We start from the raw sequence: 43,508 nt of genomic DNA, 5'->3' as shown, positions 1-43,508 counted from the left end.
AATTTGTAGGCTTGCCGGGTCTTGCTGGTGATCTTGCCTGCAGACATGACTGTCTCCCAATGCTACCCCCAACAGAGGCTAGCTCTGTCTAGGAAATCCTGGGAACTCCACTTTACCGGACTGAATTGGCCAAACTATGGTGGATCGCGCAGCAGATAAGGCACCGCGATGCGGTGCCTTTGTCGTGTAGTACCTACTTGGCGCCTATATTCGGCGCGCTGGAAGACGGGCCAGCATTCGTCCTGCATCCGTGCAAGCTCCCGGGATGGGCTCAAGCAAACACCGCGTGTGGCCTCCTGTTGGAGGCGGTTTGGACGCGAGCTGTCCGCTGGAGGCGGCAATAGCCTGGCTACCTTCGAACGATCAAAGTGCTTTGGCATGGAACGACGTTGTGGCGAGGTCAGAATTGGTTCTGACGACTGTAAGAGAGTTCGGCTCTATATCGGGCCCCAAAGGGTTGGAGGCACCCTTCTCCTTTACTTCCTGCTCCCCACGGATCAAGAGGTGACGGCGCTCGTTGAGGAGTAAAGCAGTCTCCGTGATCGCCGCGACTCGGCCATAATTGAACAGAGGACAAAGGGACTTTGCAATGCGGCTTTCGAGTGCATGGCGGGGGGCTGTCGAGTGAGCTTGAGTACTTCGCATGTTTGGGGGAAGCGTTCATGAAATCGCCGGGATCGCTGGAAACTTATCTCACTGAGTTCGACGAACAGATCAGTAGCGAATTGAACCTGGACCCGCTGGGCCTTCAGGTGATCTGGTCCGCTTATGGGCAGAACATCTTCCGTAATCGTCTCAGCTCAACGTCCAATGACGTCCGCAATTACACGCTCAATCTGTTCAATCACGCTGTTGTCAAGAGCCTCATTGAGAATGATCGCGTGCAACTAGGGAAGCGATGGCTCAAGGACAAGGCTTATGCCGGTCGCGGGAAAGACTCAACTGCCTTCAGGCAAGCGTGCCTGATCTATCTGGAGAACGTTTTCGTATACGCCATGGTTGAGGCGCAAGCGCGCCCGGGTGTGGAAACGACGGGGGTGCTGGGTATTTCCAAGGCACGGGGGTTTTGGGGGAGTGCGGCGAAGGGTAACCCGCGATTGATATTCAGCCACGAGCCCAAGGCCCATGTGCTGACGAGGCAGAACTCACTCGGTGTCAGCGGCCGTTACAAGACGCCACTGGTTGAGATGGAGTTCTTCAACAGTAGCTACGACTATGCGCTGCCAGAGGCCCTGCCACAGTGGGAGACGGCGCAGAGGCAGTTATTCTCGGTAACCGGACCTTTGGGGCGGCTGAAAGAGCTGGCGTGCGCGCATCTGTCCGAGGTGCTTGCCGACGGCCATCAAGAGGCCGGGCATACGCTTGCGGATGTACCCGTGGAGATCAGGAAAGCCTTTGTGGACGCCTTTCGTTCCCCGGCGGCAGTTGGCGCGTATGCGCGAGACTTCTGGCTCGGAGTCACCCATCTGGATCAAGGTGCCCCGGGGGCCTTGTATCAGGTGCTGGAACAGGAGTGGAAGTCGCGCGATCAGGAAGGGGGGCGGCCGGCCAGTGAGGTGTTTGCCATATCGATAAAACAGCACTCCCTGCAGAAAGCCGACTGGGAAAAGCTCGAGCATGTGCGGTTGCTGGAGCCATTTCTGGCTGAGTTGTCTTTGCTATTGGAGGCAATGCTCTCGGATAAGTCGCAGCTTCTTGACCAAGCGCGAGACAAGTGGACGGAACTGGGGCGAGATGGAAGCACTCTGCCGGACCTGGCGGCTAAGATCGCGAACGACACGGTGATGCAGGGCCAGGTATCCGGCACTGCTGCCGAGCGGTTGCATGAACTCCTGGAGTTGGCACGCGTTACCGACGTGCGGCAGCAGATGGTGCAACTACTCAAGTACCACGACAAAGTGATGGAAGCCCGTCGTCAATCGTCCTGGTTGCGCCTGATCGATGGGCGTCAGCTCAAGGTCGACGTACGTACTCGCCGGCTGCCAGCCCGGGGGGAGAGACCTTTGGGCGCTTGGGTTCACCACTACTATGTGCCGCAGTTTCGTCACCTCCTGTCAGGCCTGCGGGGTCTGGCATGAAGCTTCTGGATGCGTTTCGTCAACAGGTGCGCGAACTGGGGCCCCTGAAGAAGGCTTGGTTCACCACCTTCAACCTTGGCATTCCATTCTTCGAGATCCACATACTGCCTGCTTTGCTTGAAGCAGATGCGCCGACCAGTCGGAGGGACTTCGAGGACATGCAGCAGCAACTGTCCGAGCGTGGCATCGACCTGCGCGTGTTCTGCGACCTGCGCATGATGGAGGCAGACCAACTCAAGCGCACGGCTGTTGCGGTGCATGGCGTGTTGCCCCGGCGGCTGGAGGCCGGGAAGTTCGGAAGGGAGTCACTCTTCCATCCCAAGGTGATCTTTCTGGAAGGCGCCAATGGCCGGATGGTACTGGGAGCCGGTAGCGCCAACCTCAGCGTCAGTGGATGGGGACGAAACCAGGAGGCATTTACATTTCGTACGGTCAGCAATAACGAGCAATACCAACAGGTAAAGCGATTCTTCCAACCACTGCTGGTGGCAGCGAAGCTGGATGGGGCGACGTTGCTGGGCGTGCGACGGCGCTTCGAGAACCGTGATCCGAACTGGCGCTTTGTACACAGTTTCGAGCGAGAGACCTTCCTTGAAGTTCTGCTGGATGACGACCATGCCGAGCGGCTATCCGTGTGGTCGCCGTATTTCGCAATTGATCTGGCTGGGCTACTGGAGAAGATAAGAGGAGTCGCAGGCCGCGATCTTAAGTTCTCCGTCGTGCCTGATCGCGTCGGCAACCGGCATGTGCGTACCAAGTGGACGGAAGCGCTTGGAAAGATGCTCAGCGAAGATGCACTTAGCTTCCACGACCGACCATCATCGCGTGCGGAAGAGATCGAGATGAGCCACGCGAAGATCTGGTTGGCCAAGGGCCGAACGGCGCGTCTTGCCATCGGCTCGTGGAACTGCACGGAACCCGGTAGCGCGAGCTTTGATCTGCGCAATGTGGAAGCAGGAATTCTATTGGATGTTTCCCTCGATGCCAGCATTGTAGGTCCGTCCCTCGATCTGGTAGCTGCGGACTTTGGCTCTGATGAAATGCTGGAGGATGAGGCGCTGATTGCACCCTCCTATCCCCTGCCATTCGAATTGATGGTGCGCTTCGACTGGGAGAGCGGGAAGTACGACCTGCAGGGCTGCTGGCTCGATGAAGGGAAGGAGGTCACGGGCTACGACTTGCGTTTGCCGGGTGTGCAGAAACGCATTCCGCTGCAGTGGCGGCCACGGAGGCGTCAGGGTGTTCGGGAGCTCGAAACTATCGAACTGGAGCTGGCCGATAACGAGGCACTGCTGGCAGATCACAGCTATGAAGTCTGGCGCGCAGGCAACCTGGAGTTCCGCGGCTTGGTGCAGGAAACAGGGCAAGACCATCGACGGGCCCAAGCGTACGATTCCTTGAATGACCTATTGAATGACCTGGTCAACGGCAACGATCCAGGAACCAGTGGGATGTCAAGGCTGCGCACCGTTCTGAGGCATGATGATGTCCCCGACGACGTTCCTGCATCGCTGACGTTCGCTGCCGAGGCAGGCCGATTGAGCTACTTCAGGGTATTCCACGCCTTCGAGCAGTTCCGCCAACGACTGCGTGACGTTGCCCGGAGGGATGAGCTGGACAAGATGCTGTTCGTGTTGCCGGGCAGCCTGCAGGAGCTTGTCGGCAAGGTGAACGCGCAGGTCGCGACGTCAAGCGGCAGTGCTGTCTTCAACTGGTTCCTCCTGCAGGAGGTGGATACGCTGCACGCGCTGGCTCTTGAGGCTCATGGGCGTACCCGAAGGAAATATGAGCGGTGCGTGCCACCCTCGGGGAGCAAATGGGAGAGCCTGAAGCCGAACAAGCGGGCTGCGCGTCTACCGGCGGAGATCCGCAGCAATGCCGTGTACATGCGGCGGCTCCGGGAGGCCTGTGGCTATGAGCGCTGAGGACTGGGCGGCGGTGACGCCGGAAAGCATGGCTGGTTGGATCGCCTTTGATCGCGAGAGGCCGAACTGGACCTACCATGAGAGCGACGGATCAATGCCTGCGCGTCAGGCTGAGGGCGTGGCCGGTTTGTGGAACAAATTGGGAAAACACGGTGCAGCGTTGTTGGCTGATGAAGTGGGCACGGGAAAGACACTGCAGGCATTGGGTGTAATGGCGGTGCTGTGGAAGGCAGCGCCCAATGCCAATGTGCTGGTGATGGCACCGAATCGCGATATCTGCCGACATTGGCAGCGGGAGTACGTCAAGTTCGTTCGAATGCACTACCGTGAAACCGACAACGTGGTGCGCGCTCCAGGCGGCGAGGCGGTGCACATGGCGAAACTGGTCTGGTCTTTGGACGAGTTGGCTGACGCCGTTGAGCAGAAGGCGCATAACCTGTTCATTACGACCATTCACTCGCTGAGCGGACTGGTACGTGACAATCATGATGAGGGCTTCGATAAGCTGAAGGGCGCCGCGACGGCGGCTGCAGCCATTCACGAACGGCTGAAGGCGGCATTGGGCGGGAAGGGCTTCGACCTGCTGATAGTCGATGAGGCGCACTACTTCCGCAATCGCGATGGAAAATCCCAACGGGCCAACGCCGCGCGCAGCTTCTTTGGGCCCCCGGATGACCGGTTGGGCAAGCGTGCTCTGATGATGACGGCTACGCCAAGCCATAAATCCATGGATGACATCACCGCGATCCTCGGCTACATAGCCAATGTTGACGGCGAGACGCCAGATGGCCTGCTGCGGAAGTATGCACTGCGCCGCATGCGTCGCATGAAGGGACGCGGTGGTACTTACGACAAGTATAGCTACCGTCATGAGGTGGCCGTGCCTGCAGATCTTGGAAGTGACCCGCAAGCCGAGCTGTTCTTCGCGCTCTACCAGAAGATGTTGGTTCTGGAACAGCTTAAGGAAGGGCGACGCTTCCTCTATGGCTACCTTGAAGGCTTCGAGTCCTTCCAAGTGCAGGCGCCGGGAGATGAGCGGGACACGGAAGAGGATACGGCCAAGCGGGACTTCCAGGGAGCCCCGGACACGGAGATCCTGACGAGGCTGGCACGTATGCACGACAGTCTCGGTGGCTTGCCTTCGCATCCCAAGTACGATGCGCTGCTGAACGCCTGTGTACCGGTCGACATCTTCGATGCAGGAATTGACGTTCACGAGCATAAACACTTGGTGTTCGTGCGTCGGATTCCGTCAGTACGCGAGATCGCCAAGCGCATCAACATGGCCTATGACCGGCAGATGGGGCGAAGGATCGTGCAGGCCCTTGCGCCTGATGACACAGGGGAGTTGCTGGATCGATGGAAGGCCAGCCTCTGGTCGCGGGAGGCATTCAATCGCCTGTTCAAGCAGGAAGGTCAGGACGATGCAAGTGCGCTGCAAGATGGCGAGGAACAGGCTGAGGATGAGCATTCCGATGCGGACGCAGACGTCCACTCACATGTATCCAATCTCTTCGTCGTGAAGAAGGCGGGGGCCGATCGCAGTACCGATTGCTCGAACTTCAGCTTGCGTCTGCGCAAGCCGGATAGCCTTCTCTCACTGCTGCTTGAACCGGCCCGCGATTACCGCATGGAGGGCTACGACTTCTATCATCGCAGACACTCCGGTGAAAGACTGCGTGACGAGTACGCAACCGCGGCGCATCAGGCACGCTGCGGCGAAACCCACCATATCGGCGCGAAGCTTGCCTTTGCCAAGTCGATGCCGACGTTGTGGGGGAGGATGTACTGCAAGCTGAATGAAGCTGACAAGAAGACGATCGAGCAGTTGGCAGGTGACGCTTCGCTTGCAGAGAGCTTCGGTCGCTATCTCAAGCATGGCTTTCTCTTCGCCAGTCCGGTGATCGTGGAGCTGTACTGCAACCACGTGGAGTTTCGCAGGCGCGGAGAAGCCGGCGACGCGCAGCGGCGCTATCTGGATTTCCTGGAATTCCTTGACGACAGGTTGAATGAGTCGTTGGCCTTGGCCTACTTCCGTGCAGCATTGGCGACGTTCGTGGCGTTGTGTGAGAACGTTTCCGAAGAGGATCGTCACAGTTGGAACAAGCTGACAGGGCTGAGCAGCCCCGCGTTCTACGCCAGCGGAGCAGTTCACGACCGGCAACGACTGATACTGGGTTTCAATACGCCCTTCTATCCCAACGTGCTGGCCGCGACGTCGGTGCTGCAGGAAGGGGTGAACCTGCATATGCAGTGCCGGAAGGTGCATCACTACGGAATCGCCTGGACGCCAGGTGACAATGAACAACGGGTAGGGCGTGTTGATCGGCTTTTCGGATTGGTTAACAGGCAGCTTGAGCGTGATGGGAGATCCGAACTTCTGATTCAGTATCCGTACCTGGCGCGCTCATTTGATGAGGAGCAATTGGCCGCATTTATTCGGGACAAACACCGCATTGAGATGAGCGTGGATGCGTGCCAGCAGCCGGAAATCGGGTCGGAGATTGATCTTCGCAATGTCACCGAGGGCTGGACGGGCTATCTGCGCAAGCCCGTAGACAATGCATCGAGAACTGTAGCGATTGACCCTTTCCCTTACGATCCGGAGGAAGCGTTGGTGCATGGATTTCAGCACCCGCCAATCGATGGCGCGCCTTGAGGCAGAGGGCGGTCCCGGATTCCACGAGGACGGAATGCTGTAATGGCCCAACGCTTTCTGCTCAGGTCACGCGGTTTATTTGACGGCATAGGCCGCGTCTGGGGTCATCATCTTCAGCGCCTGATGAGGGCGCTGTTGGTTGTAGAAGGCGATCCAGTCAGCGATCACCCGCAATACATGGGTCTGGCTCTCAACGCGATGCCGATGCGCGACCAACGCGAGCCCGTCGTTGCCGTTGTTCCGGCTCCGGCGCTCGGCCAGGTACCAGGCGCGAGGTCATTCGCTGCTGTTTGCGAACAAATGGTATTGCGAATCATTCGCAATTGACTTAACGTATCGGCCGCCGGCATCGCGCCGGTCACCTCCATGAGACCCTCCGATGAACTTCCGTCCTTTGGCCTGCCTGCTGCTGGCTGCTGCGGTATTGCCTGCCCAGGCGCATACGCCGTACTTCGCACCGGCCACCTTCAAGGTGCAGCTGACCAGCACGGTTACTCTGGATGCGAGCTTCGCCGAGCATTTCTTCGTGCCCGAAGTGGTGTTCGACAACAGCGAGTTCGTCGTCACCGATCCTGACGGTGTGCAGCATGCGCCCGACGTGGTGCAGCGACTGAAGACCCGCGCCGTGGTCGAACAGACCCTGCCGGGCAAGAAGGGCACCTACCGCTTCTCTACCGGCAACCGCCTTGGCGCCGTGTTCCGCACCTGGGAAGTGGATGGCCGCAAGGAAAGCAGCCGTGATCCGGCCAAGCTACTGCCGGCCGGTGCCACCGTGCTCTCGCATTACCAGAGCCTGTCGCGCTCGGAGGTCTACCTGACCGCCGGTGCGCCGACCCGGCAAGCCTTGGCGCCGTATGGCAAGGGACTGGAGCTGGTGCCGGTGACCCATCCATCGGACCTGTATGTCGGTGAGCAGTTCGTCTTCGAGGTGCATTACGACGGCAAGCCGTTGCCGGCACAGAAGGTGGAAATCCACGCCGCACGCGGCGATGACGAGATCCAGTCGGCTCCAGTCGAGCTGACCACCGACGCTGCCGGCAAGGCCTCGTTCGCCTTGCAGCAAGCGGGCACCTATCTGGCCCTGATCCGCTACCGCGGCCCGGCACCGGCCGGGGCCGCTGCGCCGGAATACGGCAACAACTACACGCTCAGCTTCCGCGTGCTCGAACCCTAAGCCGCTTTCCAACAGGGATATCCCCGATGAAAACCTCCTTTGCTGTCGCCACGATGCTGGCTGCGGTGCTGGCCCCGCTTGCCTCGGCGCAGGCCGCCGCGCCGCCCGTGGTATCGCCGACGGTTACCGCTTTCCTGGCCCAATTCGATCCGGACAAGACCGGCGCAGTGAGCTGGAATGCGTTCGAGCAGTTCCGTCGGCAGCGCTATGACGCTACCGATGCGAACAATGACGGGCACGTCGATCGCCAGGAATACGTGGACGAATACCTGCAGCGCTTCGATGTGCGGCTGGCCGACGCACGTGCCGGCCACCTGCGCCAGACCGATACCCGATTCAAGGCGCTGGACCGCGACAAGAGCGGCAGCATCAGCCGCGCCGAGTTCGATGCCGCCGGTGAGCGCACCTGGGCTGGCTACGAGAAGAGTCAGGACGCGACCCAGGAAACCGCTGCCAGTGACAACCGCGATCCGCTGAAGATTCCAACCTCGCACACCGCCAACGGCATGCTGGAGCTGTACGACCGCAATGGCGATGGACTGGTGGAGCGCGCAGAGTTCGACGCTGCACGTAACGCGACCTTCGCCGCTGCCGATACCAACGGCGATGGCGTGCTGGACCTGGCCGAATACACCGCCGAGTTTGAAGGCCGGCTGGACGCGCAGCGCAGCAAGGTCCGCGCCGCGGCGAGCCGCCAGGCCGGCGTGCGTTTCGATGCGCTGGATACCGACAAGGATAGCCGCATGACCTTCGCCGAGTATCAGGTGTCCGGTAAGCGGCTGTTCGAGCGTGCTGACAGCAATGGCGACGGCATCGTCGACGCCCGCGATCCCGAGCCGGTTGCCGGTGCCCATTCGGCCAACGGCAACCGTTGAGCCTCGCGTGCCGGTCGCAGCTTGTGACCGGTCGCTCCAGTTTTTGAAATGACACGGCGCCTGCACGGCGCCGATGCCCCCCAGCCGGCATGGTCCATGTGATCGAGCAGCCAGGAACGGCGTATTCCCGCCATTACCTTTCTGTGGAGATATCTCATGAATCCAGCTGTATCACTGCTTGCGTTGGCCGTGCTGGCCAGCCTGTCCGGCACTGCCTGCGCCGAAGCGCTGGCTGACGCCTCGAACCTGGACACGGTCCGCGTCGAGGCCGAGCGGGCAAAGAAAAGCAAGTCGCGCAACCAGAACGTGACCGTGCTCAGCGCCGCCGATCTCGATGCCGAGATGGCCAACAACATGGAAGAGGCGATCCGCTACATCCCGGGCGTAAGCATCGTGGACATGGGCCGCTTCGGTGACAACGGCTTCAATATCCGTGGTCTGGAAAGCGACCGCGTGGCCATCACCGTCGATGGCCTGAGTCTGGCCGAATCGGTGGAGACAGCGCGCTCCTACGAGTTTTTCCGCAGCGGCCGCGGCGATGTGGACATCGATACGCTGAAGAGCCTGCAGGTGGTCAAGGGCGCCGATTCGATCACCTCCGGCAGCGGTGCGCTTGGCGGCGCGGTGGTGTTCACCACCAAGGACCCGGCGGACTATCTCAAGCCTGAAGGCAACGACACCCACGTAGGGGTGAAGTTCGGCTACAGCGGCTCCAACGACGAGAGCATGGGCACGCTGAGCTTCGCCAACCGCACCGGTATCGTCGAGTCGATGCTGGTCTACACCCGCCGCGAAGGCCATGAAAGCGAAAGCTGGTACGACAGCACGGTGGATCGAATCGGTGTCGGTCGGCGCACGCCGGACCCAGTCGACAGCACGCGTGACAACCTGTTGGGCAAGGTTGATCTGCAGTTGTCGGATGCGCACACGCTGGGCTTCATGTACGAGCGCGGCCGCGCCCACAACGAGGTCGACAATCTTTCCCGCGTGTACGCGCCGGGTTACCTGGAGCGCAAGGGCGACGATCGCAATGACCGCGACCGTTATGGCGTGACCTGGCAGTGGCGTGCAGGCAATGCCGTGTTCGACACCATGGATGCGCAGCTGGACCGCCAGATCACCGACAGTCGCGGCGTTACCCGCATTCTGGCCGGCAGCGGTTGCCCGGGTGGCGGTGCTCCCTGCAAGCGCAGCGAAGACCGCGCCACCGAGCAGACCCTGGACCGCGCAGCGCTGGATTTCAGCAAGGTGGTGGAAGGCCCGGTGCGGCATGACATCGGCTACGGCCTGGCCTGGCAGCAGCGCTACATCGATTACACCGCAGTGGACACCCGTTGGAATGCGGCTGGCGACATTGCCAGCGTGGAGCATGATCCGCGCCAGGTGCCCAAGACCGATGCCCGCTCCTGGAACCTGTACGTGCGCGACAGCCTGAGCCTGTTCGACGAGCGCCTGCAGCTCAGCGGTGGCCTGCGCTATGACCGCTACGATTACTCGCCGCAGGTAGACAGCACTTTTGTCGACAAGACCGGCAGCGTGCGTGACCTTCGCTTCCAGGCGCCGAGCTGGCAGGTGGGGGCGGAGTTCCGCTTCCTGCCCGACCATGCACTGTGGGCGCAGCTGGGCCGTGGCTTCCGTGCACCGAGCGTGGCAGATCTGTACTCGCCGACCAGCGCCAGCGCCGCGTTCGATGCAGTGAGCGGTGCACCGATCCAGCTCAACACTTCCATGTCCAATCCGGACTTGGACGCGGAGAAGAGCCTGAACATCGAACTGGGTTACCGCTGGACCACCGATCGCGCGCAGTTGGGGTTCTCGGTATTCCGCGACCAGTACGACAACTTCATCGAGACGGTGACCACGGCGGTGCCGTATGCCAATGGTTATCGCACAACGGCAACCGGCCCCGTGCAGTACACCTATAACAGCACGATGCCGGTCAATGCAGGCAAGGTGACGGTGAAGGGCGCCGAGCTTGAAGGGCGCTGGCAGATCGCCGATGCGTGGTCGTCGCGGATGGCGGCGGCGTACAGCAAGGGCGAGAAGCACAATGGTGATCCGCTGGAGAGCATCGTGCCCGCCAGCGCGGTACTCGGTGTGCGCTATGCACCTTCGCCGTTGTGGAACGTCAGCGCCAACCTGACCCACGCCTGGGGCAAGCGTGCCAGCGACGCCTACACCACATCAGCCAATGGCACGCAGGTGGTGCCGGCGTGGACAGGCAAGGCCGATGGCTACACGGTGCTGGACCTGACCGGCAGCTGGAACATCACCTCGCAGTTGCGACTGACCGCAGGCATCTACAACCTGACCGATCGCGAGTACTACCTGTGGCAGCGCGTGCGGGTGATCAACAAGGGCACCAACACCCTGTACGGCTACGTCAACGATGACGGCATCGGGCGTTACAGCGAGCCGGGTCGCAACGCCCGGGTCACGGTCGCGTACTCGTTCTGAGTCATGGGGGCTGAGCCCAGCCCCTTGCCGCTGCAACAACAGCGTGGAGCGCAGGTTTCGCGCTGTTGTTCTTTTGGGGGCCGGTGCGGGTTTGCATGCGGGCGACAACGCGTGCAGATGTTTCGCCCAACGTGTCCGGAACACCGGCTAAGCTCAGCTATCCGTACCGGAGGCTGCTGGCAATGCCGATTCGCACAGATTCAGGTCGTCGTCGCTTCATCACCCACTCCGCAAGCCTCGGCATGCTCGCCGCGTTGCCTTCGGCGCAAGCGCTGGCTGTCCCATGCAAGGGTGCCGCCAGCGGCAGCTGGATTCCGGACGACATATTCCTCGCCGAGTTGCCGCGGATCATGCAGGCCTTCGCGGTTCCCGGTGTTGGTATCGCCGTGGTTGAAGATGGTGTTGTGGCGTGGAGCAGGGGATTTGGCCTCGCCAATGCGCAGACGCAGACGCCAGTCGATGCGCGCACGGTGTTCGAGGATGCGTCGCTCAGCAAACCGATGTTTGCCTATCTGGTGATGCAGCTGGTGGAGCAGGGACGCATCGATCTTGACATTCCCTTGGTGGGCTACTGCCGCCCGGACTATCTCGGTGATCATCCGTGGCTTGCGCTGATCACCGCGCGCGATGTGCTGCGGCATACGACCGGTCTGCCCGACTGGCGCAAGTCGCCAGCAACCGAGAAGCTGGTGCCGATGGTGAAGCCTGGTACACGCATCAACTATTCCGGTGAGGCCTTCGTGTGGCTGCAACTGGTGGTTGAAGCAATCACCGGCCAGAGTCTGGATGAGTCGATGCAGATGCATCTGTTTGGTCCGGCTGGCATGAAGGACAGCAGCTATACGTGGAACGCGGATCTGGCAGCACGCTCTGTCTTTGGCCATCCCGCGCATGATCGTGTGGATGGCAGTGCACCACGACAGGTGATCCGCGAACAATGGAGCGTTGCTCAGCAGGTCGCGGATCGCTGGGGCAAACCGCTGTCCGCGTGGAGGTACGCAGATGCCGAACGCGCAATGCCGGAAGTGCTGGCGCTGGCGCCGCCGGGTTTGGTGACATGGCCGTGCGATATCCTCGCCAATGCAGCAGCGAGCCTGCGTACGACGATGCAGGATTACGCGCGCTTCCTGAGTCTGATGATGGCCGGGCGACAGCGCGCATCGTGGGAGATCAGTGAGGCTGCGCGGCAGGCGATGCTCACGCCGCAGATCAGCTTGCCTGGGCGATGGACCGAGAAAGGGCTGGGTTGGAACACGGAGCAGACCCGTGATGGCCCGGTGTTCTACCATTCCGGCAGCAACAGCGGCATCTTCAAGAATTTCGCCATTGGTGACGCGCAGCGCAGGCGAGGCATCGTGGTGCTGACCAACGGCGGCAGCGGCTCGTTCGTGCATCAGCGCGTGGTGCGTGCGGCGACGGGGTATGACCTGCTTTCCTATGATCTTTGACTCATCCTTCGTGACCTTATTGGCAACAACAGTTCTGGTGGGAGAGCGCCTGGCTGCCGGTTATGTAAACACTCCAATTCAGTGCATGACTCGAGGTTCTTGGATGACTCGCGTGGCTCAGGTTGATGCGGCTGGCTACTCGCCATCAGCTTGAAATCCAACCTTCTTGTGGCTGCCATCGCAGAAAGGTTTGTTGTTGGAGTGTCCACAGCGGCATAGCCAGGTTTCGGTGAGCCGGTCGATGGTGCGGCCGGTGCCGCTGACGACTTCGAGATTGCCAACCACGTGCAGCGGGCCGTTCCTGGTTGGATTCACCTTTAGCGGACCATCGCGTTGTGGCAGTGCTTCGGATTTCTTCTCCGCCGGTTCACCGGTAGCGATGAAGCCGCACTCGACATGGCGGTGATCGCAGAAAGGTTTGTTGTGCGATTCGCCGCAACGACACAGCGTGGCGCGCATGCCTTCGTCTTTGCCGGCGATCAGCAGGGGTGCGTTGAAGGCGAGCGGGCCGTTCTCACGGATATGCACCAGGTTCACCACCGGTGCCGGTTCGCTGTGCGTGCCGTCGTTGTATTCGTAGCGGATGGCACCGGAAGGGCAGTTGCGTGCGATTAGCTCCACTTCTTCCGGGGCGACTGCATCTGGGTGGATCCATTCACCCACCACATTCGGCACGAATACGTCCGGATGGCTGAGCACGCAGTTGCGTGAATGGATACAACGCTCGCCGTCGAAATGGATGGTGACGGTTTTGCCGCGTACGGTTTCGGTTGCCATGGGCTGCCTCCGCTTCGGAATGCGCAGTGTCGCGCAGGCGAGGTGAAGGCTGGCGTATACAGCTTGGTTTCTTTTGTAGGAGCGGCGTAAGCCGCGAAGCTGGTGCCAATGAGACAGCCATTGGACTGGGGGGCATGAAGGGGTACGAGCTTCGCGGCTTACGCCGCTCCTACAAAAGAAGGTTACTTGCGAACTGCCAGCACACCATCCAGCGCCAGCTCGGCCTTGAAGCCGGCTTTCTGCAGGCGGGTGGCGACTTCGCGGGGGACGTCGCGGCCGCTGGTGAGCTTGTTGGGGGCGCCGGTGTAATGGAACAGACGGCCGCCCTTGCGCAGCACGCGGGCGAGGTGATCGTAGAACACCTGCGAGTACAGTTCGCCGGCAATACCGAAGCGCGGTGGGTCGTGCAGGACGGCGTCCATCGAAGCATCGGCGATGCCTTCGATCTCCTTGGAGACATCACCGTGGTTCAACTGCAGGCGGCCACCTGCGTGTTCACCATCGGGATCCGGTGACCACGGATTCAGGGTGCGTAGCCACAGTACTTCCGTGCTCTTCTCGAACGAACGGATGCCCGCCACGCCTTCGTCCAGACAGCAGGCGGCGAAGTAACCCATGCCGCCGCAGGTATCGAGCACCTGTTTGCCGCGTGGCTCCACCAGCGCCACCTTGCGGCGGGCGTCGTCCAGCGGCGAAATCTGCGCGCTGACCAGCATCTTGATGCCGTCGATCTCGAAGGTGGGAATGCCCCAGTCGGTGGGCACCAGCTTGTACAGGCCGCTGCCGAAGCGCGAGGCGGCGCTGAACTCCTCGCCATCCCAGTAGTAGATGGTGCGGTCCTTGAGCTTGGCCGGCCACGGGTAGTGCTGACCGCGGTACTGCCAGCTGTCGGTGCTGAGGCTGACCGGTTCCTGGCTGCGGCCGAGGTCTAGCGAGACGCTGAACTCGCTGCTGCCTTTCTTCAGGGCGCTTTGCAGCTGCTCGAGCAGAGGGCGGGTTAGCAGGGGGCCGGTGTAGTGGGGCATGGGTGCGAAGCTGATGCGGGGGAGAGAATGCTACCGCAGGGTGGGTTTTGGGGTTTTGGTTCTGCTCGAAAGACACCCCTCCCCAGCCCTCTTGCCTGCGGCAAGGGGAGGGAGCTTCTGCCCCCTCCCTTTTGCGGAGCAAAGGGGAGGGCTGGGGAGGGGTAGCTTTGGACGTTCACTCAAGCCAGCCCAACCAGCACCCAGCAGCCCAAGCAGGCATAATTCGCGCCCCTCATCTTGATTCTGCCAGCGCTGCCGCACCTCATCGGCCAGCACTGGCGGCCAGCCCGTATGTCCTCCCTGCATTCTGAACTGGCGCAATGGCGTGCCAATCCCCTGCGTGAAATGTTGGCCGGCGCCGTGGCCACCTTCGCGCTGATCCCCGAGGTCATCGCGTTCTCGTTCGTGGCCGGGGTGGACCCGCAGGTTGGCCTGTTCGCTTCCTTCGTGCTGAGCATCGTCATCGCGGTGTTCGGTGGGCGGCCGGCGATGATCACGGCGGCTGCCGGCTCGGTGGCCTTGGTGGCGGCACCGCTGATCAGTGCGCATGGTCTGCCGTATCTGTTTGCCGCCGGTCTGTTGGCCGGCGCCATCCAGATCGTATTTGGCGTGCTGCGGCTGGGCGTATTGATGCGCTTTGTCAGCAGCTCGGTACGCACTGGCTTCGTCAATGCGCTGGCCATCCTGATCTTCGCCGCGCAGATGCCGCAGCTGCACGGCGCCACTGCCGCCACCTGGGCGATGCTGGCGCTGGGCCTGCTGGTGATCTATGGGTTGCCGCGGCTATCTTTACCGGGCGTGCGGGCGATTCCCTCCCCGCTGATCTGCATCGTGGTGCTTAGCGTGCTGGCATCGTGGCTGAAGCTGGATCTGCCCACCGTCGCCGATCTGGGCAAGCTGCCGGACGCGCTACCGCAGTGGATGGGTTTGCCGTCGTTGCCGTTTGATCTGGAGACGCTGCGCATCATTGCGATGCCTGCGTTGGCTATCGCGATGGTGGGCTTGCTCGAATCGATGATGACGGCGCGCGTGGTCGATGAGCTCACCGATACGCCAAGTTCCAAGAGTCGTGAGTGCACCGGCCTGGGTGTAGCCAATATCACCGCCAGCCTGTTCGGCGGCATCGCCGGCTGCGGCATGATCGGGCAGACCGTCGGCAACGTGAAGTACGGCGGACGTGGTCGGCTGTCGACCTTGTTTGCTGGCGTGTTCCTGCTGGTTTTGATGGTGTTGCTGAAGCCATGGGTTGGGCAGGTGCCGGTGATCGCACTGGTCGCGATCATGGTGATGGTCAGCGTGTCCACGTTTGATTGGCGCAGCCTTGGCGCCTTGGTACGGCATCCGCGCCTGTCCGGTGTGGTGATGCTGGCGACGGTGGCGGTGACGCTGGGCACGCACAATCTGGCGGCCGGTGTTGGCGTTGGTGTGCTGCTGAGCGGTGTGTTCTTCGCGCTGAAGGTAGCGCGCCTGCTGCGTGTGGAAGCGCTGGATCAGGCTGATGGCAGCCTTCGCTATGTGGTGCGCGGGCAGGTGTTCTTTGCGTCTGCTGACGCCTTCATTGATGCCTTTGATCCACGCGTTGCTGAAGGGCGTGCGGTGACGATTGATCTATCTGGTGCGCAGCTGTGGGATATCACCGCAGTGGCGGCTTTGGAGAAGGTGGTCAGCCGCTATCGCCACCATGGTGTGAAGCCGCGTGTGCTGGGGTTGGATCGACAGGCGCGGTCACTGATGCGGCGGGTGCTGCGTGAGGGTGAGCTGGCTGTAGACGACCTGCCTTTGTAGGAGCGGCGTCAGCCGCGACGCCGGTGGAACTGCCGATCACCAGGTTGATTGCAATTACAGGATCTTCTTCGGCCGGTAGTTCGGTGGTTTCGCGGTTTGCACCGCTCCCACAAGCGTTGGCCGCAGGTGATGTTGTTGTGGGAGCGGCATCAGCCGCGAAGCTGATGCACTTGCCGGTTGCCTGGGAGTTTGCAATTGCAGGAACTTTCTCGGCGGATGGTGCAGTGGCTTCGCGGCTTACGCCGCTCCTACAAACAGCGCGGGTTACATCACGTCCCAGGCGTAGCCGCCGCGCTCCAGTACCGATGCGGCCAGCGATTCGACGATGTCGTCTTCGTTGCGCTCCAATCCGCGTACGTTGCGGGCCATGCGCCGACGCGCCTGGCGGGCAAACAGGCGGGCGATCTTCACCGCGTCTTCGGCCGCTGGGTGTCCCGCCTGCAGCAGGCTCTCCACGCGCGACAGCACGCACAGGCCGACGAACAGGTCGATGGCGATATCGGCTACACGCTTCTGCGCATGCTGCTGGTCGGCGATCTTCTTGCCGTGCTTGCGCAGCAGCCGGTCCGAGGCCTTGGACAGTTCCACTGTGTACTTCTCGCACAAGCGCGCCAGCGGCCGCAGTGCATCGTTGAGCGGTGCACGAATACGGCCGGTGCCGTAGCCGGTAGCCTCGCGCACGCGGCGGCCAGCGTAGTCGCTGAGCACGCCGAAGCCCTTGATCGGGTCGTTGAAGATGCCTCCCACCGCGGTCTGCAGTTCGCTCAGGGTCGCGCCGACGCCCTTCAAACCGTTCAATGCCACGTACAGGCGCAGGATCTCGTTGGTGCCTTCGAAGATCGACAGGATGCGTGTGTCGCGGGTCATCTGCTCATAGGGCAGTTCGCGCATGAAGCCGTTGCCGGCTGCGATCTGTAGCGCCTCATAGCAGCTGCGTTGCACGGCTTCGCTGGCGAAGATCTTGCTCATCGCCGCTTCCACCGAGTAATCGCTGCGACCGCTGTCGATCAGGTGCGCCACCATCCACACCGTGCTTTCGGCGGCGAAACAGTCGGCGCTCATCTGCGCGATCTTCTCGCGCACCAGGCCGAACTCGGCAATCGGCTGGCCGAACTGCTTGCGTTCATTGGCCTGGGCGCAGGCCATGCGGATCAGCGCACGCATGCCGCCCACGGCGCCGCCACCCAGACCGGTGCGGCCGCTGTTGAGGATGTTCATCGCCACCTTGAAGCCCTTGCCGACCGGGCCCAGCACATTGGCCGCGGGAACGCGCACATCGCTGAAGGCGACGGTGGTGGTGGACGAGGCGCGGATGCCCATCTTGTCTTCGTGTGGGCCGTGCCTGACACCTTCCCAGCCGGCTTCGACGATGAAGGCGGTGACCTTGCCTTCGGGCGTGTCGGTGCGCGCGAACACGGTGTAGAAATCGGCAATACCGCCGTTGGTGATCCAGATCTTCTCGCCGCTCAGCGTCCAGCTGCCGTCATCGTTGCGCTGTGCCTTGGTGCGGATGGCGGCCGCATCGGAGCCGGCGCCGGATTCGGTCAGGCAGAACGCGGCGATCATCTCGCCGCTGGCCAGCTTGGGCAGGTAGCGCTGCTTCTGCTCGTCATTGCCGAACAGCAACAAGCCCTTCATGCCGATCGAGCTGTGCGCGCCTATGGTCAGCGACACCGAGCTGTCATGGCTGCTGGTCTGGCCCAGCACGCGCGCATAGGCACCGTTGGAGAGCTCCAGCCCGCCATATTCCTCGGGGATGATCAGGCCGAACAGGCCCATGTCGCGCAGCGCCTGGATGAACTCAGGCGGCTGCTCCGCATCGCGGTCGTACTGGCGCAGCTCGGCGGTCTTGTCGGCGAGGAACTCGTCGATGGCATCGGTCATCGCGCCCAGCATCTCGCGGTCACGCTCGCGGATCTGCGGGTAGGGGAACAGGACATCTTCGGCGATATGGCCAAAGAACAGCTGCTTGGCGATGCTTTCATCCAGGTTCTGTGCTGCAACGGTATTCACGTACGGCTCCTTGTGCTGCGAACGATGACGGCGTTTGCCCGATGATGACCCACTCTTGCCACAGGTTCACACATTCAAAGGGCACAATCGTGGAACTCGTTGTGCTCTTGTCGGTCTCTGCTGTGTGCGGATGTACCGTGACAGGGCCGGTTGTTGCTCTGCGTCGTGTTTTTGATGGAGTTGCATGCGTTCTGACCGTTCAGCCGAACCGCTATCGACCCGACTGACCGCCGGCGTCGTTGCCTTGGCACTCATGTCAGGGCTGGCGCGCCTTATGTTGCAGCTGCCAGAGCTGAACGTAGCGCGGGAAGAGGCGCGGATCCAGCTGCGCTGGTTGACACCGTCAACGGCGCCTGCCGTGGAGTCGCTCCCGCAACAAGCGACGACAGCAGCCGTGTCGGATGAGCAGGCCGCGCCGGTCGCGGCAGTGGTCGATGGGCGAGCGGTTGCGGCCAATGTGCCATCTGCGTCGGTAGCGGCTGCAGCGACCGCTGCGAGCGTACCTGCGGCAGCGCAGGTGGGGTGGTCGCAGCGACTGTATGGCAGGGACGGCAACTTGGCGGTGCCCAAGGACGGCGCTGATCCACGCCAGAAGAGTGCGACCGAACGCGTGTTCGAACACCGTGATGAACTGGCTACCGGCGTTGGCGAGCGGCCGCTGGAGAAAATGGTCTCCGGCATGTTCGAGGACAAGACCAAGCCGCCGACCCTGGGCCAGATTGGTGCGCGGGTGATTCATGGCCCGGACATTCAGCCTGCGCAGGCACGGCGTCCACCGGAGGTGGCGTTCAATCCCCGACTGCACGAGCGGCCGTCTGATCTGGGTAGCGAAGCTACCGGAGATGCCTATAAGGCGGCGCCCATCCGTTACGAAAAAGCGCCGGACATGAAGGGTGAAGCCAGCCGCCGCATTCGTGTTGCGCTGGGCGCACTGGAGCAGCGCTATCCGCGTTGCAATGGGCAGCAGCGCCGGCAGTGGCTTGCCCCGGTGATGACGCACCTGGATGCGCTGCAGCGCGCTGAGTACCGTTTCAACAATGGCGCCGATCCTGTGGAGGCCGAGCACAGCCTGCTCAGTGCGGCCGACAGCGCCTACGACATGGCCCGGCGCGCACTGTGGGATGCCGAGCGGCGCATGAAAATGTGCACTTGAGCGGTGGTCATCGCGGGCCAGTGGCGAGCCTTGCCGTCGTCATTGCCGGTGCCCATTGATCAGGCTGTGCGTCATGCGGCGGACAAACCGGGACAAACCAGGACGACTTTTCTAAGTTATTGTCTTTGAATGATTTTTTGACGGTTTTGCATGCCTAGAATCGGGGGTCTTCCCTTTCTGGTGGTGCGATGAAGTCGATCGGTCTGTTGTTCTCCGCGCTGGCGCTTGTTTCCACATTCGGCTGTCAGGCAACGCCAGTGCCGGTGCCGTCCGCAGGTGTGGGCGTTGCTCCCGGGCATAGCCATGCGCTGCCCAAGCATGCGCTTGTTGGCTATCTGCACAACTTCGACAACGGCGTGGGCTTGTTGCCGGTTGGCAAGGTGGATGAGAGCTGGGACGTGATCGTGCTGGCCTTCGCTGATGACAAAGGCGAGGGCAAGGTTGCGTTCAACCCCGATCCCGCGCTGGACCGTACGCAGCTGATCGCCGATATCGCTGCCAAGCGCGCGCAGGGAAAGATCGTGGTGCTGTCGTTCGGTGGCGAGCTGGGCACGGTGACCCTGAACACTCAGCGCGATGAGGACAATTTCGTCCGCACCACCGCCGACGCGATCAATACCTATGGCTTCGATGGCATCGATGTTGATCTGGAAAAGATTGCTGGTGTGGTGCACGGCGCACCGGTTACGCCGCACCTGATCTCGGCGGTGAAGCGCCTGCACGGCATGTACCCGAACCTGTATGTGTCGATGGCGCCGGAGCACCCGTATGTGCAGGGCGGCATGGTATCGATGGAGGGTATCTGGGGTGCGTATCTTCCGCTGATAGATGGCCTGCGCGAGGAATTGGACCTGCTGCACGTGCAGCTCTACAACAACGGCGGCCTGCCCACGCCTTATCGCGCGGAGAAGTATCCAGGTGGCAGCGTGGACATGATGGTGGGCTCCGCCAGGATGCTGATCGAAGGGTTTGATCTGGCCGGTGGCAAAGGACGCTTTGCTGGGCTGCGTGCGGACCAGGTTGCCTTGGCGCTGCCGTCGGGCCTGCGCGCTGCAGGCAATGGTTATGCGACACCGGCGGATATCAACCGCGCCTTCGATTGCCTGACCACGGCTACTCAGTGTGATGAGGTGAAGCCGAGCCAGCCGCATCCGGATTTTCGTGGGGTGATGACCTGGTCGATCAACTGGGATGTGGTCGATGGGCGTGCGTTCTCGGGTCCGGTGGGCACGCATCTGCGGGCGGCGCAGGGGCGTTGATTGCGGCGGGAGCTTTTTTGATTTTGGTTTTTTAGTTGAAGCAAAAGCAAAAGCAAAAGCAAAAGCTCCCCTCATCCGGTGCTTCGCACCACCTTCTCCCGTGAACGGGAGAAGGGAAGGCCAACGCCAACGCCAAAGTCAAAGTCAAAGTCAAAGTCAACGCCAACGCCAACGCCAACGCCAAAGTCAAAGTCAAAGTCAAAGTCAAAGCCAAAGCCAAAGCCTAAGCCAAAGCCAAAGCCAAAAGCCAAAAACCAAAGCCAAAAGCCAAAAACCAAAAGTCGGTCTATCCGCTTCTCTGATGCTTGCGCTCTCACTCCACCCAGAAATGCACCAGCGTCACCAGCTCATCACTGCGAAACCCGGGATACAAGCGCCGCATCACCGCCAGCAATCCCGCAGGCGTACGGCACCCCGGATCATGCTCATCGCGCAGATCGGCTTCATCCAGGGCATCAAAGGCCCGCAGCTCGGTCTGCAGTGAGATTGGACCAATCTGGCGGCCTTCACCCAGTTCGATACACGCCTGCGCCACCCCATGCCAGCGTGCGCCGCGCCGTACGCTGGTATTGCGTCCGGTATGGAACTGGGGGTTATCGAAGCCGAGCAGGGGCACGGTCATGGGGGATGGAAGGGGCTGGAAAGCAGGTATTCATTCTGGACGCGATTGGCGGCTTTTTCATCACCTGCCGTTCAAACAGGCAGGCTCAGCATCGTCTCCTTCCTCACGATTGGATCTGGCCCCATGCCGCGCGCGGCCGCACTTGTGCTGTTGCTGCTGTTGTACGGGCTGTGCGCGCCGTTGCAGGCACGCACGGTGTACCGCTGCGTGCAGAAAGGCACGGTCAGCATGGCCACTGCGCCGGAGCCGGGCTCCAGTTGCAAGGCCATCGAGATCGATGACAACGCCGTGCAGACGCCCAATCTCTGGGGAAACTTCGGTGTGTTCAGTGGCACCCTGTACGAGCGTGAGCAGGATGGCAAGCTGGTTTATTCGACCCGCAACCTGCCGGGCTCGATACCTTACCTGCGCTTCACCGTAGCCACGCCGCCGGGTGAGCCGGCCCATGAAGGTCTGGGCCGGGTAGGCACGCCGCAGTTGAACCGGCACGCCCCGCAATTCCGCGCCGCTGCCAAAGCCACCGGCGTGGATGATGCCTGGTTGCGTGCAGTCGCCCATGCCGAAAGCGCATTCGATGAAAAAGCGGTGTCGCCCAAGGGCGCGCAGGGGGTGATGCAGTTGATGCCGGAGACGGCAACCGAGTACGGGGTGAGTGATCCCCTGTCCCCTGCACAGTCCATCAGCGGTGGTGCGCGCTACATGAAGTCGCTGCTGCGTCGCTACAACGGTGACCGGACCTTGGCGGCAGCGGCTTACAACGCCGGAATCGGTGTGGTTGCGCGCTATGGCGGGGTGCCGCCGTATGCGGAGACGCGGCAATACGTGGACAAGGTGCTGGCCTTGTATGGGCGTTACCGGGAGGCGATGGGGACGGGGCCGGAGAAGCCTGCTTTGTAGTGGGTTTTTCGGGGGCGAGAAAGGCAAAAAAGGAGCAAAGGCACCCCTCCCCAGCCCTCCCCTTGCCTGCGGCAAAGGGAGGGGGCAGTTCGCGCAGCGCCGCAGCTTTGGCGTGAGCTCCCTCCCTTGCGCAGCAGGGGAGGGTTGGGGAGGGGTGCTTTTGCCCTGGCTTCAATTCTCAGCAGCAGCCAGCCCAGCCTCAAGCAACCGCAACTGCTCCCAGCCAACGTGATGCATCAGCTCGCGCACCACCACCAGCGCGGCGACGAAAGCCGGGTTCTCGGGTACATCCAGGCTCTTTGCCGGCATCCCCGCCGCCACCTGTGCCAGCTGGTTGAATGCCCGCTCGACTTCGTCGATGTCCAGCTCCCAGATCGCTTGCGGTGGATAGCCCAACACGCCTGGCAGGGGAGCCAGCACCGCATCGGCACACTCCAATACCTCCAGCGAATCCAGGCGCAGGGCTGGAATCCATGGCATCAGGGCATCTTCGGTGCTGGCGATGGCCTGTTCCATTGCCTGCTCCGTAGGCGGGAAATGCTGCAGTCCCGCCTCCAGCAGCGAGGGCAGTGACAGCGACAGGCTGATATCCGTGCTCTGCCCAGCTTGCAGGCGGATCGCCTCTTCTTGCAGATATAGATGCATACGGTTCTCCACCATGCAGGGCTTTCGGCGGTTTCGCCGCGGGCCGTGAGCGTCTATCGTGCCGGGTCCGTAGTTGGTTGGGTGTACATGGATCGCAAACATTGGGTAATTGCCGTCATCGCCGTGACCGGCGCCGCGCTTGCTGCCACCTTCGTGTGGTCACCGCAGGCGCCCGCGCCAGCTGGCCCTCCGCCGACGCCGTTGGGCTGGCAGGCGCAGATCGAGCTGCTGGGCGGTGACGGCGTGGCGGGCAACAGCGCCGGCAAGCCCGCACAGACCCGCTTCAGTGATCCCTGGGGACTGGCGATGGGCGGTGGCCTGTTGTTCCTTGCCGATGCCGGCGACAACAACCGCATTCTCTACCGCGGCATGGACGGTGCCTTCCAGGTTCTGGCCGGTGGCATTGAAGGCTTTGCCGACGGGCAGGGCACTGCGGCGAGGTTCAATACGCCGTCGGGCATCGCTCTGGATGCGCAGGGCAATCTCTATGTAGCCGACACCGGCAACCACGCCATTCGCAGGATCAGCGCGCAGGGTCAAGTCACTACCGTGGCCGGTGATGGCACGCCTGGCTTCGCTGATGGCAAGGGCGCGCAGGCGCGCTTCAATGGGCCGATGGGCGTGGCGGTGGGCGCGGACGGCCGCGTCTATGTCGCCGATACCTGGAATGACCGCATCCGCGTGATTGCTGCCGACGGCACGGTCAGCACCCTGGCTGGCGGTGCACTGCCGGGCTGGGAAGACGGGCAGGGTGCGCAGGCGCGTTTTGATACACCGACCGACCTGAAGTTTGACAGCCACGGCAACCTCTGGGTCGCCGACCTGCAGAACAACGCGCTACGCACGGTCAGCAGCACCGGCATGGTCAGCACCCGCGTTGGCATGCCCAACGCCGATAGGGTGCTGTGGGGACCGATGACCCTGGCCATTACCCATGACGACGTGGTCTACATTGGCGAGCGCCTCAGCGGCCGCGTGGTGCAGCTGTCGCCGCATGGCCATCTGGTGGCCGTCGCGGGCAACGACGCGCAGCGTTTTGCGCGCCCTGCAGGATTGGCGCTGGCGCCGGACGGCAGCCTGCTGCTGAGCGACGCCGATGCATACCGTCTCCATCACCTTGTGCCACACATCGCGACGAAGGCTGATGTGCCGCCGCAGCTTGGGCCCTCGTCCGATAATCCTCTGCCTGCCAACCAGGGCCGCTGGCCATTGGCACCACAGCTGGGCTGGCATGAAGTGACCGGTACGCTGGGCGAGGTGCGTGGCAACTTCAGCGGCGAGAGCCGCCACCACCTGCACAGTGGTTTCGATGTGCGCGGTGATGTGGGTCAGACTGTGTTGGCCATCGCCAGTGCCAAGGTCAGCAGCCCGGCATCGACCTGGACGCTGGGCGGCCAGGCCGAGGGCCTGTCATTGGACAAGCTCGATTACATCCACATGAAGGTTGGCCGCGATGCAGCCAACCGAGCGCTGGACCCAGCGCGCATGCAGCTCGTCTACGACGAAGGTGGTCAGCTGGATCGCGTGCGCGTACGTCGTGGCACGCGCTTCCAGCCCGGTGATGCATTGGGCAGCATCAACAACCAGGCGCATGTGCATCTTGCCGTAGGTCCGTCCAGCTATGAGCGCAACGCGGTGCGTCTTGGCTTTTCCAACTACGCCGATCATGTCGCCCCGAAGATCGACGACATCGCCCTGCTCGACAGCAACAACCAGCGGTTGATCGACAAGGTCGATGGGCGCCTGCAGGTGTCGCGCGATAGCGGTGGCCTGCAGCTGGTGGTCGAGGCCTGGGACCAGGTCGACAACAACCTGCCTCGACGCCGGCTTGGCCTGTACAGCCTGGGCTACCAGATACTCGATGCCACCGGCCGCGCGCTGCCTGGCTACGAACAGCCCCGTACCAACATCATCTTCAACCGCATGCCACCGCAACGCGAAGCGGTGAAGCTCGCTTATGCGGCGGATAGCGGCATCACCGTGCATGGCAGCAGCAGCAGTACCCGCTTCCGGTATGTGCTGACCAATACCGTGCGTGATGGCCTGTTGGGAAGTGGTGAACTGCAGCCGATGGAGCTGCAGCCGGGTAACTACACGATTCGCATCACTGCGAAGGACTACAGTGGCAATCAGGCTGTTGCCGGCAGCACGCTCGATATCAGCATTACGCAGTGATTGCGCGCACGCCCCTGTTCGATAGGTGGAAGAATGGCCGGTTGCGCTGATCGGAGGTGGCCACGGATGGAATCACCCGTGGCTACCCCGCTTCGGCGCGTTGTTTACCAGTCGTACTGCAGCTGCAGGCGGGCGTAGCGTGGCGTGGTGTAATACTTGCCGGCCCGGTAGTTGTAGAAATCGGTAATCGTGCCTGCCGAGTTGTACGAATACCTGGTTTCATATACCTGCAACGGTTTGATCGAGTTGAAGGCATTGAGTACTGACAGCTGCATGCTCAGGCCCTCAGCCCACTTCGGCTTGTAGACAGCATTGGGGCTGAAGTTGAGTGTCCACGGCGTACGGCCGGAGCCGCCCAGCCTGGAGATGTCGTCTTCGCCAATGTTGCAGGTGTGGAATACGCCGGCATAGCCGTATTCGGCACCGAATGTTCCCATGCCACCGCCGAGGCAGCTGATCGGTGCGCCCGATTGCACCTGGATGTTGGCACCCACCTGCCATTCATCGTTGAAGTTGTAGCCGCCATAAAGCTTGAAGGTATGGCGATGGTCGTTGAACAGGTAACCATCGGCGCCGTACATGAGCTCGGCGAAATCGAAATCCGAGGTGGTGCCGGTATCGCTCTGGCCATTGGTACTTTTCACCAGGCCTTCGTAGTTGCCGCTGAGCTTGGCCCAGGTGTAGTTGAAGCTGGCATACCACTTGTCGGTGTGTTTCTCCGCAGCCAGGGTCAATGCCTTGTAGTAGCGCTTGGCCTCCGGGCCCAGCTTGTCGGCGGCGACGGTGAGGGTTTCAGCGCTGCCGTTGCCGTCCACATCCAAGCTCAGCGTCAGGTCCTGGCCCGGGTTGTACAGGTAGCAGCCGGGTAGCCCTTCGCGTATGCCCCATTCATCGCCCCAGCTGGAGACGTCATAGCCGGCGTCCTCGGCAGCGTTGTACAGCTGGCGCGTATCGCAGGTGTCATCAATGACATTGTTGACGCGCCGATAGGTGGCTTTTGCACTGAGCGTCCATGCGTCGAGCCAGCTTGTGTCCGAGTGCAGCTCGTACTGGTAGCCGAGGATGGCCTCATCCTGCGTGTAGGGCTTCAGGCCCTTGCTGGCGACGGCCTTCGGGTCCGGGGTGCTGCCGCCTTCGCCATTCACGACAAAGTCGTACGCGCCGTCAGCATAGGAGCCGGTGACATTGGGCACGCCGGTGACCGCGTCAAAGCCGTCATAGCTGTAGTAGTTGTAGGTGTAGTACGAGGCGGATGCGGCGCGCAGGGCAACGTTGGCAGCGATCGGCAACGAGTAGCGACCCAATGAGGCGTACAGCTTGCTGCTGCCATCGCCGGACAGATCCCACGAGACGCCTAGACGCGGCTGCCAGATGTTGTCCTGCTTGACGAACGTGGCGCCCGAGCCGTTCTTGTTCTCGAACGAGTCGTTGCGGATACCGACGTAGAGCATGAAGTTGTCGGTGATCTGCCAGTGGTCATCCAGGTACCAGGACTTCTGGTCGATGCCAATCCCGCCGCCAGTGCGGAAATTGATCAGGTAGGCATAGGCTGGGGTCAGCCGCCAGTACGCGCCCGCCGAATAGGATGTACCTGCGGTGGAATCCCAGTCTTCGTCGCTGTAACCGCCGCTGATCTTGTGCTTGCCAAGCTGCCACTCCAGGTCGAGGCGGGTGTTGCTGCGCTTGTCATGGCCGCCCTGCATGTTGACGACGTCGGTTGGGGCGCAACCAATCTGCGAGCCGCTGGTACCGATCACATACGGGCATGCACCACTATTGCCGTCGATGCTGCCATCGTAGGAACTCACGGTGCCATCGGGGCTGATGGTGAACTGTGAGTTGCGGTTGCGCATCTGCCCGTACTGCAGCGACGCGGTCAGGGTGTCGGTCAGGTAGCTGGTCCATTTGAATATGTCGGTCTGGCCGCCACTCTTGCCAACCAGTTGCCCCAATGCCCTGGTCCTGGACGGCTCGCCGTGGCTGCCATCGTTGCTGTAAGCGGCCTGGAAGTAGTCATAGGTATAGCGGCTGCTGTTGTCAAAGCCGGTGTATTCGATGTGATTCGCATCATTGGGGTACCAGTCGAGTTTGACCAGCCAGTACGGGGTCTTCGACTCGTAGTCGTAAGCAGTGACGTCCAATGAGGTTGGAACCACCGGCGTATCCGGGTCAGCGGCATTGCGTATCTGGCTGCCAACGCGTGCCCCGTAGAGGGTTTGTTTGGAGTCACCAAACTCGCCCAAGGCGAACACGAACAGTTTGTCCTCGATCAGCGGCCCACCAACCCAAGCGGTATAGGTGTTGGTACTGCTGCTGTTCCTGTCGTAGGAGCGCAACAGGCTGCCATCGGTGCGGAAGGTATCCGGCGCTTTCTCGCGCAAACCGGCGGGAGCGCCTGCCCAGCTGAAACCGCCTTTCCATTCGTTGCTGCCGCGCTTGACGTTGACTGAGGCAACGCCGCCGGTGGAGAAGCCATAGGCGGCGCCGTAGCCACCGGTCTGGACATCGAGCTGGTCGATGGCCTGGAATGGCACCTCCGAGAACGACAGGCTGTCGTACAGATTGGTGACGTTGAAGCCGTCGACGTAATAGCTGTTTTCGGCCGCCGACGCGCCACCGAACGAGGCCGGGCCGAAGTAGCCTGAGCTGGCAACCGTGCCGGGTGTGAGCAGCGAGATGCTGGTTATGTCGCGGGCAACCGGCAGGGTATTGAGCTGCTCGGCGGAGAAGGTGGTACGGGTTTCTACGCTGGTAGCGTCAATCTGGTTCGGCCAACGCCCCCGTACGGTGATTCGATCCAGTGAGGTGGCGCCCGCTGCTGCTGCCAGGTTGGCTGTGCTTGCCTGCCCCGCGATCACCTGAACTCTGCCAGTGCTGACCAATGTATCGCCGTCCAGCGTTGACACCTCGTATTCGCCGATGGGCAGTGCTGAAATGCGGAACCTGCCATCGGCTGCAACCAGCACCTCGCGTGCGCTGCCGGTGGTCAGATTCTTTACCTGTACCCGCTGTGATGCGGAGCCATTGCCGATGATGTCGCCGGTGGTGCTTTGCGCGTAGGCCGGCGCCACGCATGCAGCGAGCATCAATGCCAATGTGATGCTCTGGAGGATGTTTCTGTTCTGCGTGCAAGTGCTCATCGAATCCCCTCAAGGAAGTAGTTGCCCGGTGACTTTCAGACTCAGCGCTGCGAGTGCGTGGCTGTCGACGCTCTCACGAGAATTTGGCGACTCAGTCTGTTGCCTGACAAATTACGGCGGCGAATATGAGGGTCTTTGCTTTTTTTTATGGCTTTTTTTCATCTGTCGATTTCATGAACAACGTGCTTCAAGCGACAGAATGTTCGGCAATGGACTTGTGTTTTCATTGTGCTGACTGGTGCGGGTACAGCAGTTCGCAATATTCCAATCGCGGGTGAAAAAAAACCCCGGCGCTGGGCCGGGGTTTCAAGTACATCGTCAATGAGAGATTGCTTTGCTACTTCGCTTCCCGATCAGAAGTCGTAGGACGCAGTCAGACGGACCGAACGCGGGGCGGTGTAGAACGTGCCGATGCCATAGGTCTCCGAGATCTTCTTCGGGCCCACTTCGTACGAGGGATCGCTCTGCAGCGGCTTCAGTTCGTTGAAGACGTTGAAGACATTCAGGCCGAATGCAAGCTTGTGCTCGGCGAAGGCCGGGCGGTACTGCACACCCAGATCGAGGCGCTTGGTCCACGGCTGGCGACCTGCATCACCCGGACGCGACGGCTTGCCACCGCAGTAGTGATAAGCGGACTCGTAGCCCATCGGATCGTTGATATCGGTGCCGTAGTAGCCCAGGCAGCTCTTCGGCATGCCCGAGGCGACGCTCAGCGTTGCCGACGCGGTCCACTCATCGTTGAACTGATAGGCAGCAAAGCCCTTCAGCTGGTGGCGACGATCGTTGGCCAGGTAACCACCGGCGTACTCCATCAGGTAGGAGCCGTCCCAGTCCTGGGTCTTGGACACGTCATCCTGACCGATATCCGACTTCACCTGGCCTTCGGTGTTGCCGAAGCTGCGCGACCAGGTGTAATCCAGGCGGCCGTACCACTTGTCGCTCATCGGGTGTTCCAGGAACAGGTCGATGGCGACGTAGTCACGCTTGGCCTTCTGGCTGCCGAAGCCCCAGTCGTGGCCGCTCATCTGCAGTTGGGTGTAACCCGAGCCGTCGACGTTGGCCAGCATGAAGGTGTTGGTCTTGCCCGGGTTGAAGATCAGGCAGCCCGGGATAGTCACCGAACCCGGGTCCACGCCAGCGGCGGACAGCTTGTCGGCCATGCGGTCCGGATCGCAGACGTCATCAATGGCAGCCTGCAGACGGCGATAGGTAACCTTGGCGCCGGTGTTCCAGGATTCACCCACGGTCTTTTCGAAACCGAGGATCAGTTCGTCCTGGTACTGCGACTTCAGGTCGGTTGGCGCGACCGAGTACGGATCCGGTGCAACGCCGTATTCGTTGTTCGACGACACCGGACCCGGGCCCAGTGCATGCAGACCAGTCGGGTTGCCGTCAGCATCGATTCCCGAGTAAGTGAAATACTCGCGGGTATAGGTGGATGCAGACGCGCCGCGGATGGCCACGCTGTTGGGCAGGGCCAGGTAGTAACGGCCAAGGTTGGCGAACACCTTCAGCGAGGAATCACCGAACACGTCCCAGCTCACGCCGGCGCGCGGGGCCCACTGGTCACCGCTTTCAACATAGGCAACCGCCGCGCTGTTGAAGTTGGTGAACTTGTCGTTGCGCAGGCCCAGCGTGACCAGCCAGTTCGGGGTGATCTGCCAGCGGTCTTCCAGGTAGTAGGCCTTCTGCTCCACGCTCATGCTGGTGGTGGTGGAGAAGATGTACTTCTGCACCATGTAACCCTCGCCGCCGGGAGCTGCGATGTTGAACTTGCTGTTCGGCGATTCGTTTGGATCGACCTGCGAGTAGATCCACGCATAGCCCGGGCCGGTCATCGACTGGCCTTCGTTGTGCGCGTTGTAGTACATGTTGTCGATACCGGCGGTCAGCTCGTGGTTGCCGATGCGGTATTCCAGATCCACGCGAAGGCCGCGGGTCTTGCTGCCTGCGTCGCTGGCCTTGCCCGCATTGGTGGCCTGCGAATTGCGGATCGGTGAGCCGCCGGTGATCAACGGGTCCTGATAGGCGGAGCCACTGATGTACGGCAACGGCGAGTCGCTGGGGTTGGACGCAAGGTTGTCCTGCTTGCTGCGGCCGTAGGTAGCGCTCAAGGTCAAGTCATCGGTCAGGTAGCCGGTGTACTTGAAGATGTCGAAGGTGTCCTTGATCTTGGTGGTGTTCGGATAGACACCGGTACGGCCACCGCCGCTCAGGTCATCGTAGTCGAACGCGGTGTAGTAACCGGCCTGGCGGTCGGTGTTCTGGATGCGGGTGTATTCCAGCGTGTTGTTGTCGTTGATGTTCCAGTCGATCTTGCCGTAGAACTTCGGCGAGCTGTAGCTGTAGTTGTTGCGTGCCTGCTGCGCCGACTCGATGTTGTTGGTGGACACGCCATCGGTCTTGTCGGCCTCGGCGGCGAGGTGCACGAACAGGCGATCTTCGATCAAGGGGCCGCTGACGTAGCCGCTGTAGGTGGTCTGGGTCTTGCCGTCGCCATCGCGGTAGCGGTAGATGGAACCGTCACGCGGGTACCAGACGTCGCGCGGCGAAGCCGAAAGGCTTTTCGGCGACCAGGTGGTCTGCACGCCGAATTTCCATTCGTTGGTGCCACGTGAGCCGAGCTGGTTGATCACGCCGCCGGTGGAGCGGCCGTAGCTCGCGCTGTAACCACCGGTATAGGTTTCCTGCTGATCAATGGAGCCGTAGGGTAGGCTGACGCCGCCCAGATAGTTCAGCGGATTCGTGACGTTGTAGCCGTTGATGTAATAGGCATTCTCGGAAACGCTGGCGCCACCGAAGGACAGTACCGAACGCGAGCCATTGGTGAACTCGCCGCTGCCGGCGATCACGCCCGGTGCAAGCAGCGCGATCGACTCGGCGCTGCGACCCAGCGGCAGCACGGCCAGCTGTTCGGCGGTGACCACCGACTTGGAAACGGTGTTGCTTACGTCGATCTTCGGAATGTTGGCAGCGGTGACGGTCACCGCATCCAGGGTGGTGGCACCTTCGCCGCCGAAGGACACTTCGGTACCCGCGCCGACGCGCAGCTGCACGTTCTCGCGTTTGTCCAGAACCTGGCCATCACGCTCCAAGCTGATCGAGTACTTGCCCACCGGCAGCGAGCCGAGGTTGTAGCGGCCATTGGCGTCGACCGCGACGCTGCGCTTGAGGCCGGATTCGTTCTGGACGGTGATGGTGGCACCGGCGGCGGCGGGTGCGTTGCCGAACAGGGAGCCGGTGGTGCTCTGGGCAGCGGCGGCGCCGATGACCGAGGTGAGGACGAGGGCCAGCGCGGTGCGCTTGAGCCGGGTGACATTGGTGTTGCGGGTCATCAAATTTCCTTCGTTCATTGACTTGGCAAACTGCTGTGGCAACCGCGCTGCACTGAAATTTCAATTTCATTGCAGCTGAACGAAATATTAATTTCATTGTTTGCGGTTTTGCAATATCAGCTGCAACTAATTTCAAGTCATTGAAATAAGTGATAATTATAGAGCGAGGTGGAGTTTCTCTCCTGTTCACATTCAGAATATCTCACTTCCTCTCGCTGATTTGCTGCGACGCCGCATGCTGCGAGAGGCGGCAACCCTCGGGGCGCAGAGGGGGCGCGCTGCAGCGCTGAGAGGCGAGCAATAGGACGGTTTCCTGCGGAGCGCGGGACGGTGGAGACACCGCTGTCCCGAGTTCTCAGGGGGCTGCCCACAAAAAAGACAGCCCCCGTTTCCGGGGGCTGCCTGGGTTTGCAGTTGAAGGCGATTAGAAGTCGTACGTAGCAGAGAACATCACGTAACGCGGGCTCTGACGGGCAATCGGCACCATGTAGGTGTTGGATACCGTGTATGCGTCTTCTTCCGAAGTCACATCCACCTGGGTTGCCTTCTGCTCATTGAGGACATTGAACACCTGCATGCTGAAGGTGACCTTTTCGTCGAAGTACGACGGACGGTACGTCACCGCCAGATCGATGTTCTTGGTCCAGGGATTGCGGCGCGAACCCGGCTTGGCGATGCTGCCCAGGCAGGTGTGGTAAGCGGCCCCGTAACCAATCGGGTCGCCGGCCGAGGTGCCTTCGTTGATGCCGCCGTCCGGGTTGTAGTAGCCCAGGCAGCTGATCGGCGAGCCGGACATCACGCGGATGTTGCCACCCACCATCCATTCCGGGGTGATGGCATAGCTGCCGAACATCTTGAGCTGATGGCGGCGGTCATTGGCGAGGTAGCCGTTGGCGAAGCGCATCATCTCGGCAGCATCCCAGTCCTGGGTCTTGGAGATGTTGGTCTGGCCGAACTCGGACTTCACCTGGCCTTCGTTGTTACCCTCGCTCTTGCTGTAGGTGTAGTTCACGCGGCCTTCCCACTTGCCGTCGAACGGATGCTCCAGGTACAGGTCGATCGCCTTGTAGGTACGCTTGACGCCTTCATCGAAGCCCCAGTCGGAGCCGTTCATCTTGATCTCGGTGCGGCCGGAGCCATTGACGTTCTTCAGGCTGAAGGTATTGCTGCCGCCCGGGTTGAACATGTAGCAGCTTGCGACTTCAACCGAATCCGGATCGATCTTGTTGGCGATGAGCTTGTCGACGATCTTGCCGCTGTCGCAGATATCGTCGATGGATGACTTCAGGTCACGATAGGTGAACTTTGCACCGTAAACCCAGTCGGAACCCCAGGTCTTCTCGAAGCCCAGGATGTACTCGTCCTGGTACATGTTCTTCATGTCCTTCGGGGCGAAGGCCAACACATCGACCGGTACGCCGTATTCGCCGTTTGACGACACCGGACCCGGTGCGGGTGCACCGTTGAGGCCAGGAACCTCGGCAAGGCCGGTGGGCAGACCGCTGGCATCGATACCACTGTAGGTGTAGTACTGGTAGGTATAGGTAGACGCCGATGCGCCGCGGATTGCGACGTTGTTGGGCATTGCCAGGAAGTAGCGACCAGCGTTACCGAACACCTTCAGCGAGGCATCACCCATCACGTCCCAGCTGAAACCAAGACGCGGTGCCCACTGGTCCTTGGCATCCATGTAGGACTGGCCGGCGTCGTTCTTGTTGGTAAACTCATCGTTGCGAAGGCCGATCGAGAGCAGCAGGTTCTCGGTCACCTTCCAGCGGTCTTCCAGGTACCAGGCCTTCTGGTCAAGTGACATGCTGGTGTTGTTGAAGTACTTCAGCTGGCGCACGTAGTAGCCCTCACCACCCGGCGCACCCACGCCCAGTGACGGCGAGATGTTGGTGGAGCCGCTGGTGGCCTTCCTGTATTCCCAGTAGTCGGCAACCTGCGACGTGCCCTCGTTCTTTGCTTCGAACTTGATGTTGTCCACGCCAACACTGAGCGTGTGGTCGCCCACCACCCATTCCAGGTCGGCGCGCAGACCGCGGGTTTTGTCCTTTGCATCAATGGACTGATAACCACCCTGGATGTTCTTCACCTCTTTGCCGCCGTTGGCAGCCGGGTTCTGGAACGCCGAGCCTGCGATATACGGGGTGTTTGCCAGGATGCTCGGATTGACCTGACGGTTGGTGAAATCGCTGGTGCCGTAGGTGGCATTCAAGGTCAGGCTATCGGTCAGGAAGCTCGTGTACTTCAGTACCCGATAGTCGGTTTCCTTGATGATCGGCGTCGGTACGGTGGAGAGCTTCGCACCTTGAGTGAAGGTGTCCAGGTCGTACGCATGGTAGTTGCCGCTGTAGTCATCATTCTGCTGGAACCAGGTGGCCTCCAACAGATTGTTGTCGTTGATGTTCCAGTTGATCTTGACGTAGTACTTCGAGTTGTCGTCTTCGGCATGGATGCTGCGGGCATTGCCGAGCGTGTTCGGGTTGGTCACCGAGTCGGTCTTGTACCACTCACCGCCGGCAAAGAAGAACAGCTTGTCCTGGATGATCGGGCCGCCCACGTAGCCGCTGTAGCGGGTAGAGCCGAACTCCACCCCCTTGCCACTCTGGTACTTGGTGCCCGCCAGATCCGGATCCGAGTAGCCCCATTCGCACTTCTCGTCCTTGTCGGTACCGCAGGTCGATGGCAGGTTGGGATTGGAGTTGTACTGCGACAGGTCGATGTCGGGCAGGTACAGGTCGTCACGGCGCGAGCGCAGGGACTTTGGTGCCCAGTCGATCTGTGCGCCGAACTCCCACTCATTGGTGCCGCTCTTGCCGACCTGGTTGATCACACCACCATCGGAGCGACCGTACTTGGCGCTATAGCCGCCGGTGTAGGTTTCCTGCTGCGCGACAGCGACGAACGGCAGGCCGGAGCCGCCCAGGTTGGAAAGCGGCTCGCCGGTGAAGTAACCGTTGATGTAGTACGCATTCTCCGACGCGCCAGCACCGCCGAAGGAGACCAGGTTGGCCAGTGCGGCGTAGCCGCCGGCGCCGCCCACGGCGCCTGGCGCCAACATGGCGATGGCTTCAGCGGTACGGCCGATCGGCAGACGCTTGAGCTGTTCAGCGGTAATCACGGTGCGTGTATCCACCGCAGTCAGATCGATGGCCGCTGCCGCGGTTGCGGTTACATTGACCGTCTCCAGCGTAGATGCGCCGGCACCACTGCTGGCGAACGAGGCATCCGTACCTGCGCCCACGATCACCGACACATCACGCGTGCCGATGACCTGGCCATCGCGCTGCACGTTGATCTTGTAGTCGCCGATTGGCAGGGAACTGATGCTATAGCGGCCGTCAGCCCCTACCGTCACCGTGCGCGAGAAACCGGCATTGTTGGTGACCTGGACGGTGGTGCCTGCATCGGCCGATGGCACCGTGCCGTAGATGCTACCGGTGGTGCTCTGTGCATGGGCAACGCCCGCGAGGCACAGGGTCAGGGCAGCGCTCAATGCAGCCCGTTGAATGGTCTTGCGATGGGTCATCTCTCTCTCCGAAATGGGTGTTCTCTGGCAGGCATCAAGTTAGATACCTAAACTCCAGGTGAACGAAAGATAACGCTGGTTACGCGTGAAAGTTAATAGCCATTCATTAAGTTTTCCGTAAAAATTTTAATTTTGCTTTTAAATCAAAATGTTGCATGTCAAGGTACGATGGTAATGGGTATGTCTTTTTGCCCTGTTTTCGCATTCAGGTTGGCTCGGTCGCGGTGCTGGGGTCCTCGGTTCGCCAGGCGGGTTTCAGCAACCAGGCCACTCCCCATCCGGGCCTTTGTGAGTCAATGCTGCCGCTGGTCATCGGCAGGCCGAAGATGGCCATCAGCAGTGCGTTGTCCTTGCCGTTGCCTGCGGGCTGGTGGGGTGGCCGAGCGCGCGCAGATCACACCGGTATGTGCCATGTCGAAATTGGCCGCAGCTCTGCTGGCAGGCGATGGGAGCGTCTTGCGCACGGCCGCAGCGGCCCGGTTGGGTACAGCCAGGTTGGCGCTGATCCCTGGATACAAGCACATCAGCGGCGGGCGGATGGCGTCACAATCGGAGGAACGCAACCGGTGCGATCAGGTAGACGGACATGCCGCTTTGATCGGCCCGGGTCCGGGGGCTCGACGATTGCCACGCTGAGCACTGTCCGCTGAGCGAAGGCGCTGACCGGTGTGTAACCAGGACCAGCTGAGAGCAGCTGATCATGCGGTGTGTGGATCAACCTTCTTTGACAGCGCCGCCTTGCAGTACCGCAAACGCCGTCACGCGCCGAGGCGCACCCGTTCCACATCAAGATCATCCACCGCACGCACCTCGATGCTGCCGTAAGCCGACCAAGGGAATTGCCTGGCGATGCGCATGGCGTCATCGGCGTCTGCCGCTTCGATCAGGTTGAAGCCGGCCAGAACTTCGCGGGTTTCCGCGAACGGGCCATCGATGATCCGTGACTCGCCTTGGCGATTGCGCAATGTCTGTGCGCTGGCTGCGGGCTGCAGACGTTGCGACATCAGCAGTGTCCCTTGTGCCTGCAGAGCATCGGCGTGCTGCAGGCAGCCACGCATCAGGGTGTCGTAGTCATCGGCAGGCAAGGTCTGCAGCAGTTGCGGGTCGATGTAGATCAACAACATGAACTTCATGGTCCAGCCTCAAGCGCAGGGGTGGCACATGATGTCGCATCGCGCCTGCTGCGTTGCCGCATGAACTCATTCATAAAAAGGCGCTGCGAGCTTGTCGAGGTTGCCTGCCGTGCTTCGTCGTACCTGATGTGTAGCGGGCATGCCGCCCGCAACGGAGCATGGTGATGAAAGTGATGGTGCTGGTGAAAGCGACCCCCGAGACCGAGGCCGGGGTGATGCCAACGCAGGCGGAAATCGCCGCGATGGGAGCCTTCAACGAGGAGCTGGTGAAGGCCGGAATCATGCTGGCCGGCGAGGGCTTGAAGCCCACTTCGCAGGCCGCGCGGGTGCGCTTTGCCGCCGAAGGACGCAGCGTCATCGATGGCCCCTTCGCCGAGACCCGCGAGCTGGTAGCTGGCTTCTGGCTGTGGCAGGTGCGCTCGCTGGACGAGGCGGTGGAGTGGCTCAAGCGTGCCCCGTTCACCCCGACCAACGGCAGTGCGGTGGAAGTGGAGATCCGTCCGTTCTTCGAAGCTGAAGATTTCGGTGACGCCTTCACTCCGGAATTGCAGGCGCAGGAGCAGCGTTTACGCGAGCAGATCGAACGCAACAACTGAACCCAACCCCGAGCAGCAGGAGCAGGACAATGAAATTGATTCCGTTTTTGGGCTTCAACGGCCAGACCCACGAGGCGATGGCGTTCTACGCCAAGGCGTTGGGTGGCACGGTGGTGTCGGAAATGAAGTACAGCGACATGCCGCCCAGTCCGGACATGGATGCGGAGGGTTGCGGTGGCTTCATGCCGCAAGCGGATCAGGTTGCGCATTGCCAGGTTGAAGCCGGCGGCGCAACGTTGATGGCCGCCGATGGTCCGCAAGCTGATGGCAGCTGTGCCACCACCATCAATGTCGACGTGGACAGCATCGAGGAAGCCGAGCGTGTGTTCGCAGCCCTGGCCGAAGGTGGGCAGGTGCAGATGGCTTTGGCTGAGACCTTCTGGGCGCACCGCTGGGGCATGTTGCTGGACCGCTACGGCAAGCCGTGGATGGTCAACTGCATGAAGTCGATGCCGGCGGAGGGCTGAGCATGGGCAACCCGCAGATGATCTTCGTCAATCTCGCCGTCCGTGACCTGCAGGCATCCAGGACGTTCTTTGCTGCGCTGGGCTACAGCTTCAACCCGCAGTTCAGCGATGACAACGCGGCCTGCATGGTGATCAGCGACAGCATCTTCGTGATGCTGCTGGTGGAGCCGTTCTTCCAGACCTTCACCAACAAACCGCTGACCGATGCGCGCAAGCAGACCGAGGTGATCACCTGCTTGTCGGCGGTCAGCCGGCCAGCGGTGGATGAGCTGGTGGACAAGGCCCTGGCCGCCGGTGGCAGCGAGCCGATGCCGGCGCGTGATTACGGCTTCATGTACCAGCGCGGCTTCGCCGACCTCGATGGCCACCTGTGGGAAATCGCCCATATGGATGGCGAGCCGGGCCAATAACCAGGAGACGATCATGGCTTACGTGGATGGATATGTATTGCCGGTACCCAGCGCGAAGATCGATGACTACAAGCGCATCGCGCGCAAGGCCGGGAAAGTGTGGAAGGAGCACGGCGCCTTGGCTTATGTTGAAGCGGTGGCCGAGGACGTGAAGCCGGGCAAGCGCACCTCGTTCCCGCAGGCGGTGAAGCTGAAAGAGGACGAGGTGGTGGTGTTCGCCTATGTGGTGTTCCGCTCGCGTGCACACCGCGACAAGGTCAATGCCAAGGCGATGGCCGATCCACGCCTGGCCGGGATGGGGCCGAAGGACATGCCCTTCGATGGCAAGCGCATGTTCTGGGGCGGGTTCAAGCCGTTCGTGCAGTTGTGAGCTTCTGCTCCCTCCCTTGCGCCGAAGGCGGAGGGGAGGGTTGGGGAGGGGTTGGCTTTTGTTTTGCGCCCCGGTGATGGAAGTTTCCCTGATCGTATGCATCACCAGCTTCGCGGCTGCCGCCGCTCCTACAACGCCGCACTCCGCACTTGCGGCAATCGCACCGCGATGCTCTGATCGCGCCCTATGAGCGATCCACAACTGCAACGACTGCTCGACACCCTTTGGCGCATGGAGTCGCCACGTCTGGTAGCACGCTTGGCACGTATGCTCGGCGACCTGGACAGCGCCGACGAGATTGCACAGGACGCATTGGTTGCAGCATTGGAGCACTGGCCGAGACAAGGGATCCCCGACAATCCCGCCGCCTGGCTGATGGCCACCGCGCAGCGACGCGGCATCGACCGGCTGCGGCAACGGCGTCTGCATGCGCAGCGGCAGATGCAGGTCATCGACGAACAGCAGGACTACGCCATGGGCGCGGATCAGTCCGACCATCTGGACGACATCGGTGATGACCTGCTGCGGCTGGTATTTGTCGCCTGCCATCCCGAGTTGCCTGCCGACGGCCGGGTCGCTTTGACCCTGCGCCTGCTGTGCGGCTTGAGCACCACCGAGATCGCCCGTGCTTACCTGGTTCCCGAACCCACCATCGCCCAGCGCATCGTCCGCGCCAAGCGCCTGCTGGCCGAGCGCAAGGTGGCGTTCGAAGTGCCGCGCCTGCAGGAGTTGGCGCCACGCCTGCAGTCGGTGCTGGACGTGGTCTACCTGGTGTTCAACGAGGGCTACGCGGCAAGCAGCGGTGAGGACTGGATGCGGCCGGCGCTCTGCGAAGAGGCGCTGCGGCTGTGCAGGGTGCTGGCCGGGTTGATGCCCAACACGGTACCCGTGCTCGGCCTGCTTGCCTTGATGGAGTTGCAAGCGTCGCGATTGCGTGCGCGGACCGCCGCCGATGGTTCGGCCGTGTTGCTGCTCGAGCAGGACCGCAGCCGTTGGGATTGGCTGCAGATCGCGCGCGGGCAGGCGGCGTTGGATCAGGCAACGAAACTGGGCGGTGCCGATGATGCTTACGTATTGCAGGCCGGTATCGCCGCCTGTCATGCACGCGCAAGGCAGGCCGAGCAGACCGATTGGCAGACCATCGCCGCGCTGTATGCGCGCCTGGCCGAGGTGATGCCCTCACCCGTGGTTGAGCTCAATCGGGTGGTGGCGGTGGCGCAGGCCCACGGTGCGGCACCGGCCTGGGCGTTGCTGCAGGCGCTGATCGATGTCCCGCAGTTGCAGGGCTATGCGCCACTGCAGGCCGTGCGTGGTGATCTTTTGGTGCGGCTCGGGCGTGCCGAAGAAGCACGGCAGGCATTCCAGCAGGCCGCACTGTTGAGCAGCAATGCTCGCGAGCGCGAGGCGCTGCTGGCACGCGCTGCAACCCTGCACTAAGGCACTGCGCAATCGCCCGCTGGGCTGGCTACACTCCGGGGGTTGCCTTTCCACTGGAGTACAGCGTGAAACGAGTCGTAATCAGCCTGTTGGCGATGTCGGTATCCACGGCCTTGATGGCTGCCCCGCCCAAGTTTGATGGCGCCCGCATCTCGGCCGACGTCCGCGAGCTCGCCTCCGACGCCTATGAGGGCCGGTCCCCGGCCACCGCCGGCGAGGAAAAGACCATCGCCTTCCTCAGCAAGCAGTTCGCCGCCGCCGGCATGCAGCCGGGCGGTGACCTGCAGGATGGCAAGCGCCTGTGGACCCAGGCCGTGCCGCTGCTGAAGGGCGATATCGTCGGCAAGCCGGTGCTGTCGCTGAGCAGCCAGGGCAAGCCGCAGACGCTGACCCAGGGCCAGGAAATCGCCGTGCGCGCCGCCATGAACGGCGCCAGCGCGGTGGATATCAGCAATGCGCCGCTGGTGTTCCTCGGCTATGGCGTCAAGGCGCCGGAGCGCAACTGGGACGACTTCAAGGGCGTGGACCTGAAGGGCAAGATCGCCGTGGTGCTGATCAACGACCCGGATTTCGAGACCGGCGCCGGTGATTTCGACGGCAAGGGCATGACCTATTACGGCCGCTGGACCTACAAGTACGAAGAAGGCGCGCGCCAGGGCGCAGCCGGCGTACTGATCGTGCACGAAACCGCACCGGCCTCCTATGGCTGGGCGACGGTGGCCGGCTCCAATACCAACACCATGTTCGACGTGGTCCGGCAGAACCCGGCCGAGGCGCATCCGGCATTGGAAGGCTGGATCCAGCGCGACCTCGCCGTAGACCTGTTCAAGCGCGCCGGTCTGGATTTCGAAACGCTGAAGAAGCAGGCACAGTCGCGTGATTTCCAGCCAGTGGAGCTGAAGGGCGAAACCTTCTCGGCCAGCTACCAGGTCAAGAACGAAGTCATCACCTCGCACAACGTGGTTGCGCGCCTGGAAGGCAGCACCTACCCGGATGAAACCGTCATCTATTCCGGGCACTGGGATCACATCGGCGTCGGTGAGCCGGATGCGCGCGGCGACCGCATCTTCAATGGTGCGATGGACAACGCTTCCGGCACCGCCGCACTGGTCGAGCTGGCGCGTGGTTTCGCCACCCAGCCGAAGCCGCAGCGCTCGGTGCTGTTCCTCGCCGTGACCGCGGAAGAAAAGGGCCTGCTGGGTTCGGAGTATTACGCCAGCAACCCGTTGTACCCGCTGGCCAAGACTGTTGCGGTGATCAACATGGACGGCATGTCGCCGTACAGCCCGTCACGTGACTTCGGCATCTACGGCACCGCCAAGGTCGAGTTGCTGGACCAGCTCAAGGACGTGGCCAAGGGTTGGGACATCCGCTACACCCCGGACACCAAGCCGGAAGCCGGCCTGTTCTTCCGCTCCGATCACTTCCCGTTCGCCAAGCGCGGCGTACCGGCCTTGTCGTATGGCGCGGGTCAGGACTGGATTGACGGTGGCGTCGCCGCTGGCAAGAAGGCCTCCGACGAGTACACCGCCAAGCGCTACCACCAGCAGGGCGACGAATGGCAGGCCGACTGGACCTTCGCCGGTGCCGCACGTGACCTGGAAGTGCTGTACACCCTGGGCGAGAAGCTGGCCAACTCGCGCGACTGGCCGAACTGGAGCCCGGAAGAAAGTTTCCGCGCGACACGTGATGCGAGTGCGGCAGAGCGCAAGTAAAGCTTTGCAGGCTTTGAAGCTTTTGCAGGCTTTGAAGCCCCTCTCCCGCTTGCGGGGTGAGAGGGGCAGGGTGCGAACCACAGGTTCGCTGCCCATCGAACGCCCTTGCGCCAGCGCAAGGGCCGGGGCGCGGAGCGGGGGTTGGGGTGAGGGCAGCTTTAGCTGTAAAGCGCAGCCATGCTGCGCTTGGGGCGTTACCGGCAAGGCCCCTGCCGAGCATGGCTCGGCACTACAGGTGCCTCTCCCTCCGCGCGAGGGCTTGGGGTGAGGACAGGGGCTCCCCACATACACATGGCGCCTCCAGAATCCCGCCACAGCACCACCAAGGAAGACCCATGACAAACACCAGCGCCTGCCGCGCGATCCTGTGCCTGGCCGGCATCACCTCTTCGTTGTTGGCCTCCGCTGCGCCCTTGCCGGCAAACTGGCAGCTGCTGCCCACAGCCCAGCAGGAAGCAGAGAAAGGCCTGCCTTCGGCCCTGCAGGCGCCGCTGCTGGCAAAGAACCAGCGCCCGCTGCAGCAGGTCGAGTTGCTGGTGGCATTGCCGTTCGATCAAGTGCTGCCGGTGGTACAAGCCAGCCTGGCACCAATGGGCAAGTTCAACGCAACGGTGCAACGTACCCGCGTGGCCTATATGGATCACGGCTGGGGCAATGTGCTGATCGCGCGCCGTCCTGAACTGAAGGCTGAGTTCATCCGTCGCTACCGCATGCCGGCATTGCGTACGGCGGTGGAGCAGGGCGCATTGCTTGCTGAAGAACTGCCGCTGCGCGAGCAGCGCCTGCAGCGCGATGCCACGGTCGATGCGATGAGCGACAAGCTGGCCGAACTGCAGGGCAGTTTCGCCAGCTGGCAGGCCAGCGCCGAACAGAAACACGGTGTACTCGGTCGCGCCAAAAGCACAATCGAAGTGCGGGTCATGCAGGTCGACGAAGCACTGGGCAAACCGGCTACGGTCATCACCCTGAGCCGCACCGATGACTGGCCCAATCCGAATGGTGGCATCGTCGACCAGCTGCGCGAGTTCAATGTAATGGGCGGCGGCCCCTCGCCGCGGTTGAGCCGCCGTCGCGTGCCGGAGGCGCTTTTCAATCCGGTCTACGATGCCGTGCGCAAGCTGCCCGGTGCAGCCCTGCAGATCGGCGTCGGCGCCAGTGATTGGCAGCTGCCGGCGCAGGCAGACAGTCGCATCGTCGAACCGACCTTGACGGCGCCGGGCGGCAACAAGGACGCGACCGCAACGCAACGCCTGCTGCCCTTCGGCAGCGGTGACTACTACGACATGCGGCCGCTGGCCGATGGCAGCGTACTCCTGCTCAGCAGCTATCCCGACGCCTTGTGGCGCTGGGCGCCGGGCATGGGCGACAAGCCGCAACGCCTGTGGCAAGCCAGTGCGGATGCCGGTCGCGCAGGCCTGAGCGTGGACCCGCAGGGCCGCACTGCCTGGCTGGCGGTACAGCAGCAGATCGTGGAATACAGCCTGGACCAGCAGCGGGCGACGGCGCATCCGCTGCGCTGGGCAGCCGGTGTGCGTCAGCCGATCAGCGGCGGCTGGAAGTGGACGCATGACACGCAAGGCAGGCCGGTGCCGTACGACCACGCCCTGGATGGCGGTGGCGTGATCCGTGATGTGCTGCGCGTGCTTGAGCCGCAGGCGACGCCATCAGCCGACGGCGCGCCATGGATCTATGCGCAACGCTTCGATGCGCCACGGCAAGGCGTGGTTGGCGGCTATCCGGGCAACTCGCTGGTCAAGCCTGTGCGCTGGGACGGGCAGGGGCAGGGCTTCTGGATCGAGGACCCGGCGGGTTTGACCGAGCTGGATGGCACGACCGGAAGGGTCAGTCGCGTGCTGACCTTGCCGCGTCGTTTTGGCAAGGTCGATGGCAATGACGACACCGGTATGGCGCAGTGGGTGCCAGCGCCGCTGGGCTCGGCCAACGGTGCCTGGGTTGCGGTCGGCTTCGTGCTGATGGAAGGCAGCCGCCGCGATCCGGGCATGCATGTGGTGGATCTGGCCAGTGGCAAGCTTCGGCATTCACTGGCACTGCCGGGTCTGAACTCCTTGAATGCGGCTGCGGCCTCCGCCGACGGGCGACTGCTGGCCCTGGGCGGCAATGATGGCGGCACCCCGGTGCTGGCGGTGTGGAACCTTGAGTCGGGGCAGTCGCTGTCATTGAGTGCAAGCCGCTCGGCCTGCTGGGACCTGCGCCAGCTGCATTGGGCGCCGCAGGGCGATGCGCTGATCGGCCTGTGTGGCGACGGCGTGGCGCGGTGGGCGTTGCCGGCCGAATGGCGATCAAGGTAGTGGCGGGCCCAGCCATGGACGCTCGGGAAAAGCAAACACCCAAACACCCCCACGGAGGCGCGAAGACAGCGGAATAAGGTATGAAAGAAGACACGAC

Annotated in this window: 30 protein-coding genes; 20 read left to right on the top strand and 10 right to left on the bottom strand. The window is 62.0% G+C overall.

Annotation, left to right across the window (positions count from 1 at the left end):
* Positions 1–662: 662 nt before the first annotated feature.
* From ACVOLS_RS15875 to ACVOLS_RS15840, 8 genes are all read left to right on the top strand, one after another.
* Complete coding sequence (locus ACVOLS_RS15875; RefSeq protein WP_481546415.1) at positions 663–2,078, top strand: hypothetical protein; 1,416 nt, start codon at positions 663–665, stop codon at positions 2,076–2,078.
* Positions 2,075–4,003 carry a hypothetical protein gene (locus tag ACVOLS_RS15870; RefSeq protein WP_481546414.1) on the top strand — a complete coding sequence of 643 codons (1,929 nt, stop codon included), beginning with the start codon at positions 2,075–2,077 and terminating at the stop codon, positions 4,001–4,003. The genes ACVOLS_RS15875 and ACVOLS_RS15870 overlap by 4 nt, the downstream gene beginning before the upstream one ends.
* The gene (locus ACVOLS_RS15865) at positions 3,993–6,662 is read left to right on the top strand and encodes a DEAD/DEAH box helicase family protein (protein ID WP_481546413.1); all 2,670 of its coding nucleotides are present in this window, start codon (positions 3,993–3,995) and stop codon (positions 6,660–6,662) included. The genes ACVOLS_RS15870 and ACVOLS_RS15865 overlap by 11 nt, the downstream gene beginning before the upstream one ends.
* 42 nt (positions 6,663–6,704) lie before the next feature.
* Entirely contained in the window at positions 6,705–6,989 is a 285-nt protein-coding gene (locus ACVOLS_RS15860) for a hypothetical protein (RefSeq protein WP_481546412.1), read from the top strand.
* 52 nt (positions 6,990–7,041) lie between these two features.
* On the top strand, positions 7,042–7,836 hold the full coding sequence (locus ACVOLS_RS15855) for a DUF4198 domain-containing protein (RefSeq protein WP_481546411.1): 795 nt from the start codon (positions 7,042–7,044) through the stop codon (positions 7,834–7,836).
* A gap of 26 nt (positions 7,837–7,862) precedes the next feature.
* The gene (locus tag ACVOLS_RS15850; protein WP_481546410.1) at positions 7,863–8,711 is read left to right on the top strand and encodes an EF-hand domain-containing protein; all 849 of its coding nucleotides are present in this window, start codon (positions 7,863–7,865) and stop codon (positions 8,709–8,711) included.
* A 156-nt stretch (positions 8,712–8,867) separates the two neighbouring features.
* Positions 8,868–11,168 (top strand): TonB-dependent hemoglobin/transferrin/lactoferrin family receptor, encoded by a 2,301-nt coding sequence (locus tag ACVOLS_RS15845; RefSeq protein ID WP_481546409.1) that lies wholly within the window; start codon positions 8,868–8,870, stop codon positions 11,166–11,168.
* Between the two features lie 182 nt (positions 11,169–11,350).
* Positions 11,351–12,616: a serine hydrolase domain-containing protein gene (locus ACVOLS_RS15840; protein WP_481546408.1), complete on the top strand. Its 1,266-nt coding sequence runs from the start codon at positions 11,351–11,353 to the stop codon at positions 12,614–12,616.
* Between the two features lie 135 nt (positions 12,617–12,751).
* On the opposite strand, the gene ACVOLS_RS15835 is transcribed toward ACVOLS_RS15840, so the two are convergent.
* Both ACVOLS_RS15835 and ACVOLS_RS15830 read right to left on the bottom strand, forming a co-directional pair.
* Positions 12,752–13,393: a CDGSH iron-sulfur domain-containing protein gene (locus ACVOLS_RS15835; RefSeq protein WP_481546407.1), complete on the bottom strand. Its 642-nt coding sequence runs from the start codon at positions 13,391–13,393 to the stop codon at positions 12,752–12,754.
* Between the two features lie 182 nt (positions 13,394–13,575).
* Complete coding sequence (locus ACVOLS_RS15830) at positions 13,576–14,418, bottom strand: class I SAM-dependent methyltransferase (RefSeq protein ID WP_481546406.1); 843 nt, start codon at positions 14,416–14,418, stop codon at positions 13,576–13,578.
* Between the two features lie 291 nt (positions 14,419–14,709).
* Between ACVOLS_RS15830 and ACVOLS_RS15825 the strand changes: the two genes are divergently transcribed.
* A complete protein-coding gene (locus tag ACVOLS_RS15825; RefSeq protein ID WP_481546405.1) occupies positions 14,710–16,203 on the top strand; it encodes a SulP family inorganic anion transporter in 1,494 nt (497 codons plus the stop codon).
* A 264-nt stretch (positions 16,204–16,467) separates the two neighbouring features.
* On the opposite strand, the gene ACVOLS_RS15820 is transcribed toward ACVOLS_RS15825, so the two are convergent.
* Complete coding sequence (locus ACVOLS_RS15820; RefSeq protein WP_481546404.1) at positions 16,468–18,216, bottom strand: acyl-CoA dehydrogenase family protein; 1,749 nt, start codon at positions 18,214–18,216, stop codon at positions 16,468–16,470.
* Between the two features lie 184 nt (positions 18,217–18,400).
* Between ACVOLS_RS15820 and ACVOLS_RS15815 the strand changes: the two genes are divergently transcribed.
* Positions 18,401–19,369, top strand: a complete 969-nt coding sequence (locus ACVOLS_RS15815; protein WP_481546403.1) for a hypothetical protein — start codon at positions 18,401–18,403, stop codon at positions 19,367–19,369.
* A gap of 188 nt (positions 19,370–19,557) precedes the next feature.
* On the top strand, positions 19,558–20,628 hold the full coding sequence (locus ACVOLS_RS15810) for a chitinase (protein ID WP_481546402.1): 1,071 nt from the start codon (positions 19,558–19,560) through the stop codon (positions 20,626–20,628).
* 71 nt (positions 20,629–20,699) lie between these two features.
* Here the strand turns inward: ACVOLS_RS15810 and ACVOLS_RS15805 are convergent, their stop codons facing one another.
* Both ACVOLS_RS15805 and ACVOLS_RS15800 read right to left on the bottom strand, forming a co-directional pair.
* Positions 20,700–20,945: a hypothetical protein gene (locus ACVOLS_RS15805; RefSeq protein ID WP_481546401.1), complete on the bottom strand. Its 246-nt coding sequence runs from the start codon at positions 20,943–20,945 to the stop codon at positions 20,700–20,702.
* Positions 20,942–21,250 (bottom strand): ASCH domain-containing protein, encoded by a 309-nt coding sequence (locus ACVOLS_RS15800; protein WP_481546400.1) that lies wholly within the window; start codon positions 21,248–21,250, stop codon positions 20,942–20,944. Before ACVOLS_RS15800 ends, ACVOLS_RS15805 begins: the two co-directional genes overlap by 4 nt.
* Before the next feature lie 123 nt (positions 21,251–21,373).
* Between ACVOLS_RS15800 and ACVOLS_RS15795 the strand changes: the two genes are divergently transcribed.
* A complete protein-coding gene (locus tag ACVOLS_RS15795; RefSeq protein WP_481546399.1) occupies positions 21,374–22,147 on the top strand; it encodes a lytic transglycosylase domain-containing protein in 774 nt (257 codons plus the stop codon).
* A 171-nt stretch (positions 22,148–22,318) separates the two neighbouring features.
* On the opposite strand, the gene ACVOLS_RS15790 is transcribed toward ACVOLS_RS15795, so the two are convergent.
* A complete protein-coding gene (locus ACVOLS_RS15790; protein WP_481546398.1) occupies positions 22,319–22,792 on the bottom strand; it encodes a hypothetical protein in 474 nt (157 codons plus the stop codon).
* An 87-nt stretch (positions 22,793–22,879) separates the two neighbouring features.
* Between ACVOLS_RS15790 and ACVOLS_RS15785 the strand changes: the two genes are divergently transcribed.
* Positions 22,880–24,967 carry an NHL repeat-containing protein gene (locus tag ACVOLS_RS15785; protein ID WP_481546397.1) on the top strand — a complete coding sequence of 696 codons (2,088 nt, stop codon included), beginning with the start codon at positions 22,880–22,882 and terminating at the stop codon, positions 24,965–24,967.
* Positions 24,968–25,071: 104 nt separating this feature from the next.
* Here the strand turns inward: ACVOLS_RS15785 and ACVOLS_RS15780 are convergent, their stop codons facing one another.
* The 4 genes from ACVOLS_RS15780 to ACVOLS_RS15765 all read right to left on the bottom strand — a co-directional run bounded on the left by ACVOLS_RS15780 (position 25,072) and on the right by ACVOLS_RS15765 (position 36,107).
* Positions 25,072–28,107 (bottom strand): TonB-dependent receptor, encoded by a 3,036-nt coding sequence (locus tag ACVOLS_RS15780; protein WP_481546396.1) that lies wholly within the window; start codon positions 28,105–28,107, stop codon positions 25,072–25,074.
* Between the two features lie 353 nt (positions 28,108–28,460).
* A complete protein-coding gene (locus ACVOLS_RS15775) occupies positions 28,461–31,442 on the bottom strand; it encodes a TonB-dependent receptor (RefSeq protein ID WP_481546395.1) in 2,982 nt (993 codons plus the stop codon).
* Positions 31,443–31,866: 424 nt separating this feature from the next.
* Positions 31,867–34,974, bottom strand: coding sequence for a TonB-dependent receptor (locus ACVOLS_RS15770; protein WP_481546394.1), 3,108 nt, complete (start codon positions 34,972–34,974; stop codon positions 31,867–31,869).
* Between the two features lie 758 nt (positions 34,975–35,732).
* A complete protein-coding gene (locus tag ACVOLS_RS15765) occupies positions 35,733–36,107 on the bottom strand; it encodes a YciI family protein (RefSeq protein WP_481546393.1) in 375 nt (124 codons plus the stop codon).
* Between the two features lie 164 nt (positions 36,108–36,271).
* On the opposite strand from ACVOLS_RS15765, the gene ACVOLS_RS15760 reads away from it, so the two are divergent.
* The 7 genes from ACVOLS_RS15760 to ACVOLS_RS15730 all read left to right on the top strand — a co-directional run bounded on the left by ACVOLS_RS15760 (position 36,272) and on the right by ACVOLS_RS15730 (position 43,411).
* Positions 36,272–36,703 (top strand): YciI family protein, encoded by a 432-nt coding sequence (locus ACVOLS_RS15760; RefSeq protein WP_481546392.1) that lies wholly within the window; start codon positions 36,272–36,274, stop codon positions 36,701–36,703.
* A gap of 29 nt (positions 36,704–36,732) precedes the next feature.
* Positions 36,733–37,170 carry a VOC family protein gene (locus ACVOLS_RS15755; RefSeq protein WP_481546391.1) on the top strand — a complete coding sequence of 146 codons (438 nt, stop codon included), beginning with the start codon at positions 36,733–36,735 and terminating at the stop codon, positions 37,168–37,170.
* Entirely contained in the window at positions 37,167–37,580 is a 414-nt protein-coding gene (locus tag ACVOLS_RS15750) for a VOC family protein (RefSeq protein ID WP_481535210.1), read from the top strand. The genes ACVOLS_RS15755 and ACVOLS_RS15750 overlap by 4 nt, the downstream gene beginning before the upstream one ends.
* Before the next feature lie 13 nt (positions 37,581–37,593).
* Positions 37,594–37,950: a DUF1428 domain-containing protein gene (locus ACVOLS_RS15745; protein ID WP_282268480.1), complete on the top strand. Its 357-nt coding sequence runs from the start codon at positions 37,594–37,596 to the stop codon at positions 37,948–37,950.
* Positions 37,951–38,136: 186 nt separating this feature from the next.
* Complete coding sequence (locus ACVOLS_RS15740; RefSeq protein ID WP_481546390.1) at positions 38,137–39,387, top strand: RNA polymerase sigma factor; 1,251 nt, start codon at positions 38,137–38,139, stop codon at positions 39,385–39,387.
* A 65-nt stretch (positions 39,388–39,452) separates the two neighbouring features.
* Entirely contained in the window at positions 39,453–41,102 is a 1,650-nt protein-coding gene (locus ACVOLS_RS15735; RefSeq protein WP_481546389.1) for a M28 family metallopeptidase, read from the top strand.
* Positions 41,103–41,437: 335 nt separating this feature from the next.
* Positions 41,438–43,411: a hypothetical protein gene (locus ACVOLS_RS15730; protein ID WP_481546388.1), complete on the top strand. Its 1,974-nt coding sequence runs from the start codon at positions 41,438–41,440 to the stop codon at positions 43,409–43,411.
* The last annotated feature ends 97 nt before the right edge of the window (positions 43,412–43,508 follow it).

It is taken from the genome of Stenotrophomonas sp. STEN038 (genome assembly GCF_056759895.1).
Note: the sequence above shows the minus strand (reverse complement) of the source record. Positions and strands in the feature narration are given on the sequence as shown.

What these genes read in the sequence shown, in the direction of transcription:
- ACVOLS_RS15875 (WP_481546415.1), top strand. Translation starts at nt 663, where the DNA reads ATGAAATCGCCGGGATCGCTGGAAACTTATCTCACTGAGTTCGACGAA.
- ACVOLS_RS15870 (WP_481546414.1), top strand. Translation starts at nt 2,075, where the DNA reads ATGAAGCTTCTGGATGCGTTTCGTCAACAGGTGCGCGAACTGGGGCCC.
- ACVOLS_RS15865 (WP_481546413.1), top strand. Translation starts at nt 3,993, where the DNA reads ATGAGCGCTGAGGACTGGGCGGCGGTGACGCCGGAAAGCATGGCTGGT.
- ACVOLS_RS15860 (WP_481546412.1), top strand. Translation starts at nt 6,705, where the DNA reads ATGGCCCAACGCTTTCTGCTCAGGTCACGCGGTTTATTTGACGGCATA.
- ACVOLS_RS15855 (WP_481546411.1), top strand. Translation starts at nt 7,042, where the DNA reads ATGAACTTCCGTCCTTTGGCCTGCCTGCTGCTGGCTGCTGCGGTATTG.
- ACVOLS_RS15850 (WP_481546410.1), top strand. Translation starts at nt 7,863, where the DNA reads ATGAAAACCTCCTTTGCTGTCGCCACGATGCTGGCTGCGGTGCTGGCC.
- ACVOLS_RS15845 (WP_481546409.1), top strand. Translation starts at nt 8,868, where the DNA reads ATGAATCCAGCTGTATCACTGCTTGCGTTGGCCGTGCTGGCCAGCCTG.
- ACVOLS_RS15840 (WP_481546408.1), top strand. Translation starts at nt 11,351, where the DNA reads ATGCCGATTCGCACAGATTCAGGTCGTCGTCGCTTCATCACCCACTCC.
- ACVOLS_RS15835 (WP_481546407.1), bottom strand. Translation starts at nt 13,393, where the DNA reads ATGGCAACCGAAACCGTACGCGGCAAAACCGTCACCATCCATTTCGAC.
- ACVOLS_RS15830 (WP_481546406.1), bottom strand. Translation starts at nt 14,418, where the DNA reads ATGCCCCACTACACCGGCCCCCTGCTAACCCGCCCTCTGCTCGAGCAG.
- ACVOLS_RS15825 (WP_481546405.1), top strand. Translation starts at nt 14,710, where the DNA reads ATGTCCTCCCTGCATTCTGAACTGGCGCAATGGCGTGCCAATCCCCTG.
- ACVOLS_RS15815 (WP_481546403.1), top strand. Translation starts at nt 18,401, where the DNA reads ATGCGTTCTGACCGTTCAGCCGAACCGCTATCGACCCGACTGACCGCC.
- ACVOLS_RS15810 (WP_481546402.1), top strand. Translation starts at nt 19,558, where the DNA reads ATGAAGTCGATCGGTCTGTTGTTCTCCGCGCTGGCGCTTGTTTCCACA.
- ACVOLS_RS15800 (WP_481546400.1), bottom strand. Translation starts at nt 21,250, where the DNA reads ATGACCGTGCCCCTGCTCGGCTTCGATAACCCCCAGTTCCATACCGGA.
- ACVOLS_RS15795 (WP_481546399.1), top strand. Translation starts at nt 21,374, where the DNA reads ATGCCGCGCGCGGCCGCACTTGTGCTGTTGCTGCTGTTGTACGGGCTG.
- ACVOLS_RS15790 (WP_481546398.1), bottom strand. Translation starts at nt 22,792, where the DNA reads ATGCATCTATATCTGCAAGAAGAGGCGATCCGCCTGCAAGCTGGGCAG.
- ACVOLS_RS15785 (WP_481546397.1), top strand. Translation starts at nt 22,880, where the DNA reads ATGGATCGCAAACATTGGGTAATTGCCGTCATCGCCGTGACCGGCGCC.
- ACVOLS_RS15780 (WP_481546396.1), bottom strand. Translation starts at nt 28,107, where the DNA reads ATGAGCACTTGCACGCAGAACAGAAACATCCTCCAGAGCATCACATTG.
- ACVOLS_RS15775 (WP_481546395.1), bottom strand. Translation starts at nt 31,442, where the DNA reads ATGACCCGCAACACCAATGTCACCCGGCTCAAGCGCACCGCGCTGGCC.
- ACVOLS_RS15770 (WP_481546394.1), bottom strand. Translation starts at nt 34,974, where the DNA reads ATGACCCATCGCAAGACCATTCAACGGGCTGCATTGAGCGCTGCCCTG.
- ACVOLS_RS15765 (WP_481546393.1), bottom strand. Translation starts at nt 36,107, where the DNA reads ATGAAGTTCATGTTGTTGATCTACATCGACCCGCAACTGCTGCAGACC.
- ACVOLS_RS15760 (WP_481546392.1), top strand. Translation starts at nt 36,272, where the DNA reads ATGAAAGTGATGGTGCTGGTGAAAGCGACCCCCGAGACCGAGGCCGGG.
- ACVOLS_RS15755 (WP_481546391.1), top strand. Translation starts at nt 36,733, where the DNA reads ATGAAATTGATTCCGTTTTTGGGCTTCAACGGCCAGACCCACGAGGCG.
- ACVOLS_RS15745 (WP_282268480.1), top strand. Translation starts at nt 37,594, where the DNA reads ATGGCTTACGTGGATGGATATGTATTGCCGGTACCCAGCGCGAAGATC.
- ACVOLS_RS15740 (WP_481546390.1), top strand. Translation starts at nt 38,137, where the DNA reads ATGAGCGATCCACAACTGCAACGACTGCTCGACACCCTTTGGCGCATG.
- ACVOLS_RS15730 (WP_481546388.1), top strand. Translation starts at nt 41,438, where the DNA reads ATGACAAACACCAGCGCCTGCCGCGCGATCCTGTGCCTGGCCGGCATC.